At 41.0% G+C, this 53986-nt stretch carries 42 protein-coding genes, 3 tRNA genes and 3 pseudogenes; 22 read left to right on the forward strand and 26 right to left on the reverse strand.

Features of this window, described 5'->3' with window-relative positions; genetic code table 11:
* Window positions 1-10: 10 nt before the first annotated feature.
* From U3A58_RS09745 to U3A58_RS09755, 3 genes are all read right to left on the reverse strand, one after another.
* Window positions 11-2110, reverse strand: coding sequence for a plastocyanin/azurin family copper-binding protein (locus U3A58_RS09745; protein ID WP_323823231.1), 2100 nt, complete (start codon window positions 2108-2110; stop codon window positions 11-13).
* A gap of 15 nt (window positions 2111-2125) precedes the next feature.
* A complete protein-coding gene (locus U3A58_RS09750) occupies window positions 2126-3898 on the reverse strand; it encodes a 3-keto-alpha-glucoside-1,2-lyase-like domain-containing protein (RefSeq protein ID WP_323823232.1) in 1773 nt (590 codons plus the stop codon).
* Between the two features lie 335 nt (window positions 3899-4233).
* Window positions 4234-5133: a DUF3078 domain-containing protein gene (locus U3A58_RS09755; RefSeq protein WP_323823233.1), complete on the reverse strand. Its 900-nt coding sequence runs from the start codon at window positions 5131-5133 to the stop codon at window positions 4234-4236.
* Between the two features lie 48 nt (window positions 5134-5181).
* Between U3A58_RS09755 and U3A58_RS09760 the strand changes: the two genes are divergently transcribed.
* The 4 genes and pseudogenes from U3A58_RS09760 (at window position 5182) to U3A58_RS09775 (ending at window position 8500) form a co-directional block, all read left to right on the forward strand.
* Window positions 5182-5457 carry a DUF202 domain-containing protein gene (locus U3A58_RS09760; RefSeq protein WP_323823234.1) on the forward strand — a complete coding sequence of 92 codons (276 nt, stop codon included), beginning with the start codon at window positions 5182-5184 and terminating at the stop codon, window positions 5455-5457.
* Window positions 5458-5459: 2 nt separating this feature from the next.
* Entirely contained in the window at window positions 5460-7241 is a 1782-nt protein-coding gene (locus U3A58_RS09765; RefSeq protein WP_323823235.1) for an SLC13 family permease, read from the forward strand.
* An 82-nt stretch (window positions 7242-7323) separates the two neighbouring features.
* A complete protein-coding gene (locus U3A58_RS09770; protein WP_323823236.1) occupies window positions 7324-7536 on the forward strand; it encodes a hypothetical protein in 213 nt (70 codons plus the stop codon).
* Window positions 7537-7579: 43 nt separating this feature from the next.
* A pseudogene (locus U3A58_RS09775) lies at window positions 7580-8500 on the forward strand (Ppx/GppA phosphatase family protein).
* Here U3A58_RS09775 and ppk1 read toward each other — a convergent pair.
* The 5 genes from ppk1 to U3A58_RS09800 all read right to left on the reverse strand — a co-directional run bounded on the left by ppk1 (window position 8485) and on the right by U3A58_RS09800 (window position 14991).
* Window positions 8485-10608: a polyphosphate kinase 1 gene (ppk1, locus tag U3A58_RS09780; RefSeq protein WP_323823237.1), complete on the reverse strand. Its 2124-nt coding sequence runs from the start codon at window positions 10606-10608 to the stop codon at window positions 8485-8487. The pseudogene U3A58_RS09775 and the gene ppk1 overlap by 16 nt on opposite strands.
* Before the next feature lie 108 nt (window positions 10609-10716).
* A complete protein-coding gene (gene gyrB / locus U3A58_RS09785; RefSeq protein WP_323823238.1) occupies window positions 10717-12675 on the reverse strand; it encodes a DNA topoisomerase (ATP-hydrolyzing) subunit B in 1959 nt (652 codons plus the stop codon).
* Window positions 12676-12843: 168 nt separating this feature from the next.
* Window positions 12844-13215: a CoA-binding protein gene (locus tag U3A58_RS09790; protein ID WP_323823239.1), complete on the reverse strand. Its 372-nt coding sequence runs from the start codon at window positions 13213-13215 to the stop codon at window positions 12844-12846.
* A complete protein-coding gene (locus U3A58_RS09795; protein ID WP_323823240.1) occupies window positions 13208-14176 on the reverse strand; it encodes a GNAT family N-acetyltransferase in 969 nt (322 codons plus the stop codon). Before U3A58_RS09795 ends, U3A58_RS09790 begins: the two co-directional genes overlap by 8 nt.
* Window positions 14173-14991: a 1-acyl-sn-glycerol-3-phosphate acyltransferase gene (locus U3A58_RS09800; protein WP_323823241.1), complete on the reverse strand. Its 819-nt coding sequence runs from the start codon at window positions 14989-14991 to the stop codon at window positions 14173-14175. The genes U3A58_RS09795 and U3A58_RS09800 overlap by 4 nt, the downstream gene beginning before the upstream one ends.
* A gap of 330 nt (window positions 14992-15321) precedes the next feature.
* On the opposite strand from U3A58_RS09800, the gene U3A58_RS09805 reads away from it, so the two are divergent.
* From U3A58_RS09805 to U3A58_RS09825, 5 genes are all read left to right on the forward strand, one after another.
* Window positions 15322-16218: a class I SAM-dependent methyltransferase gene (locus U3A58_RS09805; RefSeq protein ID WP_323823242.1), complete on the forward strand. Its 897-nt coding sequence runs from the start codon at window positions 15322-15324 to the stop codon at window positions 16216-16218.
* Between the two features lie 14 nt (window positions 16219-16232).
* Window positions 16233-17423: an aspartate aminotransferase family protein gene (locus tag U3A58_RS09810; protein ID WP_323823243.1), complete on the forward strand. Its 1191-nt coding sequence runs from the start codon at window positions 16233-16235 to the stop codon at window positions 17421-17423.
* Window positions 17424-17491: 68 nt separating this feature from the next.
* Complete coding sequence (gene msrB / locus U3A58_RS09815; RefSeq protein WP_323823244.1) at window positions 17492-17914, forward strand: peptide-methionine (R)-S-oxide reductase MsrB; 423 nt, start codon at window positions 17492-17494, stop codon at window positions 17912-17914.
* A 42-nt stretch (window positions 17915-17956) separates the two neighbouring features.
* On the forward strand, window positions 17957-18184 hold the full coding sequence (locus U3A58_RS09820; RefSeq protein WP_323823245.1) for a hypothetical protein: 228 nt from the start codon (window positions 17957-17959) through the stop codon (window positions 18182-18184).
* On the forward strand, window positions 18181-18417 hold the full coding sequence (locus U3A58_RS09825; protein ID WP_323823246.1) for a type II toxin-antitoxin system PemK/MazF family toxin: 237 nt from the start codon (window positions 18181-18183) through the stop codon (window positions 18415-18417). The genes U3A58_RS09820 and U3A58_RS09825 overlap by 4 nt, the downstream gene beginning before the upstream one ends.
* A 95-nt stretch (window positions 18418-18512) precedes the next feature.
* Here the strand turns inward: U3A58_RS09825 and U3A58_RS09830 are convergent, their stop codons facing one another.
* From U3A58_RS09830 to U3A58_RS09850, 5 genes are all read right to left on the reverse strand, one after another.
* On the reverse strand, window positions 18513-19073 hold the full coding sequence (locus U3A58_RS09830; protein ID WP_323823247.1) for a 1-acyl-sn-glycerol-3-phosphate acyltransferase: 561 nt from the start codon (window positions 19071-19073) through the stop codon (window positions 18513-18515).
* Window positions 19070-19873 (reverse strand): patatin-like phospholipase family protein, encoded by an 804-nt coding sequence (locus U3A58_RS09835; RefSeq protein WP_323823248.1) that lies wholly within the window; start codon window positions 19871-19873, stop codon window positions 19070-19072. The genes U3A58_RS09830 and U3A58_RS09835 overlap by 4 nt, the downstream gene beginning before the upstream one ends.
* Window positions 19863-20702: an MBL fold metallo-hydrolase gene (locus U3A58_RS09840; protein WP_323823249.1), complete on the reverse strand. Its 840-nt coding sequence runs from the start codon at window positions 20700-20702 to the stop codon at window positions 19863-19865. The genes U3A58_RS09835 and U3A58_RS09840 overlap by 11 nt, the downstream gene beginning before the upstream one ends.
* A gap of 51 nt (window positions 20703-20753) precedes the next feature.
* Window positions 20754-21701, reverse strand: coding sequence for an acetyl-CoA carboxylase carboxyltransferase subunit alpha (locus U3A58_RS09845; RefSeq protein WP_323823250.1), 948 nt, complete (start codon window positions 21699-21701; stop codon window positions 20754-20756).
* Between the two features lie 280 nt (window positions 21702-21981).
* Window positions 21982-22692 carry a DUF6962 family protein gene (locus U3A58_RS09850; RefSeq protein WP_323823251.1) on the reverse strand — a complete coding sequence of 237 codons (711 nt, stop codon included), beginning with the start codon at window positions 22690-22692 and terminating at the stop codon, window positions 21982-21984.
* Window positions 22693-23009: 317 nt separating this feature from the next.
* Between U3A58_RS09850 and U3A58_RS09855 the strand changes: the two genes are divergently transcribed.
* On the forward strand, window positions 23010-24488 hold the full coding sequence (locus U3A58_RS09855) for a pyridoxal phosphate-dependent decarboxylase family protein (RefSeq protein WP_323823252.1): 1479 nt from the start codon (window positions 23010-23012) through the stop codon (window positions 24486-24488).
* A 365-nt stretch (window positions 24489-24853) separates the two neighbouring features.
* Here the strand turns inward: U3A58_RS09855 and U3A58_RS09860 are convergent.
* The 6 genes from U3A58_RS09860 to U3A58_RS09885 form a co-directional block, all read right to left on the reverse strand.
* Window positions 24854-24927 (reverse strand) — tRNA-Asp (locus tag U3A58_RS09860).
* 48 nt (window positions 24928-24975) lie between these two features.
* Window positions 24976-25049 (reverse strand) — tRNA-Asp (locus U3A58_RS09865).
* Between the two features lie 48 nt (window positions 25050-25097).
* Window positions 25098-25171: transfer RNA gene (locus U3A58_RS09870), tRNA-Asp, on the reverse strand.
* Between the two features lie 814 nt (window positions 25172-25985).
* Window positions 25986-27896, reverse strand: coding sequence for a polysaccharide biosynthesis protein (locus tag U3A58_RS09875; RefSeq protein ID WP_323823253.1), 1911 nt, complete (start codon window positions 27894-27896; stop codon window positions 25986-25988).
* A gap of 225 nt (window positions 27897-28121) precedes the next feature.
* Complete coding sequence (locus tag U3A58_RS09880) at window positions 28122-28742, reverse strand: sugar transferase (RefSeq protein WP_323823254.1); 621 nt, start codon at window positions 28740-28742, stop codon at window positions 28122-28124.
* Window positions 28743-29882, reverse strand: coding sequence for an aminotransferase class I/II-fold pyridoxal phosphate-dependent enzyme (locus U3A58_RS09885; RefSeq protein WP_323823255.1), 1140 nt, complete (start codon window positions 29880-29882; stop codon window positions 28743-28745).
* A 580-nt stretch (window positions 29883-30462) separates the two neighbouring features.
* Between U3A58_RS09885 and U3A58_RS09890 the strand changes: the two genes are divergently transcribed.
* A complete protein-coding gene (locus tag U3A58_RS09890; protein WP_323823256.1) occupies window positions 30463-31173 on the forward strand; it encodes a sugar transferase in 711 nt (236 codons plus the stop codon).
* Between the two features lie 305 nt (window positions 31174-31478).
* Here the strand turns inward: U3A58_RS09890 and U3A58_RS09895 are convergent, their stop codons facing one another.
* Complete coding sequence (locus U3A58_RS09895; RefSeq protein WP_323823257.1) at window positions 31479-32636, reverse strand: glycosyltransferase family 4 protein; 1158 nt, start codon at window positions 32634-32636, stop codon at window positions 31479-31481.
* Window positions 32637-32992: 356 nt separating this feature from the next.
* Between U3A58_RS09895 and U3A58_RS21825 the strand changes: the two are divergent.
* The 5 genes and pseudogenes from U3A58_RS21825 to U3A58_RS09915 form a co-directional block, all read left to right on the forward strand.
* Window positions 32993-33181: pseudogene (locus U3A58_RS21825) on the forward strand (IS256 family transposase); the annotation flags it as partial.
* Between the two features lie 18 nt (window positions 33182-33199).
* Window positions 33200-33640 (forward strand): IS66 family transposase, encoded by a 441-nt coding sequence (locus U3A58_RS09900; protein WP_323823258.1) that lies wholly within the window; start codon window positions 33200-33202, stop codon window positions 33638-33640.
* Entirely contained in the window at window positions 33546-34733 is a 1188-nt protein-coding gene (gene hutI / locus U3A58_RS09905) for an imidazolonepropionase (protein ID WP_323823259.1), read from the forward strand. The genes U3A58_RS09900 and hutI overlap by 95 nt, the downstream gene beginning before the upstream one ends.
* Window positions 34734-34827: 94 nt before the next feature.
* A complete protein-coding gene (locus U3A58_RS09910; RefSeq protein WP_323823260.1) occupies window positions 34828-35265 on the forward strand; it encodes a hypothetical protein in 438 nt (145 codons plus the stop codon).
* Between the two features lies 1 nt (window position 35266).
* Window positions 35267-36831 (forward strand): annotated as a pseudogene (locus tag U3A58_RS09915) (urocanate hydratase).
* A 120-nt stretch (window positions 36832-36951) separates the two neighbouring features.
* Here the strand turns inward: U3A58_RS09915 and U3A58_RS09920 are convergent.
* Window positions 36952-37566, reverse strand: a complete 615-nt coding sequence (locus U3A58_RS09920; RefSeq protein ID WP_323823261.1) for a Uma2 family endonuclease — start codon at window positions 37564-37566, stop codon at window positions 36952-36954.
* A gap of 198 nt (window positions 37567-37764) precedes the next feature.
* Between U3A58_RS09920 and hutG the strand changes: the two genes are divergently transcribed.
* From hutG to U3A58_RS09935, 3 genes are all read left to right on the forward strand, one after another.
* Complete coding sequence (gene hutG / locus U3A58_RS09925) at window positions 37765-38721, forward strand: formimidoylglutamase (protein ID WP_323823262.1); 957 nt, start codon at window positions 37765-37767, stop codon at window positions 38719-38721.
* A gap of 540 nt (window positions 38722-39261) precedes the next feature.
* On the forward strand, window positions 39262-39996 hold the full coding sequence (locus tag U3A58_RS09930; RefSeq protein WP_323823263.1) for a ferritin-like domain-containing protein: 735 nt from the start codon (window positions 39262-39264) through the stop codon (window positions 39994-39996).
* A 17-nt stretch (window positions 39997-40013) separates the two neighbouring features.
* Window positions 40014-40820 (forward strand): ferritin-like domain-containing protein, encoded by an 807-nt coding sequence (locus U3A58_RS09935; RefSeq protein ID WP_323823264.1) that lies wholly within the window; start codon window positions 40014-40016, stop codon window positions 40818-40820.
* Window positions 40821-40902: 82 nt separating this feature from the next.
* Here the strand turns inward: U3A58_RS09935 and U3A58_RS09940 are convergent, their stop codons facing one another.
* Window positions 40903-43851: an FAD-binding and (Fe-S)-binding domain-containing protein gene (locus U3A58_RS09940; RefSeq protein ID WP_323823265.1), complete on the reverse strand. Its 2949-nt coding sequence runs from the start codon at window positions 43849-43851 to the stop codon at window positions 40903-40905.
* Window positions 43852-44030: 179 nt separating this feature from the next.
* Here U3A58_RS09940 and U3A58_RS09945 point away from each other — a divergent pair, with 179 nt between their 5' ends.
* Complete coding sequence (locus U3A58_RS09945; RefSeq protein WP_323823266.1) at window positions 44031-44801, forward strand: YdcF family protein; 771 nt, start codon at window positions 44031-44033, stop codon at window positions 44799-44801.
* Window positions 44802-45189: 388 nt separating this feature from the next.
* On the opposite strand, the gene U3A58_RS09950 is transcribed toward U3A58_RS09945, so the two are convergent.
* The 4 genes from U3A58_RS09950 to U3A58_RS09965 all read right to left on the reverse strand — a co-directional run bounded on the left by U3A58_RS09950 (window position 45190) and on the right by U3A58_RS09965 (window position 51818).
* Window positions 45190-46491, reverse strand: a complete 1302-nt coding sequence (locus U3A58_RS09950; protein WP_323823267.1) for a type II toxin-antitoxin system HipA family toxin — start codon at window positions 46489-46491, stop codon at window positions 45190-45192.
* Window positions 46485-46835, reverse strand: coding sequence for a helix-turn-helix domain-containing protein (locus U3A58_RS09955; protein ID WP_323823268.1), 351 nt, complete (start codon window positions 46833-46835; stop codon window positions 46485-46487). Before U3A58_RS09955 ends, U3A58_RS09950 begins: the two co-directional genes overlap by 7 nt.
* Window positions 46836-46997: 162 nt before the next feature.
* The gene (locus U3A58_RS09960) at window positions 46998-50996 is read right to left on the reverse strand and encodes an AAA domain-containing protein (RefSeq protein WP_323823269.1); all 3999 of its coding nucleotides are present in this window, start codon (window positions 50994-50996) and stop codon (window positions 46998-47000) included.
* Window positions 50997-51818, reverse strand: coding sequence for an SDR family oxidoreductase (locus tag U3A58_RS09965; RefSeq protein WP_323823270.1), 822 nt, complete (start codon window positions 51816-51818; stop codon window positions 50997-50999).
* Window positions 51819-52068: 250 nt separating this feature from the next.
* Between U3A58_RS09965 and rlmD the strand changes: the two genes are divergently transcribed.
* On the forward strand, window positions 52069-53475 hold the full coding sequence (gene rlmD, locus U3A58_RS09970; RefSeq protein ID WP_323823271.1) for a 23S rRNA (uracil(1939)-C(5))-methyltransferase RlmD: 1407 nt from the start codon (window positions 52069-52071) through the stop codon (window positions 53473-53475).
* Window positions 53472-53849 carry a hypothetical protein gene (locus U3A58_RS09975; protein WP_323823272.1) on the forward strand — a complete coding sequence of 126 codons (378 nt, stop codon included), beginning with the start codon at window positions 53472-53474 and terminating at the stop codon, window positions 53847-53849. The genes rlmD and U3A58_RS09975 overlap by 4 nt, the downstream gene beginning before the upstream one ends.
* Window positions 53850-53986: the final 137 nt, after the last annotated feature.

Below are 53986 nucleotides of genomic sequence, written 5' to 3' on the forward strand. Positions count from 1 at the left end.
TATTTAGCTTCTATTCCACCACTTTTAATATTCCTTGCATAGTATAGAAATGCCCCGGAACAGTACATACATAAGTGTATTCCCCAGGTTCTGTAGGAGCAATGAAATAAATCGTATTTGATTCACTTGGCTGTAGCAATTTGGTATGCACTAGTACCTTACTGGTACTAGGAATATAATCCTTCTGCTGACCTTCCAGCCCTAGTTTCATTGCTTGCTCCCCAACTTCTATGGCCGTTCCCGGCATCACGATTACTAGGTTGTGTAGCATATCATCCACATTCTGGAATACCAGCTTGACCTTACTACCTGCCTTTACCTGCACCTGAACAGGATCAAACTTCAACCCAGGTTTAGTTCCCATGTTGATAGTAATATCAGCTGCTCCATTCCAAGAAGCTGGCATGGCGGTCACATGTTTTGCCATTTTTGGAGCTGCCGGCATCTTTGCTGCTGCCTGATTCTTGGCTGCTTGAGCTTTTGCCTCGGCATCTGCTTGGGCCTTTGCTACGCTATCGGCTGCAGCTTTCATCATCATCTCGTGATCATGTCTTGCTTTGAACTGAGCCACATCTACTTTTTCACCTGCTCCGAAATTATTGAGCGTATAATAACCTACGGTATGCAACAGTGGTTTTCCCTCTGTAGACTTTACACCCTCTGCTTTGATCTCATGAATGTATCCTAGACGCAAATTATCCAATACTAACCGAGCCTTCATTCCATCTTCTGAAACGACGACTCCAATGATTTTGCAAGGTTCATTGTTTATAACTGGGCTTCCGTAGGCTGCTTGATATTTATAAGTAAATCCTGTCACCTGATAAATGGCAGGATCTTCAGCCAATTCCTTATCTATAGGTTCTGTGAACTCAATCTCAAACCCGTCAGGTTTAGACTTGATCGTCTTCATTTCAAAAGGCATTCTTCCAGTCCAAACCAAGCGCTGCAAGCTGAACAATTCCTTCCCCGTAGAGGACCAACCACGACTGGTCATCCCTACAAACATGGAAGCATCATTTCCCCATACCATTCTCAAAATACCCGAAGAAAAGCCTTCTCTGAATGGAAAAACAACTCCTTGATAAACCCCATCAATTTTCTCAAAATCAACCCGCGCTATAGTACTTTGGCCTTGATCACCTACAAATACCTGATTGGCGAAGGGTCCAAACCCTCCCTCCGTATTATCATTCAAAAATCCTGAAGTGGAAATCCCTAAAATCCCATGTGGTAGCCAAATCGCAGGGGCTTTCAGGCCTGGAACCCGCTTAGCCACATCATAAAATGGTTCTCCTGTATTAGGAATATCTTCTTTCCTTAGTGAAACTGGTGATCCGGGTAAATCTGCCCAAGCTAAGCTCTCCGCATTTCCCAGGAAATCACCTTTCTCTACGTGGGAGATTCTTCCTGATCCTACCCAGTCACCTTGGTTCTCAGTATAAAAGAAGTCTCCTTCAGCATTCATTCCGTAGCCGGCTGGCGATCGCATACCTGCTGCGAAAGGAATCATTTCACCTTCTGGAGTGATCTCCAAAGCCCAACCTCTCCATGGCACCAAACTCACACCATGACCTAGGCTATTGCTCCAGCCTAAGTTGAGCGTGACAAGCATATTTCCATTGGGCAGGAAAGTAGGTCCATAGGAATACTCATGGTAATTCCCTGATAGCGGCCAAGAGTATATTTTCTCATATACATCCGCTTGCCCGTCACCATTGGTATCACGCAAGCGGGTCAATTCACTTCTTTGCGTTACATAAATGTCACCATCCTTATAGGCCAGTCCCAAAGGCTCGTGCAAGCCGGTGGCAAATTTCTTGTAAACAGGTTTTTCGCTTCCCGAAATATTAGGACTGGAAACGATCCAAACTTCCCCTCTTCGGGTACAGATAGCCAAGCTACCATCCGGTAAAGTTGCCATTCCTCCCACTTCCAATATCACATCCTCAGGAACCGGCAAAGAGATCATTTTGTAAAAATCATCTTCAGTCTCCAGTACCATCACCGGCGCGCTGTCCTGTGCTTTTAATTCAACTTGTCCGATAAATAGGCAAGTCAAGGCAAAAGCTAATCCTTTTATATTAGTTAGTTTCATTGAATTTTTCATGCTGCTTCCTATTTATTACCAAACGATTGAATAAGTAACTACTCCCGCTCTATCTTTCAACTTCACAGGCAAAATAAGTTCTTGGGAACCATCTGCTGCATTCCTTACAATCGCTGATTCCTTCCCCTCAAGTTCTATGTAATAGGATTTGTCATCTATGGCGTAAAGCCCATTTGGTAATTTCTCAATGTTAGTGCCCTGAGCCACTAAGCAATAGATTTGTTGATTCTCATTTTCCACGACCACTTTCAATGTACGGGCTAATTCCTTACCGGAATCTTTGGTGTCAAAAGTCTCCTGAATGCTTACACCTGGCATGTCATAGTTAATGACTGGAGTACCATCTTTTTTCAATTCATACCCTTCGAAGGTAAAATCTACAATTTCATCAGGCCAAGCCGTATCCTTTGAAGCTAATACAGCCAAACTTGGCTTAGCCCCAAATTCAATCACATTGCCCAGCGGCAACATCAACTGCGTTTCACCCCGACCATACCACATTGGCGTAGTTTCTATAAAGTCTCCTCTCCATACATTCAACAGTTCTCCTTTGCTCAGATCAATCGAATAGTTTGCTCCTCCAGGTTCCCCCACAGCCACTGTATGCGTGCGTTTCTCACCTTGATGCATAATAAATCCTCGCTGCATTACCGCCTTGTCATAAACTCTCACTGCTATCTGTCCTACCGGATCATCAGCCCGCAAAGGCGCATTAAGTGCTGTTTTGCCTATTCCTTTTCCCTCCACACTAAGGGTAATGTCATTGCTTGGAGCATACCAGTGACCAAATGTTTTAAAGTAATTCAATTTGATTTTATGCACACCGGCTGTCAATTGGGTAGAACCATGCGCTCTGCCAGTCACACCATCTACATATACAACTTCATTTTCGTCGATAAACAGCTTTCCTGCTCCGTTGATCCTCCCAGGGGGTGTGTCATCAGGAACCCAGGCTAGATTAAGGTTGAAGAAATATTCACCTGCACTTGGTACTGTTAAAGTCCCTTCGATCGTTCCTGAAAACTCATTTCGGGTAGCTGGAGCCAAATGAGCCAAGACATCGATATTCATATCTCCCTTTGGATTAGCATTTGCAAAATCATTGATTGTCTTAATGCTTTCGTAGTAAGTGAGCTTCATATCAGTCAACGACACATTTTCAGAGCCATAAATCTTATAGCTAATATTCCGTATAGCTACTCCCCCATGATCTCCCTGAATAACCAAAGGTCCTAGCTCCTGCTCATCTTCAAAAAACGCCCCATGTGTAGGGCCAGTCACTTCGATGTTCTTTTGAACCAGTACACCATTTTGATGCACAGAAATAAATTTGGCATTTGAGACTTTTTTGCCTTGAGAATCAAAGCGAGGTGCTCTGAACACAATCCTTATGGATTGCCAAAGCCCTGGTGCTCTGCTTACATTCACTAGTGGAGGATGTCCTTCATATCCCTCACGTCCGTTCCCTCTGCTCGCATCCCATCTTTGGTAGATGGCTCCGGCGTCTGAAAATGTAGGGTCTTGCTCAGCCCATGAATCAAACAACTGAATCTCATACCTTCCTTGAAGGTAAATGCCCGAATTACTTCCTTTAGGCATCATGAAATCAAATTCCAACTCAATATCGCCATGCTCAAAGGAAGTTTCAATGGCTTGATTAACCCCTTTCTTCAAAGTATTCAACAAAATGCCAGTGCCATTGGTGATTCTAGATTTTTGGCCATTTAGGTCATAGAACACATCTTTGGCGATGGTCCAATTCTCGCTGCTAGGTTGGAATTCGCTCAAATTTTGGAGCGGTAGCACTTGATATGGAATTGGGCTCTGCTGTGCTACAGATGTTGTCGCCTTGATAAATAGGCAACAACAAATCAGAAATATTTTAGTGTTCATTTTAGGTTAAATAGGTTACTATCTGTAAAGGTAGCTTACTAAGCATTTTAAAAAAATAGGATTATTTAAAGCAAAAATTGACGCGACTAAGATATATACAATAAAAAAGCAGGAGAAAATCTCCTGCCCTTTATTTGAAAACTAAACCAACTATTATTTAACTACCACAATGAATTCAAAAATAATACATTTATAATCAAATCAAAATTCCAAATAAAAATTTGTTCTGATTATTTCTTCTCTGGGAAGGTACCACGTTTAAATGCAATTCCCAATGCTAAACCTTGGCTAAATTGAATTTTTTTGTCCTGATCCAAATCGTAGATCATCAAACTGGTCAAACTAACATTCACTAAGTTGGATACTTTAGCCGTCAGTCCGAAGTCTAGGCGATGATCAATCGTATCAAAAGCAAGGGTTTCGTAGTTGGCAAATAGTTGATATCTCAGCTTGAGGGCTAAGTTTTCAGAAAGTTTCTTGTAGTAGTCAGCCATCAAGCTAAAGGCTAGCCACTCCGTACGAACAGTCTTTCCGATGTCCACCCCATAATTAGTAGGGACGTTCAAATACAATTCAGTATCCGTGACAAAAGTCCACCTTGGAGAGAATGGGGAAAGCCTTAAGCTAAAGGAATCATTGGGCTTATATTCCACGCCTAGAGAGGTAGTCAGATAAGCTGGATTGGCAAACTTGGAGATCAAAATTTTATCAGCACCCTCAGGGAATTCATAACCGGGAGCAAATTGTGAAAGGAAATTAACTGCAAAGAAGTAATTCCATTTGTCATTGATCTTATACCCAATCTTAGAATCAAGGAAAATACGGTCATTGGATTTACGTCCCTCCTCATCCTTATTTTTCACCACACCATAGATGAAGTCCATGGTATTGTCCCAAGTCCACATCTCTTTGGTGTAATTAGCGCGACCGTTGAGATATACGCCCAGAGCAAGTGAGCTTACACCACCGCCTTGCCAGTTGCCACTAAAAGCAGCTTGATTTAGATTTAAACCACCGCCTATTTCTTTTAGCCAATAGCTCGTATCTTGTGGAGTTAACAGCTCTTCGCCTTGGGTAAATGCTTTCCCACTAATCAAAATAAAGAGGAAAAGTGTAGTAATTCTTTTCATAATTAATAAATGTTGAATTATTTCATTATAAATAAATACAATGCAAATATGGAAAATGACTTGGAAAGAGAATTAATAATTCGCGATTATCTGGCAAGACAGCGTACCACGCTCGCAAACAATAGGACTTTATTATCATTTATTCGAACCGCTCTTTACTTTTTGGTGTCCGGCACAGCACTTTTTGAGGTAAAGGAATTAGACCATGTAAGAAACTTAGGTTACTTGGCATTTGTATTGAGTTTTGTTTTTTTACTAGGCGGATTCCTGAGTTATTTCCGCATCCGAGGCAAACTTAAAAAGGGTAATTACCTAAACATGTAAAAATGACTTTTGAAATCGGTCTTGTTTTTTCTATTATCGGAATCGCGATCATTCTTTTTTTTACTGAAAAATTTACCATCGACACAGTTGCTATTGGTGTAATGGTCGCCTTCCTACTGACAGGGATTCTAAATGTAGAAGAAGGGCTATCCGGGTTTTCCAATTCTGCCACCATCACTGTAGCTGCCATGTTTGTCGTGTCGGCGGCAATCTTTAATACAGGCCTTTTGGACAACTTCACACAGAAGCTGAGCTCTCAAGCTGGAAAAGGCCAAACCCATCTCCTCTTTTCGTTAATGATGTCCGCGGGCTTTCTATCAGCATTCATCAGTGATACTGCAGTGGTAGCCTTGCTGATGCCAGCTGTAATACGACTCAACAAAACGGATAACATTCCTCCATCCAAGCTTCTGATGCCGCTCTCCTTTGGTGCATTAATGGGCGGAGTATGCACACTCTTAGGAACTAGCACGAACATCCTAGTAAGTGGAATAGTAGAAAAAGCCGGACTGCCCTCCTTTGGTGTATTTGAAATGAGCTTAATGGGATTGGTTTTTTTTGCTACCGGATTGCTATATATGCTCACAATAGGGAGGTGGCTTACACCCAACAGAAAACCGAAGTCAGAGCTGGGAGATAGTATTCAGCTAGGAAATTATCTCTCGGAATTAGTAATTCTAAATGAATATGAGCAAATAAATGAACCCCTTTTCAAACAGAAAATCTTTGAAAAACTAGCAATCAAACCATTGCAGATTATTCGGTCAGACGGAAGAAAGGTGCGCGTATATCCTAATACAGCGATACATGTAGGTGACATCATTCGATTCAATTGCGACAAAGAAACCATAGAGAAAATTAAATCTACCCATGGAATAGAGCTAAAAGCAGACTTGAAATGGAATGTAGAAAACATCACAGACGATGAAGAAAGACTCTATGAGGCGCTAATCACACCCAACTCATTTCTAATAAACAAGAGCATCAAATCGCTCAATTTTAAAAAATTATATAATCAGGTTTTGGTTATTGGAATCAGGCATAGGTCAGATATGCTCGAATCCCTTCTCTCCAAAACTGATTTACGAGCTGGTGACATTCTGCTACTTAGAGGTACAGAAGAATCAATCCAAAGCGTAGAAAACAGCGGTGACCTGCTCCTTCTCTCGGAGACTAAAAGCATAGCTTTAAACAAGACAAAAAGTGTTTTAACTCTGGTTGTATTAGCCTTAATCATAGGATTGGCATCCTTTGAAGTATTTCCGATTGTAGTCACGGCTGTAGCAGGAGCAATTACTTTAATTATGCTGGGATCATTGAATACTGAACAAGCTTATAAGGCAATTGATTGGAAAGTAATTCTTATGCTTGCGGGGGTCTTATCCATGGGCTTAGCACTTGAGAAAACCGGTGGTTCACAGCTTATCGGTGCTTCAATAGTAGAAAGCCTGGGGCAGTTTGGGCCAAGGGCAGTTATGAGTGCGCTTTTCGCATTGACTTTTCTGATGACAAATGTGATGTCAAATAATGCCACGGCTGCACTGCTTGCCCCTATTGCGATCAGTATAGCTGTGGCCCTGGATGTAGATTCCAGACCTATGCTAATGGCAGTAACTTTTGCTGCAAGTTTGAGCTTTATGACTCCAATGGGATATCAGACCAACACGATGATCTACACTCCCGGAAATTATCGATTTAGTGATTATATAAAAGTAGGCACTCCTTTGAACATTCTCCTTTGGATAGTAGCTACATTTGGCATTCCTTATTTTTTCCCATTTTAAGTGAGAGAAGTGCTTACTTTATCTATCATTAAAGCTTCGGCAGTTTGATATCAACACTTTGAACCAATTAAAAAAAATAACTATGAAAATTTTCAGTATTGTATTAATCATCGCCGGCATTTTTATGCTATTCAGCACTAGTTTTTCTTTCACCACCAAAGAAAAAGTAATCGATGCAGGACCTATTCAAGTAAGTGCTGACAAGAAGCGTGAGGTGAACTGGCCGACCTATACCGGCGGAATTGTGCTTGCTGCAGGGGTGATTTTGCTAGTAATCACCCAGAAAAAAAAGTGAATTAAGTGGACGTAACTATACCCTCAACTAACCCCATCTGCCTTTGAAACTCGCCGCAGTAGATATTGGCTCCAACGCCATCAGATTGCAAATCAGCAGCGTAACACAATACGAAGGAGTTATCAACTTCAAGAAAATAGAATACTTGCGCTTCCCTTTGCGTTTGGGTTTGGATGTTTTTAATCACCAAAAGATCTCTGATATCAATAGGAGGAAATTCATCAAACTAATGAAGGCTTTCAAGATTCTGATTGACCTATACGAAGTCGATGACTGTATGGCTTGCGCTACTTCGGCGATGCGAGAAAGCGTCAATGGCAAAGAAATAGCTCTTGAAGTGAAGGAGGAAATCGGTCTGAAAATCAATATTATAGATGGAAATAAGGAAGCCGAGCTGATTAATAAATCTCTAAACAAATTCTTCGATGAAAAGACCTATTTGCATATAGATGTAGGTGGCGGTAGCACTGAGTTAAACATTTATCAGAATCAGGAGAAATTAGCTTCTAAATAATTTCAGATTGGTTCTGTTCGTGCCTTGGAAGACAAAGTAGCGACTCCAGTATGGGGCTCCATGGAAAACTTCGTGTTGAAGCATTTAGAAAATTCTACCTCAGTCACTTCTATTGGCACTGGAGGGAATATCAACAAGATATTTGAACTTTCTCTTCCTCGCAAAAACAAGCGCTACCTAGATTTTGAAAAGATCGAGGAAGTACTTATTCAGTTGCAGAGGCTGACTTTTGAGGAGCGAGTAAACAAGCTAAACTTGAATCATGATCGTGCCGATGTAATAATTCCTGCCGGGAAAATCTATCAGCGTGTGATGCAGGCAGCGAAATCCAAAAAGATGATAGTCCCTGACCTGGGGCTAAAAGATGGAATTATTCAGGTTCTTTACGAGCGTAATAAAACAAAAAAAGCCTCTTTAGCAGAGGCTTTTTTGTTTTATTCCACAAGCTGAACTTGCATTACACTTTCTACATCTAGATGGAAAAACTCTTGATGAACATTGAATTCAGGCTCGTCTCCTACCGGATGCTTGGCTAGGTAGGTACCATCTTCCTGCATGACATAAGAGTTCACATTGTCTTTTAGGTTATAAGCAAGAATATTCATCAATTGCTTTTCAAGTAAGGGAGATTCTACTTTGAAGAGTGCTTCTAATCTTTTGTCAAAGCTACGCACCATCATATCCGCACTTCCAGCGTAGGTTTTGGTGTCTCCATTATTGTGGAAATAATAGATTCTGGAATGCTCCAAGAAATCACCCACAATAGATAGGACTTCAATATTTTCACTTAATCCCATTCTTCCAGGTCTAATACAGCAGATTCCCCGCACAATTAATTTGATCGTCACACCAGACTGTGATGCGCGGTATAAAGCATAGATCATCTCGGAATCTTCCAATGAATTGACTTTGATGAAAACACCACTTGGAAGACCATTTCTGGCATTTTCTGCTTCCTTCTCTATATACTCGATCAACTGATTTCTCATATCACGGGGAGCGGTGATCAGATTTTGGTACTGAGATGGCATGGAGTGACCCGTGATTACGTTAAAAAACTCTGACACATCATTGGCCAAAATCTCATTGGTAGTCATCAGCCCAATATCGGTATAGAGTCTAGCGGTATCTTCATTGTAGTTACCCGATCCCAAGTGAACAAACCGAGTAATTTCCCCTCCATCACGCTTCACGATCAATAACAGCTTAGTATGGGTTTTCAAATGGGAAATTCCATAAATCACAAAACAACCTGCTTTCTGAAGTTTCTTAGCCTCACGGATATTATTCTCTTCGTCGAATCTAGCTTTTACTTCAAATAGTACGGAAACATGCTTTCCGTTTTCGGCTGCTTTCAGTAGCGCTTTAGTAATCCTACTTTCCTTGGCAAGTCTATAGATGGTCATTTTAATAGCCATCACATCGGGATCTTCGGATGCTTTCTCCACCAAATCCAGAATGGAATCTATATTGTTGTAGGGATGATGAAGCAGAATATCCTTATCCTTCAAAACATCAAAAATATCCGCTATGCCTTCATCCGGGAAAGAAAGGGGCTTCACTGGATCTGGAATATGCGGCAAGCGCTCACGGAATTTTTTATTCCCTACGATCTGCCAGAGTCCTGTGAAATCAATCAGACTAGCTCTTTTTATAAGAAACACTGAATCCATTTTCAGATTCCATCTTTCCAGCAGTGAATTCATCATCCACTTGCTGTAGCCTTCTTCTATTTCTATCCTTACTACACGTCCACTTTTTCTTTCCATCAATTTACGCTTCACTTCTTCAAGAAAGTTCGCGTCCATATCTTCACTCTCTTCTAAGGTAAAATCACCGTTCCTGGTGATTCTAAAGAGACTGATTCCTTCGATTTCTACATTCCTGAAAAGTGAAACGATATTTTCCCGGATTACCTCTTCTATAGGTATTAGAAATAGAGAATTCTCACGCTCAATTTCGAAAAAGCGGGGAATATTAGCAGGAATCTGTACGAAGCTCATTTTGCGCATATCCTGTCTGTCTCCCGGACTGGTAGTTACCACCCCAAAAACCAACAGCTTATTCATCAAAATCGGGAAGGTTCGATACCCATCATACACCATCGGAGTAAGCATGGGGTATATGGCTTTGATAAAGTAACCATGAACTTTCTCCTGCTCTTTCTCTGTCAGCTTGGAAATATTGCAAAGTATAACTCCTTGCTCTTGCAGTTCCGGCATGATTACCTGAGAGAAATGCTCGTGCTGGGCAATATGAAATGTATGACTCTCATTCATCAACTTTGCCTTGAAAGGCTCTTCTCGCAGGCCTGAGTAATCCACTCTTTCCTTGTCGTAATCGAGGTAATTATATAGCGATCCTACTCGAATCATAAAAAATTCATCCAGATTGGAAGCGGTGATCGCAAGAAATTTAAGCTTTTCAAAAATGCTGCGATGCGTCTTCTTGGATTGATCCAGCACACGCTCATTAAATTTCAACCAACTCAAATCCCTACTTACCAGGTCACTCTGTTGTATAATCGAATCGTATTTTTCAACTAATTCCAATTTCATCGTATTCAAAGTTAATAGTTAGAAGCAAGTAAAGTTTTGCTTGCTTATTTTGGGTTTAACATTGTGTTAAGAATTAAAAAAAGGGGCTTAAAAAGCCCCTTTGAATGATCAGGTATCGATTTTTGCGTATTTCGCGTTTTTCTCGATAAATTCTCTTCGGGGGGCTACTTCATCTCCCATTAACACGCTGAAGAGGTGATCTGCTTCTGCGGCCGATTCAATATTCACTTGTTTGATCGTTCGAACATTTGGATCCATGGTAGTGGTCCAAAGCTGTTCCGGGTTCATTTCACCAAGACCTTTGTATCGCTGAATACCTACACTATCTTCTTTTCCATCCTTCGCCATGTCAGCGGTAAGGATTTTACGTTCTTCTTCAGTCCAGCAATATCTTTCGTCTTTACCTCTTTTCAATAAATATAAGGGGGGCAAGGCAATATATACATAGCCATATTCAATCAATGTTCTCATATATCTAAAGAACAAGGTAAGAATTAAGGTACGAATATGAGATCCATCAATATCAGCATCCGTCATGATGATGATTTTGTGATACCTAAGATTTGAAAGATCCAATTCCTTATCATCATTGACTGTACCGATCTTAACTCCCAGTGCAGTAAGAATGTTTTTAATTTCTTCGTTATCGTAGATTTTGTGCTCATGAGCTTTTTCTACGTTTAGAATTTTTCCCTTTAAAGGTAAAATCGCCTGAAAATCTCGGTCTCGACCTTGCTTGGCAGATCCACCTGCCGAGTCCCCTTCCACTAAGTACAATTCACAGACCGTAGGGTCACTATTTGCACAATCAGCCAATTTCCCGGGAAGACCACCACCTCCAAGTATATTCTTACGCTGCACCATTTCACGGGCCTTTCTAGCTGCGTGTCTTGCTTGGGCTGCCAAAATCACTTTTCCGACAATGATTTTTGCTTCTTTGGGATGTTCTTCCAGCCAAGATTGTAATGCCTCGGAAACAGCACTATCTACCGCACCGACTACATCAGAGTTGCCTAATTTTGATTTCGTCTGACCTTCGAATTGAGGTTCGGCTACCTTCACGGAAATCACCGCAGTAAGACCTTCTCGAAAATCATCTCCGGATACCTCCAACTTCAGCTTATCCAACATGCCTGACTTATCAGCGTAAGATTTAAGCGTCCGCGTCAATGCCCTTCTAAATCCTGAAACATGGCTACCACCTTCATAAGTGTTGATGGTATTTACATAGGAAACCACATTCTCAGAATATGAAGTATTATAATTCATAGCAACCTGAACAGGTACTCCATTCTTTTCTGTATCAATAGAAATCGGCGTATCGATGATTTTCTCACGGCTCACGTCGAGGTATTGCACGAATTCCACCAAACCACCTTCAGAGTAAAATTCATCAGATTTTACCGAACCGTCGTCTTCAGTCTCTCTTAGGTCAGTTAATAAAATCCTGATCCCTGCATTCAAAAAAGACATTTCACGTAACCTATTGGCTATGGTCTCATATTTGAATTCAGTAATAGCAAAAATACTTGAATCCGGCTTAAAGTTAATGGTAGTACCTCTGCGGTCAGTAGTTCCTACTTGCTTGGCAGGATATTGAGGTATTCCTATCTTAAATTCCTGTTCAGTGATTACACCGTTACGGTAAACAGTAGCTTTCAAATCTTCTGAAAGTGCATTCACACAAGAAACACCTACACCGTGCAATCCGCCAGAAACTTTATAGGTATCCTTATCGAATTTACCTCCAGCATGCAATACAGTCAGCACCACTTCCAAAGCAGATTTCTTCTCCTTGGTGTGCATTTCAGTGGGAATTCCACGTCCATTATCTTCGACTGTAATTGAATTATCTACATTCACAGTGACTTTGATCGTGTCGCAATGACCTGCAAGTGCCTCATCGATGGAGTTATCAACTACTTCCCAGATCAGGTGATGGAGTCCTTTGACTCCAATATCACCGATGTACATAGCAGGTCTCTTACGAACCGCTTCAAGACCTTCTAATACCTGAATGTTACCGGCACCGTATTCGCCTAGATTCTTCGCTTTTTCTTCACTCATATGTTTTGGAGAAAACCCTCAAATTGGGTCTAAAAAGGTGATTTTATGTTCTTTTTTAGATTCGGAAAGATAGAGAAAAAAAGTGACTTTACACAGCCTTCCCCGATACTCAGTGGCACAAAACTCCATTTGTAACATAGGCTCTCAAAAGGTTCCTTTATGGGCTTGCTAATAGAGACTTGCGCTCAACATCACCAGAGTGCAAGCCTGTAAAACCTCAATATCCACATCTTTTGCCTTCTTAAAAAATACCGGATTCTCGGTTCCCGGATTGAATATGATTCGTTTGGGTTTTAAGTCAATCAAATAGGCCATCCACTCTTCCTGGTGGGCAGGACCGATGTAAAGGGTAATGGTATGGATGTTTTGTAAAGTGGGCTTAGTTCGCAAATCCAGGATTTTCTCCCCAAAAAGTTCACCTGATTTGATCCCTATAGGAATGAAAGGAATCCCGGCATCAGCCAACCTACTGGCAGCAAAATAGGAATACCTGGAAGGATTGGTGGTTGCCCCTACTATTAATGTAAGTTTATCAGACATCTTTTCTGCTCCCGTAAATACTATCCCGCTCAAAGGTATCCATGTGCCTGTGTTTTTTGGTTTCATAAATATCGGCCAGTGTGATCAAAATCCCGGTCTCTTCCACTTCTCCAAATTCATCGTTCAAAGCGGTACCGAAGGTCATCATCGTAGGCGATAGATTCATATAGGTATTGATCAGCGGTGGAATATTCTCACCATAGGTCCGAATCCTTCCATTCAGCAACTTATACCCTTCCTTGTACTCCATGCCCTCAAAAGGGTTTCCTTCTTTTGGCAGATCTGTTTCGTAGCCCAGTTTCAACTCACCTTTGGGCTTAACCAATCCGTCTTTATCAGGAAAATAGTAATGCATAAACATCAACAACAAATCTCTTGCCTCACGGCTAAAGTGCGGATACATGGTCACTTTTCCAAAAAGATATTTGATAGCTGGATTCAACAAGACTACTGCTCCTAGCCCGTCCCAGAGATTATCAAGGCTAAAAATTCCCTTTCTATTATCAAAAGCAGGCTGGTATTTGGGCTGTACAAAGGATCTGCCCAATTCTATGGTATAAGGAATGTAATCCTTTAAAAACCGCTCTGAAAAATCAAACAGATGGGTAGTAGATAAATTCAGACTCCCGTCTTTCTTGATTGAATTGTTGCAGTTTATTAGTCTATAGCCGGCTACTATTTCTTCATCCTCAGGATTCCAGGTAATCAATTGCTCGTAGCAATTTTCACAGATATCATTTTCATCCAAATCAAGTTCAAGACCGGTCCCTCCGCCTGCTGCTCTAAAAGTCAATTCCCGCAATCTTCCAATCTCCCGAACGACGTTTGGGGAATTATGAAAATTAACCAGGTAAACCAAATTGTCTCCGTTGTTGGTGTATCGTAAAAACCGATCCGGAATCAACTCAGTTTTCAATACCTCTTTATCAATTGCCGGAATTATTGCTGCTTCTCTATTCATTCTTTTTTACCCAGTTCGTAAACTATATCCTTCACATGTTCAGCCCATTCCATATCCGTTTTGGAAGAATCTAAGCTTTGATAGGAAATCTGTTTACCTACAGTAATCACCACCTTTTTACCTTGCTGCATATACAATTCATCAGCGAGGTAGAACATCTCAATATTGGCTTTTATGCCCAACTTCTTTCTCCAATAGCCTAAATTGTAGAAAAATTTAGAGTTTCTACCTCCTATAAAACAAGGTAGTACATCTTTTTTGTATTTCTTCGCTTTGGAAATAAAGCTCTTTTTCCATGGTAAGTCCCGGATACCTGTTTCATCTTTTCTTGAAACCAGTCCTGCCGGAAAAATTAAAACTGCATAGGAGCCGGAATATGCTTCTTCAATTGCAGCCAATGTGTCTCCCGAATTTTTCCCATGCTTATTGATAGGAATAAACAAGGGATGAAAGTTTTTCATCGTCATCAGCAGGTCATTAACCAAAAACCGCATGTCAGTTCTAACTTCTCCAATAGCCTGCATCAAGGTAATCCCGTCAATTCCCCCCAGTGGATGATTGGCTGCCAGGATAATTCCTCCAGTCTTGGGAATGTTCTCGGCTCCAACCAGCTCAATTTCAATATTGAGCTCCTTTACAATTCCCATGGCGAAGTCTATTCCATGAAGATGGTCAACTTTGTCCAACACATCATTCATCCAATCCTCATGGGTTACCCGCTTTATATACTTGAGCAAAAAGCCCGGCATCCACTTCAAAAGCTTGGGGTTTTTCGATTCAATGGTTTTTTCTACATCGATAAATTTCTTGGACATTTTTACTCAGGGCGGCTACTTGGATGAATGAAAACAGAAGAAATAGTTCTTTTTTATTTTTAAAATAAAGCTAAAAGTACAAAAAAACAGGTTTAACATTAAGAATAGAGATGCACTATCGATTTACTTCCCTGAGAACCAATCCACTTAATTTGAATTTCGATCAAAATACGATTCCTTATAGAAATATTTTGATGGTTTTCAGTACCAAAAATCGTTTCGGTTCTACCATTGCTCCCTCATGATACCCCTGAAAATCTGATTCAAAAGCCTCCTTCCTGCTTGCCTTCAATTAATTGCTTATTTTTGCTTCCTGAAAAACGACAACTTATGAACGAATCCATCCTATCACTTTGTCCAGGACCTTGGCAAGATTACGAGCTTATTGACACTGGAGGTTTTGAGAAATTAGAGCGGTTTGGAGAATTCATTCTCAGCAGACCTGAACCTCAAGCCATTTGGGATAAAACCCTACCTGAAAGTGAATGGAGGAGTCTGGCTCATGCGCATTTTGCCAAGGAAAAAAGCAATCCTGAACAAGGAAACTGGGAGCAATTAAAAAAAATGCCTCACAACTGGGCCATTGAATACAGTAATCCTGAAGGATTGAACTTGAAACTAAACTTGGCACAGACTTCCTTCAAGCATATTGGACTCTTTCCCGAGCAAGCAGTAAACTGGGATTATCTCTACCACACAATCAAACGCTCGCCAGTTGCAAAACCAAAAGTACTTAACCTTTTCGCCTACACAGGAGCTGCAAGTGTTGCCGCAAAAGCCGCAGGAGCAGATGTCACGCATTTAGATTCTGTGAAGCAGGTGGTAACTTGGTCAAAACACAATATGGAGTCCTCCGGCCAATCCGACATCCGGTGGATGGTAGATGATGCCATGAAATTCATCAAAAGAGAAGCACGTAGAGGTAATAAATACAATGGAATCATCTTGGATCCTCCCGCTTATGGTCGGGGACCAAATGGAGAAAAGTGGGTTCTGGAAGAGCAAATCAACGAAATGCTGAAAGTCTGTGCGGAAATCCTTGATCCCACTGATCATTTCCTGTTACTTAATATGTATTCGCTGAGCTTCTCCTCACTTATCGCTGCCAACCTGATCAACACCACCTTCAAGAATGTGAAGAATTCGGAACATGGGGAGCTTTACCTTCAAGACAACCAAAATAAAAAACTTCCGCTAGGAATCTTCTTTAGATTTTCAAGCTTTTGAATTAAAAACCAGTAATGAACAACCGTCAGCTTTTCCTTCAACATTTAGCCCAAACGACCGATTTCCCTTTGATGATCGAAGTGGAAAAAGCAGAAGGAATCTATCTTTTTGGGCCGAATGGAGAGAAATATATAGATTTAATCTCTGGAATCGGGGTGAGTAACGTAGGGCATAGACACCCAAAGGTGTTGAGTGCAATTCAAGGGCAATTAGACAAATACCTGCACCTTATGGTTTATGGGGAATATGTTCAATCCCCTCAGTCATTGTTAGCCAAAGCACTTTGCGATACACTACCCGAGAGATTGGACAATGTCTATTTGGTAAATAGTGGAAGTGAAGCTATAGAAGGAGCTTTGAAACTTGCTAAACGATACACTGGCAAACCCAACTTGATTTCATGTGTCAATGCGTATCATGGCAGTTCTCATGGATCGCTTTCGGTGGGTGGAAATGAGATTTTCAAGCAAGCCTATCGCCCCTTACTTCCCGGTGTCAGCCACATTCAATACGGTGAGATTTCAGATCTTGATCAGGTTGACTCCCATACCGCAGCTGTATTGATTGAAACTATACAAGGTGAGGCAGGAATACGTGTGGCCACTACCGAATATTTCCAGGCTTTGCGCAAGCGATGTGATGAAACAGGTACCTTATTGATTTTGGATGAGGTGCAATGTGGCTTTGGGAGAACTGGTAAATTCTGGGCTTTTGAGCATTTTGGGTTTGAGCCGGATATCCTCGTTTGTGCCAAAGGGATGGGTGGCGGTATGCCGATCGGCGCATTCATTGCCAATAAAGAGGTGATGGGCGTATTTACAAACAACCCCATTCTTGGTCACATTACCACGTTTGGAGGCCATCCGGTAAGTGCTGCAGCGTCTTTAGCAACCATACAAATCCTGCAAGAAGAGAAGCTCATTGATGGAGTGGAAGCAAAAGCCAATTTGATCAAGAGCCTTCTTGTCCATCCAAATATCAAAAACATTAGAAATAAAGGATTGATGATGGCAGTTGAATTCGACTCATTCGATACATTGAAACCCATCATTGATAAAGCCATTGAACTGGGCGTGATTACTGATTGGTTTTTATTCTGTGATGACTCCATGCGGATCGCACCTCCTCTTACGATTACTATCGCAGAAATTCATGAAGCATGTGAGGTTATTTTGCGGGCAATTGAGCAGGTTGATCGTAAGTAATACCTCTTATTTTTTGCTCGTCAGAAACTTCTTTACTGCCCACTGAGTTTAAAAGAAAAGTGAATTTTATGAAAAATCAAGAGAAGAAAATCTATCCCATCCAGAAATCAGAAGAAGAATACCGCAAAGAACTGGATGCTGATTCCTACCGTGTATTGAGAGAAAAAGGGACTGAAAGAGCTTTCTCAGGGGAATATTACCTGAATAAGGCTACAGGCATATATGAATGCAAAGCCTGTGGAAATGAAATTTTTCACTCGTCGAAAAAGTATGACAGTGGATGCGGATGGCCAAGCTTTACTGCTCCCGTAAAACCCGAGGCAATCGATGTGCATATGGACTATACGCACGGCATGATTCGAGAGGAGATTTTATGCGCCAATTGCGGTTCACATCTGGGACATCGCTTTCCAGATGGGCCTTCTGACCAAGGTGGAATCAGGTATTGCATTAACTCTGTGAGTTTGGGTTTTGAAAATGGTCAAAAGTAATCGATAGATTAATTACTTTAGATATGAAAAACTTTCTCAATTATGTCAAAACATGAACTAATCAGCAAAACGGTCAATATATTAGAGCAACTTCCTGTTGAGAAAATTCAGGAGATAAATGAGTTTGCTGACTTTATCCTGAAAAAATTGGATGATAAAATGCTTCAAGACGGAACCAACCAACTTGTTAAGCAAGGGAAACCTTACGATTTTTTAGAGAATGAAGAGGAAATCTACACAGTTGAGGATCTCAAAGAACGATACAAATGATTAAGGGAGAGGTTATTCTTGTTCCCTTTCCATTTACAGATCTAACAGGTTTAAAAAACAGGCCAGCTTTAGTTCTTTTGGCTACTGAATATGATATCACTGTTGCATTCATTTCTACCCAGATAAAAGGAGCTTCCTCATTAGATCTCCTGATCCATCCAAACACAGAAAATGGATTGAAAAAAGAATCATTAATTAGAGTTTCAAAAATTGTCACCTTAGATAAAAAATAATCCTTGGTAAATTAGGTAGGATTTCAGACAACGATCAAAAATCTATTGACTCAAAATTAATTCAGGCTTTTTCGATTAAAACCTGAATACATTTATCAAAGAATCCCCTTCTCAGGATGCCTTCCTGTCACGGTTCTCCCGAATACTTTAAGCTCTTCAATTTGCGCATCCATATTCCCGTCAGGATAAATACAAGGGCCGATCCCAGCTTCTTTTTTCTTATAGTCAAGATAGCCGATTATTATAGGAACATTTGCTCCAAGTGCGATGTGATAAAACCCTGATTTCCATTTTTTCACCTGACTTCTAGTTCCCTCCGGCGTCACCATGACCACCAGCTCATCCCGCTCCTTCAGCATAGAAACCATAGATTCTGTGTAGGTCTGTTTCCTGCCTCCAGGAACACGCCTTCTATCTATGGCGATAGCACCAAGCCCTCGAAGCAACCAGCCTAAAGGCCCGACCATCACTTCTTTTTTGATGGTAAATCGCACTGGAATATCCATCAAAAAAAATGCTGCCCTGGCATAAAGAATATCCCAGTTTGAAGTATGAGGGACAGCGATAAGTACAGCTTTCTTTAGTCCCTGGGGCCAGTTATTATTCAAAGACCAACCCGAAACCCAAAACACTATACGTGACAGAAACTTCATCATGCTTTAATAGATTTTTTGCTTTCCCCAGCCAATTCCAAAATCGAAGGATTGTTTTCCATGTAATTCATCGTATGATCATACCCCACACCAAATAACTCAGAAGCTTTTTTAATATCGAAAACGCCATATTTTCCCAATCCTGGAGGCTCGATAAAATAGTCACATTTAGATTTTCGGCTGTACACGTTATAATTCATAGCCATGATGACTGACCTCTCGATCAGTTTTTTCATGTTACTTATATTGGTTTCTTCTGGTAGCTGATTGCAATTCACTCCAATCACAAAATCGCAAATCCCGTCCAGCGGCTCCACAGGTAGATTGTTAAGCACTCCACCATCTACGAGGTATCTGTTACCGATGACAATCGGGTCAAACATCCCAGGGATGCAGGAAGAAGCCATTATTGGCCGGATCAATTCCCCTTCTGAATAATAACGGACCTTGCCTTTTTTAATATCTGTAGCGGCTACGGTCAAGGGAATTTGCAACTTTGAAAAATCATCGTGATCTAGGTAGAGCTTAAATAGACTTCCTACAGAATCCATTTTCAGAAAACCTGTCAGGGAAATCGCAGGTCTCAAAAACTTGAAATAATTTGTCTCTACGATGATTTTGAGGATTTCTTCAGGCGAATAACCTTGACAGAACATTGCTCCGACGATGGCACCAGCAGAAGTACCTGAAATATTTGTAGGGAAGATTCCAGATTCAGTCAGCGCCTTCAATACTCCCAAATGAGCAATTCCCCGAACACCTCCACCCGAAAGTGCAATTCCGATTTTCAACTTAGATTTCATCCAGTCGGAATGTTTGATCCAAACGAACTCCTCTATCAGTCATTTTCACGGTGCAGCACTCATTCACGGGATCATGCTCCAGAAATAAAATATATTCCTCACGTGCAGCTTCTTCCAAAAACTTAGCTTTTTCATCCATCGTACGAAGTGGGCGAGTATCATAGCCCATCACATAAGGCAAGGGAATATGGCCAACCGACGGAAGCAGATCAGCGACAAATACCACAGTCTTTCCTTTATACTGGATCTTTGGCAGCATTTGCTTATCCGTATGCCCGTCTGCAGTAATAAATTCGAAACCTGGAAGAAATGAGTTATTCTTTAAGTCCAAATAATCCAACTGTCCCATTTCCTGCATGGGAAGGATATTCTCTTCCAGGAAAGATGCTTTTTCCCGAGGATTGGGGTCGGTTGCCCATTGCCAGTGTTCCTTGTTGGACCAATAGTTGGCTCTAGGGAAAGTCATTTCATATTGCCCATGAGAGCCATATTTCACTCCGCCTCCACAATGGTCAAAATGCAAATGGGTAAGAAAGTTATCTGTGATTTGGTGAGCGCTAACGCCAAGTATCTTCAAGCTCTTTTCCAAAGAGTCATCACCATGAAGATAGAAATGGGAGAAAAACTTGGCATCTTGCTTATCTCCAATACCATTGTCAATCAATACGATTCTATTTCCCTCGACTACGAGGAGAGATCTCATAGCCCAGGTGCACAGGTTTTTTTCGTCTGCCTGATTTGTGCGTGACCAAAGTGTTTTGGGCACTACACCAAACATGGCTCCTCCGTCCAGTTTGAAGAATCCGGTATTGACTACGTGTAATTCCATGATATAAAAGAAAAATCCCGGACTTGGTGAGAAATCCGGGCTTAAAATATTTTATTCAACTACTACACCCATCGAGCAAAACTTGTCGATGCGCTGTTCAATTCTTTTCTCTGCTTTAATTTTATCGAGCTCCTTCAACGCTTTCAGAATAGCTTCCTTGAGGGTGATGGCCATTTTTTTCATATCCCTATGCGCTCCACCCAGTGGTTCTGGAATAATACCATCCACCAGGCCATTGCCGTGCATATCTATTGCAGTCAACTTCAGTGACTCCGCAGCCTGCTCCTTATAATCCCAACTTCTCCAGAGAATAGTAGAACAGTTTTCAGGAGAGATAACCGAATACCAGGAATTTTCCAACATCATCACGCGATCCCCTATCGCAATACCCAAAGCGCCTCCTGAGGCTCCTTCACCAATGATGATGCAGATTACAGGTACCTTTAGCATAAACATTTCCTTAATATTGCGGGCAATTGCCTCACCTTGGCCCCTTTCTTCTGCCTCCAAACCTGGAAACGCACCTGGAGTATCAATCAATGTGACAATAGGCTTACCAAACTTTTCAGCCATTTTCATGAGGCGAAGAGCCTTTCTATAGCCTTCAGGATTTGCCATCCCAAAGTTTCTATGTTGGCGTTGCTTAGTATTTCTACCTTTTTGCTGCCCAACAAACATTACAGATCGTCCGTCCAGATCCCCTAAACCGCCAACCATCGCCTTATCATCTGCTACATTTCTATCTCCATGCAATTCGACAAAATCATTTGTCATTTCATAGATATAATCCAGCGCATAAGGTCTGTCGGCATGCCGGGAAAGCTGAACTCGCTGCCAGCGGGTCAGATTTTGAAAAGTTTCTTTTTTCAAAGCAAGAATTTTGTCTTCAAGGGATTCAATATCTGAGCTTAAATCGATTTTTCTACCGATAGCCAACTCCTTCATTTCCTGAAGTTTCTGTTCTAAATCAGCTATAGGTTTTTCGAATTCTAATACCATTTTGGTGATTTTTGGGAAAGCCAAAGATAAGCATATACCCTTGGGAATTAAAATTTTTAATCGCCCTTAGCTTTAACATATGGAAGAATAAATAGAAAAGGATGCAAAACAAAAAAGGATTTTCAGTCCGCCCCATGTGTTCCAGATGGTTCCTAATGAAAATGAAAAACCTATGCTTTCAAAAACGCTGAACCAAAAGGGTCGTACAAGTTGGCTCTATTTTCATTCCTCAGACCTATATCGTGGTAGACCTTTTCTACTAACCCTGCCCCCATCTGATTCATGCTCCCTGCTTTGTGAAAGTGCTGCGTTTCTTCAATTTCAGTGGCTTATTTAGATTAATTGCTCCCAAGTAAAATACAATTGCAGCTATTGCCATAATCGTATGACTGATGTCCAGGTAGTTAAACCATGTATGAAACGAAACCTGACTCATATAGAACAGAGCGGCGGTGGAAGCGAGCACAACAGCCAGCAGAACAAATGCACTACCTCGATCTCGGGTCTTGTAGTATACCCACAGATGAAAAGGAGCAACTATTGCCAAAAGGCCATAGCCGGAGTGAAATTCAACCCAGCTGAAATCGAGCGTTATCATTGTAATAGTCATAATGATGACCAATTCTATCACATTGATGATCAAAAAGGATTTTCCAACAACTGGTATAATATATGGTTTAGCATGTTGGATAGCGGATCGTTCTATCAGCGCTACCGAAAGCATACTTGTGATCCATCCAGGCAATTTCCATGAAAACCCTAATAAATATAAAAATGCATGTCCAACAAGGCCACCGAGACCGGTAGCAATTCCCATTAGAAGGAAATAATACTTAAAATAGAGCTGGGGACGGTCTGATGATTTTTTCTTTGAGAGCTTATAAAACGCATAAAAGCAAACCATAGAAACAAGCAGGTCGGTAAGGGTTGTCATGGGTTCATCAACCCGTAAACCAAAAATATAAATGGATGGTTGGGGTAAGATTTCCATAGTTCAATATACAAATGGATAGAAAGATGCTTTGCAAATTAGACTCATTTGGCGGAAAGGAAAAGTCATTTGGATCTGAAAATATGCAAATACTGATCGTTCAACGACGTATGCCCCCAGACCTTTTATATAGGTCAGATTACTATGGTCTATGTACTCACAGTCCTGCTACTCAGGCTAGCATGAAAGAAAGCTTGTTCCTGAGCTTGGCCGTGGGAGGTTCCAGTTGCTAATGCCCAAGAATAGCACTTTTGATCAAGATTTATTACTTTCAGTAGCGCCATTGTCAAGTTGACTTTTTCCAATCCCTACACACCATGTTACCTTCTCGACACTCCCCCATCGAACTAAGCAAAGAGGACTTTAGACAAGCCGGATACCAAATGGTAGATTTGATAGCTGAATTCATCGGCAACATCGATCAAAAGCTGGTTACCACTGCTGAAACTCCTACACAGATTCAAGATATTTTAGGTACGGCAACCCTTCCAGAAAACGGCATTCCGGTTTCCCAGTTAATTTCAAGAACTACTGATTTGCTATTGAATCACTCTCTTCTCAACGGTCATCCGAAATTTCTAGGATACATCACATCATCTCCTGCTCCCATTGGTGTCTTGGCGGATTTATTGGCCGCTGCAGTAAATCCAAATGTGGGTGCCAATAGTTTAAGTCCGATGGCAACGGCTATCGAGAAGCAGACAATCAAATGGTTGGCAGAGTTTATTGGAGTTTCACCAGACTATGGTGGAATATTAGTCAGTGGAGGTAACATGGCCAACTTCACCGCTTTTCTTGCCGCTCGAACGGCAAAGGCACACAAGAATTTGAAAAAAGAAGGATTGCCGGGGATGCCACAAAAAATGATTGTTTATTGTTCTAAGACAACCCATACCTGGATTGAAAAAGCAGCGGTCTTATTTGGTCATGGTTACGATTCCATTCGATGGATACCTACGGATGCTGAAAATAAGATGGACAATGCCATTCTCGCCCAAACGTTGGAAAAGGATCTTAAGAATGGCTTGAAACCATTTATGGTGGTGGGAACTGCCGGAGACGTCAGCACCGGAGTAGTTGATGATCTTGCAGGTATTGCTGCCATATGCAAAAAATATGATCTATGGTTTCATATCGATGGTGCTTATGGGATTCCCGCTGCAGCGATTCGGGAATACGAAAATATGTTTAACGGCATTCAAGAGGCAGACTCCCTTGCATTAGATCCTCATAAATGGCTCTATGCACCGCTTGAGGTAGGCTGTGCATTGGTGAAAAATCCACAGCATCTGCTTGATACTTATAGTTCACATCCGGTTTACTACAACTTTGAAAATACCAAGGATGAGCCATCGATGAATTTTTATGAATATGGTTTTCAAAACTCAAGAGGATTCAGGGCTTTGAAAGTCTGGATGGCTATGCAACAGGTTGGAAGAAATGGATATGTGCAGATGATCAATGAAGACATAGCCATTTCAAAACACTTCTTTGAAAAAGCAAAAACTCATCCTGAGCTTGAAGCCATAACGCAGAAGCTCAGCATAACCACGCTGCGCTATTTCCCGAAGGGTAAGTGGGATAATACCTATTTAAACACCTTGAATGAAAATCTCCTGAATATCCTGCAGAACGGTGGAGAATTATTTTTGTCTAACGCTGTAGTGGTTGAGAAATACTGTCTGAGAGGTTGTATTGTCAATTTCAGGACTTCGAAAAAGGATGTTGAAGAAATCATTGAAATCATCGTCCGCGAGGGCAGAAAACTTCATACCCATCTACAGGAAAGTATTTGATTCGCAAACCAAACACCTGTTGACTTCACCCAGTAATGATCCTAACCAGTCACACTTTTTAATACCTATACCTGTGTACTGATGTCCGTAGCGGGACATTATCAGAGTAATATAAATGCAAAAAAGTCCCGAATTTCTTCGGAACCCTATGCGGAATGGACAGCCTGTCCCGAAAGCTTTCGGGAGGACTCGAACCCACGACCTTCCCGATGAATCGGGACAGGCATTCTAAACATACAAATTATGAGAGGTGATTAAAGGAATTGTAAACTATTTCAGGGCTAGTTTTATCTTTTCTTTGGATTAGGTGAATAAAACAAAGTTCGCAAACACAAAAAAGTCCCGAATTTCTTCGGGACCCTATGCGGAATGGACGGGACTCGAACCCGCGACCTCCTGCGTGACAGGCAGGCATTCTAACCAGCTGAACTACCACTCCAATATTTTATTTGTCACTAGTTGATGAACTTCCTTCATCAATATCAAGCGGAATGGACGGGACTCGAACCCGCGACCTCCTGCGTGACAGGCAGGCATTCTAACCAGCTGAACTACCACTCCAATATTTTATTTGTCACTAGTTGATGAACTTCCTTCATCAATATCAAGCGGAATGGACGGGACTCGAACCCGCGACCTCCTGCGTGACAGGCAGGCATTCTAACCAGCTGAACTACCACTCCGTTTTCTTCAATTGCAGGACTGTTTTAGATTTCTCTTTAACTACCCTGTTTTTGAGTGATGCAAAGGTATGTTTTAGATTCGTTAATGCAAAAGTAGATTTGAAAATTTGCCTTATTATTTCGTATGAACTTCTTATTCAAGGAGATATTTTTCAACTCAGCTACCTACTTAAAGCAATTGGGAATATCTAATCTTTGCAAAGGCTAGTTATTAAACATACCTTTCTTGCATTTTCAGTTCGATCCCATCATCTCCAAGACAAGAGAGATTTCGGCTTTTTACTTCTTGATTCACTTGACCTAATCTATCTATACGCAACTCACCTATTTGCTCAATGTAATAAGCAATTTTGGCTAAAACTTCATTCCTACCTAAATAGCAGTTCCATAGAGTTTATGTCCGGCCTACCTAATAAGGCGGAGATCACACAACTCTACCAACTCATGAAGGACCCTACGAGAATCGGTCAATTCAGACTTAACTACTTGACTTGCAACATACTAGCCAAGAACTCCTCATCATTGGATGAATAGTTGCTCAGTTTTTCCGGATCACAATGACTGTTCCCCACTGATAAGACAAAATTTGCCGCGGAAACTGAATTTAAGGCTTTGTGATTCAACCACTTATTAAGATCTATGCTGATACCTGCTTCTACTCTATACCCTAATCCTACATCTCCTTCAATTAAGATAAGAGATTTTATGGTCGCACTAACAATAGAACTTAGATGGTGGATTCTATTCAATGATACTTCCTAAGCTGCATCGAGATTTTGATAGTTATGAACGGGCAATTGATCTGAATAAACCCCTAGTTAAGCCTGTCCAGAACGCCAAATCTGGAGGAGTTGGAAATAAACTCAGGTACTATTACTTTCAGATGAGACACCAATTCATTTTCAGAATTTTTAATGACTAAATCCAGGAATAGTTCGATTTGACCGTCGATTTTGTGATAAGAAGAAGGCTGTACCTGAGCAATTTTGATTTTAGGATGGTGGGTAATTTTAACTGTTTCAAAATCGTTGAGCAGCTCTTCATAAAGCTTTTCTCCATCTCTCAATCCTGAGAAAACCACCTTAATATCCTCCCCTACTTTTTTGCCTGAAAGTTGAATCATCTTATTGGCCAAATCCAGTATTTTAATTGGTTCACCCATGTCGAAGACAAAAATCTCCCCACCTTCCCCCATAATTCCAGCTTCCAAGACCAATTGACAGGCTTCCGGAATAGTCATAAAGTACCTGGTGATTTCCGGGTGAGTCACAGTGATAGGCCCACCATGCATAATCTGCTTTTTAAATAAAGGTATTACCGATCCATTTGAGCCTAATACATTTCCAAATCGAGTAGTAATGAACTTGGTATGATAATTTTTGTGATTTCGCTCTAGGTATTCATTGAGCGCTTGCACATACATTTCTGCAGCTCTTTTGCTAGCTCCCATTACATTGGTAGGATTTACGGCCTTGTCTGTGGACACGAAAACAAATTTGTCCACCTTAGCCAGCACAGAAATATCAGCGAGTATCTTCGTACCTAGCACATTTGATTGTATTGCCTCTGCAGGATAATTTTCCATCATGGGCACATGCTTATAGGCTGCGGCATGAAATACAACCTGAGGTTTGAAGGCTTTAAAAACTTCCTTCACTTTCTTTTTGTTGCGCACATCACCGAGGACAATCTTGATGGGGCAAAAAGAATGATTTTCCTTAAACTCCTGCTCCACATCATATAAGGCTGATTCTGCCATATCAAACATTATAAGAAGCTTGGGGTCATAGTGACAGATTTGTCTGCAAAGCTCAGACCCTATGGAGCCAGCCGCTCCAGTCACCAAGATCACTTTTCCCTGCATGTCTTGATGTATTCTTGGATTATCCAAAATTATTTGCTCTCGACTAAGCAGGTCCTCAATTTTCACTTCGCGAATTGCCCCGGCGGTTAAGCCACCGTTGATCCACTGATCTACCGGAGGAACTATTGAAACAGATATTTTCAATCGAAGACACTCATCTATCACCTCTTTCTTTCGCTGTACAGACAGATCTCTGACTGCTATTATCACCTCAGTAATATGGAACTGCCGTACTAATCTCTCAAGATCTCCTAAGCCCTTATATATCCGCTTGCCATCTATATTCTTACCTTCTTTTTTGGGATCATCGTCCAAAAAAGCAACTGTGTTAAAAAGAATTTTGCTATCTCGCTTGATGGCTTCTTGGGCAATAATCCCAGCCTCTCCTGCACCGAATATAATTCCATTCTTCAGCTCCTTTACCAGAATGCCGTTTTTCAGGTAAACGAAAAGTTCTTTCACCACCAATCGATAAAATATCAACAAAAAAAGCGATGAAAGGCTCGCGATGATCAATACTGAAGTAGGCAGCAAAAACCTATCATTCAAGAAGTTCCCATGGAAGAAGTTCAAGAATAGGAAGAGAATGAAATTGATCAGGACAGTTTTAAAGATATTTGAGCCATCTCTAAAGCCGGTGTGTCGCACTATACCTTCATAGCTTCGGGTATTCTGCATCACCAGTAGCCCACCGACCATAAACGTAATGCTCCCTGCAATGGCATCGTATTGTTCAATCAATCCTAGCTCAAAGTTGAACCTTACCAAATACCCAAACAAGGCACATTGAAAAAGAATAAAGGAGTCAAGCGTAGCTATTATCCATCTTGGAAGGATTTTTAACCGAGTCAAAAAATTCATAATATAAATTTATTCAAATAGCTAAATTTAACAATCTCATACTGACGCAACTGATTAAAGTGCAAAATAACTACTTTTTCAGCGTATCCCTAAATTCTAGTTAAAAGATTTTAATATTATTTTGCATTTTTAGGGTTTTCAAATGGTGATTCATGGGTATATACGATAAACTACCGCTTGTGGATTTACTTCCTTGATAATTTACCCAAACCAAAACTCGTTGGTTTAAAGCCTTTCTTTTCCAGAACCCTCAAATCTTCCCACAGAAACATGCCCATGTTGGGTTACCCCCTTACCAACAAGCACATTAGCTAAAGTTTTAAAAAGAATTCTAAGGTCCAAAAGGAAGGATAAATTATCTACATACCAAACATCAAACTTGAACTTGTTATCCCAAGAAATAGCATTTCTACCGTTCACTTGAGCCCAGCCTGTCACACCCGGTCTTACTTCATGCCGTCTGGCTTGCTCATTAGAATACAGGCTGATGTAATCATAGAGCAAAGGTCTAGGGCCAACTAGGCTCATATCTCCTTTTAGCACATTGATCAATTGGGGGATTTCATCCAGAGATGATTTCCGGATCATCCTACCAAAACCTGTGATTCGCTCTGAATCAGCCAATAGATCCCCATTGTTATTAACAAGGTCGGACATAGTCTTGAATTTCAATATCTGAAATGGAACATTCCCCCTCCCCGGACGTGCTTGCGAAAAGAAGGGTGAACCTCTGTGGTGAAGGCTTAAGCCAATCAGCAAAATTAAAAAAATTGGCAAAAGCACAATAAACATCAAAAAAGCAAGAATTATATCTACACCTCTTTTAAGCCAATTACGATAAATCACTTATTTAAATGTTTTACTGAGTTCTGTATGGATTACATCTACAATCATTTCCTGATCGTGAAGTGTCAAATCTACTGAACTAGGAAGACAAAGTCCACTTTCAAATAGCCTCTCAGCCAAACTTCCTCCGTAATACGGAGTCATGTTGAAAACAGGCTGCGTATGTAAGGGTTTCCAAAGATACCTGCTTTCAATGCCCTTCTTCATTAAGGCTGTCTTCAATTGCTTATTTGAAAATCCTGTCTTCCTATAATCAACCAAAATAGCTGTAAGCCAATAGTTTGAGGTAGAGTCAGAAGACTCTGTTTGAAATTCAATACCGGGGAAATCCTTCAATAAGGCTCTATATCTTTGATTTACAAGTCTTCTGCTTTTGATATAAGAATCCAACTGCTCTAGCTGCGCAAGACCGACAGCTGCTGAAAGGTTATTCATTTTATAATTATAGCCAATTTCTAGGTGATGGTAGAAAGGCAGGTCTTCTCTTGCTTGGGTGGACAGCAACTTTGCTCGTTGGATTATAGCCGTATCATTTGCAATCAACGCACCACCACCACCGGCAGACATGATCTTATTTCCGTTGAAGGAATAGACCCCTATTTGCCCAAAAGTGCCGCATGCCATGCCCTGATATTTGCTTCCAATAGCTTCGGCAGCATCTTCCAATACAGGGATATTGTACTTGGTAGCTATCTCTAAGATCTCTTTTAATTTGGCAGGCATGCCAAATAAGTGAACTATTACTATGGCTTTTGGTTTTTTACCTTTGGAAATTCTGCTGAGAATGGTGTCCTCAAGAATTTCCGGACTAATATTCCAGGTTTCCTTTTCGCTATCTACAAAAATCGGGTTGGCTCCCAGATAAACCACTGGGTTGGCTGAAGCACAAAAGGTAAAAGACTGACAAATCACTTCATCACCTGGACCTATACCCAACAATACCATTGCCAAATGCAAGGCTGAGGTACCCGAATTCAACACAACAGCTTCATGAGTCCTTAGTCTTTTTGAGAGCTTGCTTTCGAATCTATTGATAAATTGACCGGAAGTCGCTATGTGACCAGAGCTTATCGCCTGTTGAGTATAAAAATTTTCGTTGCCTTTAAATACGGGAAAAGAAAGTGGAATATTAAGAGCCATGCATGTTTTTAGCTAAGACTGCCAAAATATACCACACAAATATCAAACCACCATAGCGCAAATCACAGCAACACAGCCCAAAAACATCTGTTAATTATTTATTAATTGGTCTATACCATTAATCAATAATGGTATTTGGAGGGGTTAGCCACTCTGTGATTTTTCATAAATGACAATTATAAGCTATTCATTATTAAAACTTTAAACTGAAATTTTACTGTTTAACTTAAGCAAGGAATCACGCACTAATCCAGTCCAAAACTACTGGCTATTGCCAAAAAAGAAAGGAAATAAATAAGGCTATTAATTTTGAAAGTTTTAAAATAAAATTCAAAAATTTTACTCCAAACAGCAAAGTATAGTATGTGAAAGCTAAATAAGCTACTAAAACCCTAAGCAAGTGCTAAGAGAAAAGATGAGGGATATGGCATGATTTTAGGAGTTTGGATTACAGCTAATTCTAAGGGAATTTCTGCCTGATTCAACAGAATTGAAAAGGCTAAACAAAAAAATAACCTTTGTAAAAAACTGGAAATCTAGTGATCTTTACCAGCGCAGTAAACCTACAAGTATATCACCTTTGAAAAATAGAGCAAAGCAGAATAACCAACTAGAAAAAAAAGTTCTTGAAATTAATTCAAGCAATCTAAAAGCTCTGGAGCAAGAGGAGATATTGCTTTCCGAGAAGCTAAACTGGTTCAACCTAAGTATTAAGAGATTCATTGATCTATTTTGCTCTATAGGCTTAATGATCGTAATAGGTTGGTGGCTTTTCCCCATTGTAGCCATCCTTATAAAACTGGATTCTCCTGGGCCAATATTCTACACCCAAAAACGGGGAGGGATATACAACTCAGTCTTCAACTGCTATAAATTTCGGTCTATGTCCATCAATAAGCAGGAAGACCTGAAGCAAGCTACCAGAAATGACCCTAGGGTAACAAAAATAGGCAGAATCCTACGGAGAACCAGCATAGATGAACTGCCACAGGTTTTTAATGTAATCTATGGAAATATGTCTTTAGTAGGTCCCAGACCCCTGATTTTGTCACAAAATGAGGAAAATGCTAACTATATTGAAGGATATAAAAACAGGCATTTGGTCAAGCCCGGCATTACGGGATTGGCGCAGGCAAAGGGCTACCGGGGAGAGACGGAACTACCCAATTCCATCTATTTTCGATATAAACTGGACATGTATTACATCAAGAATTGGAGCGTAGTCTTTGATCTTAAACTTATCTGGATGACTGCCAAAACCATTTTTTCCGGTGATGAAAACGCGTATTGATTTACTTATTAGCCGAAACTGCCTCCAGCTTATAACCCTATTAGGTGCATAGCATACATATATTATTATACAGAAGCTTCAGAATAACATGCTAAGAAATATGAGGGCATGTGATTCAATCCTTTTTAAGTACAAAACCATTTGGAAAGCCGGGCTGTCAAGAATAAGCTTTCACAAAAAAAGTCTCCTATCCCGGGAGACCCTACTTTAATTGTTTGCCGAGCTTGTGTCACCACCCGATATTCCGACTCCTTGCCCTGAGTGAGACACTCAAGGCGGCTTCGGGAGGCTGTTGAGACCAGAGTCTAATTCATATTTACCTTAGAGTCCTTGAACTCGCTTTTATCCAATTTTATTTTCAATTTTTGGTTGACATTAACCCGTCTAATCTCCAGAACTTTAGGCTGCAATGCCACCTTTTTCTTTAAGTAGTGAACAGTCACTTTATCTAGCCTATAGCCCAAGAACATTGAAATGGTGATAATGACAGGAATAACTATATTATCAGAGAAATCCCTCATAAAAAAAACCAAAAGGACAATACCAAATTGCAGGGAACCCAATAGTAAAGCCACTTGATTATGCTTCAATCCCATTCTCATCAGGAAATGATGCACATGTGATTTGTCCGGGGTCATAGGTCCTTTTCCCTGAGATATTCTCCTGACAAATACTCTGGCCATATCATATAATGGAAACATCATAAGGGCCACGGAAGCGGCAAATGTAGGTTCAATTTTCAAAAAGGCCCCCGTAGGCAAACCTTCATTGATTCCCATAAATGCCACAATCAGCGATGCCAAAGTAAAACCTAGCGTCAGAGACCCGGTATCTCCCATGAATATTTTTGCTGGGTGCCAATTAAACATAAGAAAGGATAGCACTCCACCTAAGAAAACAAAACTTACCAAGGCATAGCTTTCAACTCCTTGTACATAGAACCAAGCTCCCAAGAAACTTAAGGAAATGACAGCAATAGTTCCCGCCAGCCCATCTAATCCATCAATCAAATTGAAGCCATTGGTCAATGCCAATAAGACAATCCCAGTGAAAATATAGCTCCCAGCCAAATTAAACTCCCCAATTCCCAAGAATCCATGAAAGGTCTTAATTCTAATATCAGCAACAATGACCACCAAAAGCACGGCAACTATCTGACCTAATAATTTCCTGGAAGCTTTTAATTCCACAATATCATCTCTTAGTCCCACAAAAAACATCAACAGGATTCCCCCCAGTAAATATTTAATATCCGGTAAGGGAAACTGCCAACCCCAAATAGAAAGAGTAGAGGCAGCGGCCACAAAAAAACCAATTCCTCCCATGGATGGGATGAAGGATTTATGGATTTTTCTTCCTCCAGGTGTATCCCCAATTTTTAATTTCTTGAGAACTGAAACTAATATAGGAGTTACTAAAAATCCTACAGAAAAAGCGGTAATCGTGGCAAGGATAAAAAACATATAATAGTGGTTATTCGCTTACAAATTTAGGGAAAAAGACAGCAATTGCCTTGCCATTAACATTAAAATAAAACCAAAGTTACAAAACCCAAACTATAAAACCCTTTTATTATAGTATCAAATTGATTATCAATACTATAAAGGCACTTTTTATGTGTTCAAAAAAATACTGCAAAATCTATTTGAATGCAAAAAAATCATAGCTTAATCCTATAGGCTTGTGGCAGGACTAGGCAATATGCAGGGGCAATGGGCACTAGCAATTCCTCAACTTGGTTAAATCACAGATTTAATTGGCGATGCTTTTTTCTTCCAAAAGTAGATCAGACTGGTCTGCGCCATTATGAAGTATGCCCATGAGAAAAGTGCCCAAGACCAAATAGGCATTTACAAGTGATATGGCCTTGTTGACTCTCGTATATCTAGCAACCCGCAGGATTGAGAAAAAATGGAATTCCCTTTTGCACAACTGGAGCTTGACTGTCCAACGGCTAGCTATTAAATTTGAGGGTCAGTTACGGCTGGAGATCGAAACGGATAATTAATTAATCCCTTCCCTTGGGGTGCCCCAAGGGAAGGGAAGGACAGAGTTTACACACGCACGTCCTGTTCTGGAACGACTGGAGAAATGGCTCAAGGAGAACCAATACCGATACAGACCCCAAAGTCCAATGGGAAAAGCTATTGACTACACACTACCCAGATGGGCGGGACTGAGTGCGTACGAGCTCCATGGCCAGATGGAGATAGACAATAATCTGATAGAAAATGCGGTACGCCCCCTTGCGGTGGGGAGAAAGGCATTTTTGTTCGCAGGATCACATCAGGCAGCTGAGATGGCTGCCGGGATGTACTCCTTTATGGCCAGCTGCAAAAAGAACAAGATCAATGAATTTGAATGGCTCAAGGATGTCTTTGAAAGAATCCAGGGACATAAACAAAAAGACCTACACCAACTTCTTCCCTCAAACTGGAAGCTGCACAGGCTTAAACCGATTCTCTGAAATTCCTAATCCAAAACATATAGGATGCTCGGAGCGATACGAAGAAATAGTTCAATTGGAAGGAGATTATGTTGCGCTGCCGGGATGGGTCGATTGTCATACGCATATTTGTTTTGGAGGAAGTAGGGTAAAAGATTTTGCTATGCGGAATGCAGGAAAATCCTATTTGGAAATAGCAGAAGCCGGTGGTGGGATTTGGGATACGGTCACGCAAACCAGAAATCTCAGTCAAGAAGAACTTACCGCGAGAACCGTCTCAAACGCTAATCGACACTTGGGTGAAGGAGTAACTACCATTGAGGTAAAAAGCGGCTACGGATTAACTGACGCCGAAGAACTTAAAATGCTACGGGCAATAAAAAATGCCGATTTCCAGGCCATAGCTGATCTTATCCCAACCTGCCTGGCAGCTCACGTGAAGCCACGTGATTTTAAAGGGTCTAAAGAAGATTATCTTCTGGAAATAGTCGAGCAGCTATTCCCTATTCTCAAGTCTGAGAATCTCACCAATCGAATTGATTCATTTATTGAGCAAAGTGCTTTTTCGCCGCAAGAAATTACTGGCTATTATCAAAAAGCAAAAGAATTAGGTTTTGACCTTACCGTTCATGCCGATCAATTCACCACGGGAGGATCTGCCGTGGCGGTAAAATTTAACGCCAAATCAGCCGATCACTTGGAAGCTTCCACTGAGAAAGAAATCGGCCTTTTGGCAAAGTCAAATACTATAGCCTTAGCACTTCCAGGCGCTTCTATTGGATTGGGCTGTGGGTTTACTCCAGCCAGGAAAATTCTGGATCAGGGAGGTTCTTTGGCAATTGCGAGTGATTGGAACCCCGGTTCCGCTCCAATGGGCGACTTATTGACACAAGCTTCTATTTTGGCAACTTTCGAAAAACTAAGCACCGCTGAAGTCTTATCCGCAATAACTTTCCGCGCAGCGGCTGCTTTGAGCTTAGAAGATCGGGGAAAATTGAAAGCAGGGTTTCTCGCTGATTTTAATCTTTTCTCTACCTCTGACTATAGAGAGATCCTTTACCAACAAGGCAAACTGAAACCAGCTCAAGTCTGGAAAAGAGGCTTGAAGACTTAAGATTTTAGAATCAAGATAGTAGATCCCAGACGCAAGATCCAGAGAATGAGGCTCGAGGTTCATTAACCTCGTAAATCAATAAATCGTAATTATAATGGTTTTTCAAGAGCAAATTCAACAAGGTATTCCCACTTCTCTTCCTCCAAAAAAGGGACGAAGCAAGTCACTTAGCCACGCTCCCAAAAGAAAGGATCTCCTTTCGTCAGAAGAAAAAAAACTTGCCATAAGGAATGCCTTGGGCTATTTCCCTCAGGATTGGCATACGGAATTAGCCAGAGAATTTTTAGCCGAGCTGAAAGAATTTGGGAGAATCTATATGTACAGATTCATGCCTGACTATGAGATGCATGCGAGACCGATTCAAGAATATCCCTCAAAAAACCAGCAAGCGGCTGCCATCTTGCTGATGATTCAAAACAATTTGGATCCTGCTGTGGCTCAGCATCCTGAGGAATTGATCACTTATGGAGGAAATGGAGCTGTTTTCCAGAATTGGGCACAATACCTTTTGGGGGATGAAGTATCTGTCTGAAATGACAGATGAGCAGACGCTACATCTATATTCCGGTCATCCTATGGGGCTTTTTCCTTCTTCCCCAGAAGCTCCCGCGTGGTGGATACCAATGGAATGATGATCCCAAATTATTCCAAGCCTGATGATTGGGAGAAATTCAATGCACTTGGAGTTACCCAGTATGGACAAATGACAGCATGTTCATTTATGTACATCGGGACCCAGGGGATTGTGCATGGCACTACGATTACTGTTATGAATGCTATTAGAAAAAAATTGGAAGCGGGAGAAACACCCGAAGGAAAAATATTCTTGACCGCCGGCTTGGGCGGAATGAGCGGAGCGCAGCCGAAAGCCGGCAGTATCCCAGGCTGTATCACTATCTGGGCAGAAGTAAATCCTGCCGCTGCCAGCAAAAGATATGAACAAGGCTGGGTGGATGAATTGATTGAAGATCTAGATGAGCTGGTTCTTCGGACTCAACTTGCCAAACGCAATAAGGAAGTGGTTTCTCTCGCCTTCATCGGCAATGTGGTCGATGTTTGGGAGCGATTTGATGAAGAAAATATTTTGATAGAACTTGGCTCCGATCAGACCTCACTTCACAATCCTTGGGCTGGAGGCTACTATCCAGTAGGCCTGACTTTCGAAGAATCAAATCGGCTGATGGCTGAGAATCCTGAAGTATTCAAAGAAAAGGTTCAGGAAACGCTGAGAAGACATGCCACTTCGATTAATAAGCATGCAGCAAAAGGAACTTACTTTTTCGATTATGGAAATGCTTTTTTACTGGAAGCATCCAGAGAAGGCGCTGAGCTAATGGCAGAAAACGGCCTTGATTTCCGTTATCCGTCCTATGTTCAGGATATACTGGGACCAATGTGTTTTGACTATGGATTTGGACCTTTCCGCTGGGTTTGTACTTCTGGAAAAGCTGAAGACTTGAGAAAATCCGATCAGCTAGCTGCTCAAGTCTTGAAGGAAATCATGCAGCATTCTCCCGTTTCTATTCAACAGCAGATGCAGGACAATATCACCTGGATCGAAGAAGTAGAAAAGAATCTACCGGTAGTTGGCTCCCAAGCCCATATTCTTTATGCAGATACGGAAGGCCGGGCTAAGATTGCCCAAGCTTTTAATGGTGCCATTGCAGCAGGAAAAATTTCCGCTCCTATTGTACTAGGTCGTGATCATCATGACGTCAGCGGTACAGATTCACCTTTCCGAGAAACGAGCAATATCTACGATGGCAGCAAGTTCACTGCAGACATGGCAATCCACAATGTGATCGGAGATAGCTTTCGTGGTGCCACATGGGTTTCTATTCACAATGGTGGTGGTGTAGGTTGGGGAGAAGTGATGAATGGCGGCTTCGGGATGCTACTTGACGGGAGTGAGGAAGCTGAAAGAAAACTGAAATCCATGCTATTTTATGACGTAAACAATGGAATTGCAAGACGCGCTTGGGCTAGAAACCCAGGTTCCTTGGAAGCCATTCAGCGAGAGATGGATAGAAGTCCCAGATACAAAGTCACTTTGCCAAATTTGGTGGATGATGATATATTGAATTCTATTTTAGACTAAAAATATTTAAGAATTGGGACTTTAAAATGATAATTATCCAGCTTCTGGAGAAGAAGGATAACACAAATCTGTTTTCTCTGTGAAAACCTCCGCTTCTTTGCTGTGTCACTAAAATGTAGTTCACAAAACCTCTTCCAAATCAAGTGTAAATCCTGGAAGAACACTAGATTGAATTTGGTCACCAGATGTAAATAGTCGGGAAGGGTGGAATTTCCCGTCAATTAATGTGTAAATCAATACTGTACATTCTGTAGGATGAATCACCCAGTATTCTCTCACTCCGTATTCTTGATATAGCTCATACTTATTCTGAAGTTCCACTCGGCTATTTCCCGGTGAAAGAATTTCAACAATCAGATCCGGGGCTCCCAGGCATCCCTTATCATCCAATTTGGAAGGATCGCATATTACAGAGATGTCCGGCTGAACTACGGATTTCACCTTTTCATCTTTTGGATTTTTAGAAAACCTGACATCAAAAGGAGCTGAATAGACTTTGCAGGAGTGATCTTTCAAGAAAACCCATAATATGGACGTTAGATTTGCAGACACTTCCTGATGTCTGCGGTTTGGAGCCGAAGCTTTAGCAAATATTTTCCCTTTGATCAATTCGACGATTTCTTCGAAGTCCCATTTAAGGTAATCCGCATAGCTATATCCGCCAAAGGACTCATTTGGCTCTTGAAAAGCATCCAAATCAATTTTATCTTTTTGAGGAATTCTATATTCTTTCATATGATTATATTTTTTTTCAAAGGCCAAACGGAATCTCGCATTACAGAAAATCATCCCTCTGTGTCGCTTTCGACATGCTCGATTTCATGGCTAAACTGCATTTTTGAATTTTACCTAAAAACCATATACATTGTTTCTGTTATTTAAAATATCAGACAGCTGTTTATAATTTAGCATAAAATAAATCACAAACTCCATATGCCTCATCAAAATCCCAATCCTTCACTTTGGACAGGAAGAAAATCTGAAACAATAGAATACTGGCATCAAGCTGCTATCTCAGTAAAAGATCTCAAGCTGGACGAAAATCAAAATTCTCCGAAAGTCGGTATCTTAGGATATGCAGGTGAAGAGGGCGTAAAAAGAAACCAAGGGAGATTAGGAACTGCAGAAGGACCAAATGCCATAAGAAAGAACCTAGGATCTTTGGCTTTTCACTTACCTGAAAAAAGCAGAATCTTTGATTATGGAGATATTTCTACTGAGAATTCAGATTTAGAATCAAGTCATGAATTACTCACCGAAACTGTTTTCAATCTACTGGAAACCAAGCATTTTCCGATACTTTTAGGTGGGGGTCATGATCTGGCTTTGGCGCACGGAAGAGGTATTTATAGGCACTTGGCGGCAAAAAATCAGAAATTGGGAATTATCAATATGGATGCTCATTTTGATTTGCGCCCAACAATTGATGGAAAGGGTCATTCAGGCTCAGCATTTCTCCAACTAGCACAGGAAAACCCCGATACTTTCCAGTATTTATGTTTGGGGATTCAGCGATCTGTCACCCCAAAATCACTTTTTGAGACGGCGGATAAAATTGGCGCAAAATGGATGGTTATGGAAGATTTTAGGCTGAATAACTGGGAGGTAATTCAAGAGAAAATCTTGTGGTTTCTGGATTCTGTGGATAAAATATACCTTAGTGTTGATATGGATGGCTTCTCTTCCGCTTTTGCGCCGGGAGTATCCGCCCCCTCACCCATGGGATTCCGGCCAGAGTTCGCATTTAAGGTTTTTGAAATGATCTCTTCGACCAAAAAGCTAATTTCCCTAGATGTAGTTGAACTCAATCCTACTTTCGATCAAGATCAAGCTACCGCAAGATTAGCGGCAAGATGCGCTGAATATGTAGCTCGAAAAGTATTGAGATGACATAGTTTGAAACCATCTAGGCTTTAAAACCTTGACGATTGAAAGCATTCTACCAAATACTAAGTACGACTTCTGAATCGAATAATTATAAACTATCCACGAAAAGCCTACATTACAAGACAGACTGTGTAAATCATTTCTGTCTTAGATCAGAAAGCTCTACTTCATCCATATTAGAGTAAAGCTGTGCAGAATACTTGCAAACTTTTCATCTAAATCACGCCCTACTTTTGAATACCACTTTAAGCTCAATGCTTAAAGTGGTATTTTTTTTAAATCTGCTCAATCCAACTCAAATACCTACTTCGTATATAAAAAAGTATTGATTAAATGCCTTAAAAGTCATTTTATAGCAAAAAATGAAATACAGGGGATCAACTTGTAGGCTTTAAATGGTACTGTTTTTTAATCTATTTCAGATAGCAATCAGAGTAGTTTAGTATATATTTTATTCTTTCTTGGATTAAATACTACCAGTTTATTAACTGAGTTGAAGTGCTCTGATTGTTCAACTAATTTTAACCATTTAAAACAATCATCATGTCAAAACAAACTTTAACAGATGAGTCAACTGCTGTACTGAGCCAGCGCAAAGGCAATCGCAGAAGTTTCCTCAAATTCACCGGAGTAAGCATCGCAACTACGGGAATTTTATTGTCAGGCTGTCAGGAAGTATTCGAAGCCCTTCCAAATCAAAGACATGCTCCAAAAGGGCCTGAAATGCGAGCCGTTCCTTTGGGAAAAGGTGATATTGGAATCCTGAATTATGCATACGCTCTGGAGCAATTAGAGGCAGCATTTTACTTGCAGGTAGTGGCCAATATGTACACTGGAATTAGCGGATCAGAAATGACCATGATGGAAGACATCAAAAATCATGAAGTAGCCCACCGGGATTTTCTGAAAGCAGCATTAGGGAGTAAGGCCATTATCGACCTTACATTTGATTTCAGCAGCGTTGATTTTAACGATAGATCAAGTGTATTAGCTACGGCAAAAACATTTGAAGACCTTGGAGTGGCTGCCTATAACGGAGCAGGACAACTTCTGGAAAGTGCTGATTATCTATTAATTGCAGGTAAAATCGTCTCTGTTGAAGCACGCCACGCAGCGGCAATAAGAAGTATTTTTGACAATGACTTTACTTCTTTCGCCGGAGATGATATAATTGATTCAAATGGTTTGGATAGAGCTTTTTCTCCTAGTATAGTATTGGAAGCTGCCGCACCATTTATTACCAACAAAATCATTGCAAATCAATTACCTACTTCCTAACCTTAAAAAGTCATAACATGAAAATATTAGAAGTACTCAATAGGTATGATATCAAGACAGAAGAGCTTGATACATTCACTTCAAGACGTGAAGCTTTCAAAAAGCTGGCAAACTTTGGGAAAAACATCGCTTTTGCAGCTATTCCTGTCGGACTGGTGGCCGGAAGCACTCAAAATGCCTCTGCGGCACATATTCCAACGGTACTCAATGTGCTCAACTTTGCTCTCACTTTAGAATACTTGGAAGGTGAATTTTATACCACTGGAATCAATTCTCCAGGTTTAATTCCCCCAGGAAAGGACATGGCAATTTTCCAAACCATCGAAAAACATGAAGTAGATCATGTAGCATTTCTGAAGTCGGCAATCTTAAGTTATGGTGGAACACCTGTAGAAAAACCAAGCTTTGATTTTACTGCGGGAGGCAACTTTACTCCGTTCTCTGATTATGAACAATTTCTAATTTTAGCGCAAGCTTTTGAAGACACAGGCGTTCGAGCCTATAAAGGTCAGGCTGGAAACTTGATCGCAGAAAACTCTGCCCTCACAGCTGCTCTTCAAATCCATTCCGTGGAAGCTAGACATGCCTCCGAGGTAAGACGACTTAGAGGATTGAAAGGATGGATTACACAAGCGGAAAGAGGTGAAGGAATGCCTGCAGCTACTCAAGCAGTGTATAATGGAGAGGACAATTTAATCCAAGGAGGAGTAGATGTAACCACCGTCACCACAATTGGCGCTGATGGAATTACTGAAGGGTTCGATGAACCTTTAACCACTGAGGAAGTTTTGACCATTGCTGGTTTATTTATCGCATCTGCCTAGACACAGTCGATACTGACCTACAAAGCGATAAAGGCTGGGTATTCTACCCGGCCTTTATTTTTCCATTATTTCGACAAAACAATTACACATCGTTCAGCGCTTCCCACAAAATCTCCACCGGATGCATGGCTTTTCTGCCTGTACCATCCGCAATCTGGTGACGACAAGAAGTTCCTGGGGCTGCGATAATAGTTTCCGCATCAGCTTTCCTTACTGCTGGAAACAGCACCAACTCTCCCACTTGCTGAGAAACTTCGTAATGCTCGGCCTCATAACCAAAACTTCCAGCCATCCCACAGCAACCGCTTGGAATGGTTTCCACACTATAATTTGCAGGCAAAGACAATAACTTCTGCGTCCAAGTCATGGAAGAAAGCGCCTTCTGATGACAATGACCATGGAGTTTGATCTTCTGAGTCTTGGAAGTAAAAGAGTCAGCTTTGATATTTCCGGCAGCAATTTCCTGCCCCAAAAACTCATCTATCAGCTTCACATGAAATTTTAGCTTCTTGGCAGCTTCTGCCAATTCCTTCTTGACTATTCTTGGGTATTCATCACGGAAACTCAGAATAGCCGAAGGTTCCAAACCGATCAGAGGTGTATTTCCATCTATTAACTTGTCAAAGACTTTAACATTCGCTTCCGCATGCCTTTTGGCTTTTGGAAGTAGTCCCTTTGATAGTGCAGACCGACCACTTTCCTCATGACCCACTATTCTTACCTCATAACCCAATTTTTTCAACAGTGAAATCCCTTTAATTCCAATTTCAGTATCGTTATGATTGGTAAACTCATCCACAAAAAAGTAAACTGATTTAATCTGCTTAGGCGCACTTGGCAGAGAAGCATAATTCTTTTTATACCATTTTCGTAAGCTCACCTTACTGATGGCAGGCAAATTCCGCTGCGGGGCTACTCCCAAAACAGACTTCATCATTCCGCCAGTAAAACTATTGCTAAGCATAAAATTAGCTAATCCAAAGGTTTTAGAGCCTAACTCATTCAACTCATTGATATAAGAAAAAGCTCTGGATCGGAGTGGAATTCCGTTTGTTTTTTGGTATTGATATAGGAATTCAGCCTTCATGCTTGCCATGTCCACGTTGGAAGGACACTCCGCAGTGCAGCCTTTGCAGGATAGGCACAAATCCATAGCTTCCTTGACCTCAGGATGGTTAAAAGCGTTTTCCTTTTTGTCCATCGTGAGAAATTCGCGAAGCGTATTTGCACGACCCCGGGTTGTATCTTTTTCATTCCGGGTAGCCATGTAGCTTGGGCACATCGTACCTCCAGATCCCGGAAGCTTACGACAATCACCCGATCCATTACATTTTTCTGCCAAGCGAAGAATCCCACCCACGTGAGAGAAATCTATCAGCGTATCCTGCGTTGGAGTCTGCATGTCTGGCTCGTAGCGCAGAAATTTATTCATCGGAGCCGCATTCACAATTTTGCCTGGATTGAAAATATTCTGGGGATCCCAAGAGAATTTTATCCTGCGGAAAAGTTCGTAATTCTTTTCACCAACCATCATTGGAATGAAAGCAGCCCGAACTCTGCCGTCTCCATGCTCACCACTAAGCGAGCCTTGATACTTTTTCACCAATTCAGCAGAAGCTTTGGAAATTTTATAAAACTCCTCCACATCCTTTGATTTTTTCAAATCCAGAATAGGCCTCAAATGTATCTCTCCCGCACCTGCATGTGCATAATGAACTGGCTTCTGATTGAAGCCTTTCATCATCTCATCTACCTCATCGATGTAATCAGCTAAATCCTCGATGTCTACTGCCGTATCTTCAATACATGCTACAGCCTTAGGATCGCCGGGAATATTGGCCAGCAATCCCAGTCCTGCAGAGCGAAGAGCCCAAGCGGTGGAAACCATTGCCGGTTCAATGATAGGATAAGCATATCCCAGACCTGTTCTTTTTAGGTCGGCAACCAAAGCTTTACCTTTAGCCATGGCTTCTTCAAGAGTTTGTCCCCTAAACTCAACCATCAAAATCGCTTCGGGATCGCCCTCCACGAAGTAACGATTCTTGCTGTATTCTATGCTTTCTTTGGTGCAATCCAAAATGATTTTATCCATCAACTCTACCGCAGTAGCCGGATGCTTCATGGCAGTCTGAGCGGAAACCATACTTTGATGGATGGTCTCAAAATGAGCTGCTACGACGATTTCAATAGGTTCGGGAAGTGGGTCAAGACTGATTTTAATCTCAGTGGTAAAAGCCAAAGTCCCTTCAGAACCACTCAGTAACCTACAGAAATTAAAATCCCCTACTCCTTCAAATACCTCAGCCTTCAGCAATTCATCTACTGCGTAGCCGGTATTTCTCCGATGAATTGTCTTCTTTGGAAATTGTGCATGAATTTCCTCCCGGGCTTCCGGGTTACTTAATTCTTCAAATACCTTTCTATAGATATCACCCTCAAGTGATTGAAGAGTCAGTTTTTGCTGAAATTCCTCTTTAGTAAGCGCTTCAAACTTAGCTGGATTTCCATCGCTCAAAATAGTATCCAGTGAAATCACCTTATCTCTGGTTACCCCATAGACAATGGAAGTGGTTCCGGAGGAGTTGTTCCCAACCATTCCACCAATCATCGCACGATTGGCTGTGGAAGTAATCGGACTGAAAAATAGTCCATGAGGCCTGAGATAGCGATTGAGTTCATCACGCACCACGCCCGGTTGCACACGCACCCATCGTTCTGCTACATTTAATTCAAGGATTTCCGTAAAATGCTTAGAAACATCCACCACTATTCCATTGCCTACACACTGACCAGAAAGCGAGGTGCCGGCAGTACGGGGAATTAGTGAAGTCCTATTTTTAGCCGCAAAAAGTATCAGTTTCTGGATATCCGATTCGGATTTTGGAAATGCTACTGCCAAAGGCATTTCCCTATAAACTGAAGCATCAGTAGCGTATAAGGTTTTGGTAAGTGTATCGAATTTCAAGGTTCCTTCCAGCTGAGTGGAAAGTTCTTGAAGTAAAGGCAAAAGGTTAGGTAGGCTTGAACTCATGGTCAAAAATAAGCCGAGGAGATGGATTTAAGGAAAAGTAATGCAAAAGAATTTGGAAATGATCAAAAGACAAAATTCAATGCTCAATTTTCAAGGCATAACCCACTTGATAATTGTAAATTGAATTTGATCATTTTCACTTTCTCTCCTTTCTTTGTGGCATATACCAAATCACCTTCATGTTTTTCTATCTTTCCCAGTTTCTGAGTTTCTTGGCAATGCCTCTCACCCTCATTTCTCTACTTTGGGTTTTTGGGCTGATTTATTTAAAGAGAAAATGGGGAAGAAAATGTCTTTGGGCAGGATTGATTTTGTTATGGTTTTTCTCCAATCAATTTATTGCAAACCAAACGATGCTGGCTTGGGAACCCGGATTTAAGGCTTTCGATGAAGTGAAAAACCACGAAATCGGCATTGTACTTACGGGAGTAACAAATTTGAGTAAGACCGCTTATGACCGAACATTTTTTAATAAAGGAGCAGATCGAGTCACGCATGCTTTACAGCTTTATCGAGATGGTAAAATCAAGAAAATTCTCATCACAGGCGGACAAGGACTAAATCCAGTGAATCCACAATCAGAAGCGGAACTGCTACAGCGGTTTCTTTTGATGACAGGAGTTCCTGCAGAAGACGTTATGATCGAAGATCAATCGAAAAACACACATGAGAATGCACTATTCACTAAGGCCTTTTTAAAAGAAAAAGGTATAGATACAGATCGAGAATTTATGCTGATCACTTCGGCATTTCATATGAAAAGGGCGCAAGCTTGCTTCGACAAAGTAGGTTTGGCAACTGAAGCTTTCCCCACCGATTATTACAGCAATGATACCAAATACGATATTCCGACCTTATTTTTCCCAGATCCTTATTCGATATTTATCTGGCACAAATTATCGAATGAATGGATCGGGATTTTGGTGTATAAGCTAGTTGGGTATAGTTGAGCTTTGCTTTGGCCCCAGACTACGCCTAAGATAAGATTTGGTAGCACAGGCTGTCCACAAAAGGAATATTTCACTTCGTCGAAAGATCAGCCCAATATAGCCCATACGTTTTAACCATTCAAGCGTGACAATACCAAGATCTTGACCTTGCTTTGAAAATCCTCAATCCCTAGGAGAATCCACTTGGGTTTTGAAAGTAAGATTTTTGACAAGGTCTGTTTTGATGATCTGAATATTTATGACGCACTTTGCGTAATTTCAAATCAGTAAAATCATGAAAGAGCCGTTTAATCCATTTGTAATCAACACCCATCAAGGAAAAGACTATTTCTGTGATCGGGAAAAAGAGCTAAGAACACTCATTTCTCTCTAATTCTACTCCTTCATATCACACCAAAAGCGCAGAAGCGATACTACCCTGCAATTCCGAATCTACTTTTGCTTCCTCAGCAAACTCTTTCCACCGCCTGATCGCAGTTACGACAGCCTCGATCTTTTCTTCAGGCTTTTTGATATTCATTTTACGGGCAACTTCCAAAAAATCAGAATTCTGTATTTCTTCCCTTTTACCATTGACCATTAGTGATTGGGCACTCACCCATAGACTCCCTGGTCGATACGCATAGCAAATATCATAAGCCGGCGATAGCATCCACTTCCCTGTTTGATCCATCAGAAAAGCAAAATTTTTGGTATGATCGTCACAGTTTCTAGCTAAAACATTAAACACCATACGAATGAACATTTGCTCCGCTTCAGGATATGAAAGGCGAAGCATACGCATGGTTTCAAAGACCTGTTCGTAACTAAAATCCCCGACCTGATTAAAATCAAAATGTCTTAATCCGCACAGGCTCTGCATGTGGATTTTTTGACCATTTACCTTTCGATCAAAACGTTTGGTCATAAAGTGCGCCCTACCATTTTCCTCCAATATGCGACATTCACTCATCTCGATTCCAGCCGCCAGAGCCATCAAGTAGTAAGCCATTTCTACTCGACCATAACCTAAGGTGGCACCAAATTGCGAATCATGAACACCATCAAACTTGATAATCCAATACGAAAATCCAGGAGGGGCTTTCACCTGTCCACTTTTTACTTTGCCTGTTTTGGAGTTGTAAGCGATCACAGCTTTGGCACGAGCTCCACCTGCGGAAGTGCCGATTTTGAGAATATCTGATAGAGCAGACTGCTCCTCTCCTGTCAGATTTGATTGAAAACCCTCTCTGGAATTGAGGATTTTGCCAGCAATATTTACTAGACTATCTATTTCAAGTGAACTAGCTTGGATCGATTCATTACGAAGAGAAGGCCTGATTTCCAAAGCTCCTACCCCGCGTTTTCCTATAAAACAAAGCTGCTCTACAGGATTGAGACTATCGGCCTCTCTTCCATTTTGTGTAAGCCAAGCATTGATTAGTTGATTTCCATATCTATCTGGAAGCATATCCGCCAGCAAGCCGGGAAGCCCTTTAAATGTGTCCAAAACCTCACCTCGGGATTTTCGCAATTCAGGAAATCTGTAAATTCTTCTCCCTTGGCTCAAAGGCAACTTTACAGGAGAAATATCAAGTCCTGCACGAATAAAATCGGGGTTAAATTCAAAACTCCCAAGCTGCTCTGACTCATCCCAAAGAACCGCTCCGGCAAGCTTATCCCATATCCAGATTTCGGCAGCAACTACCATTCAGATGGAGGGTTTTCAGCAGCCATATTCACATTACGGATGCGCTGACGCTCATGCCTCTTTTGAAGCTTGATGTAGTCCATGGGGCTGATCTCTTGCTTCACTTCAAATGATTCCAGCCAGTGCAACTGATTCAAGACCCGTAGCACCTGTATCAAGGTAATTAAATTCACCTTTTCGCCACGCTCAAGCAGGCTTAAAGTCGATCGGCTCATGCCAGCTTCTAAGGCCAACTGATCCTGAGATTTTTGCTGACTCATCCGGTGGTACTTTACAAACTCACCCAGTTTTTGCAGAATAGCAGTGTCGCTTAATACATTATAGTCCATTGCATCAAATATCATTCAATAAGTACAAATATACAACTTAACGTATGATATTTCATACAATTTTAATAACTTAAATGAATTATAAATCATTCATTAATAGACAAAAATAGACTTAATGAGTGGTAAATCATTCAAAATATCGTACTATACTCCTAAAAGGACTTTATGAAAAGCCTTTTATAAAACACTTAATTCTACAAAAAGTTGCTCCCTACTCCACTTCCATTCATACTTCCACCCTTTTTGCTCAAGCAAAATAGGATGAAAAGCCAAAGCTGCTTTTGCCGTAGGGGAATTAAAAAATCGTTGATCATCTGTCAAAACAGCTTTTCTTTCCCCATTTGATTCAGTAAAAATCAAGTCCATCACAGCTGAGGGAGTTTCATTTGAATAGGATTTATCTGCATCCAGCAAGCTGTTTTTTAAGCTCCAATCTATCTCATACCCTTGCATTTTAGCCACTGGAGCAGGAATTGAAGGATTTACGCTTTGTGTCTGAGCAAAAGCCAAAAACTCCCGGAGCAAGGCTAAACCTGGATTTTTAAGTTGGTTAGGTCGAAAATCAGCAACTTCAATACTCGAAATTACATGCATTCTCTTTCGGGCACGGGTAATGGCGACGTTTAGTCGATTTTCAGCCCCCGCTTTGCCCAGCAAACCGAAATTCGTCACCAACTTCCCATCTGCATTCGGAGCGTAGCCCAAGGATAAAATCACCTGATCAAACTCGTCTCCCTGCACGTTTTCAATATTTCGCACTTTGATTCCTGAATCTTGGAAGCCTGCCTTCCAGAGTTTCTCACGAATCAATTCCATCTGAAAATAATTTCCAGTAACTATCCCAATGCTATCCGATGAGGATGAATTCAGAATGGCCTTCACTTTAACAATAACTGCATCAGCCTCCATCCTATTCACTTGATTGACCCAAATCCCCTCAACCTTTTCCCAGGAAAATGCAGGTTTCTGAGCCATAGAAGTCGCATAATCAGGCAAGGTCTCCAATTGATTTTCATAGAAATGGGCATTAGAAAAATGTATCAACCCTGGATCAGCAGAGCGATAATGCCCTTTCAACTGATACTTTTCGAAAAAAATCCCCGCCAATTCCAGTAAGGACTCCGCTTCGTATTCCACCCCCTCCTCATCAGATCCCCATTTTACCTGATAGAAATCCGAAGGTCTGAGCTGCTTGGAATCACCGGCAATTACCACCTGCTTACCTCGTAGCATCGCAGCCAAACCTCGCTCCACTTGGCACTGTGATGCTTCATCAAAAATCACCAAATCAAAGTTTTGTTCCAATGAAAACAATGCAGAAACAGTCTCAGGACTGGCAAACCAGCAGGGCAATAGGCGGAAAACCTCTTCCCCCATTTCTTCCAGCATTTTCCTAATCGGCCAACGTTGCCTCTTTTTACTCACCTGATGAAGCAAATCCCGATAGGTGAGCCGATTTCCCAGACGGTTAAATTCCAGCTCACTTGTAATTTGTTCCCGCAGTCTAAGCAATGCAATATGCCTGACTATTTTCCTTTTTTCGAGAATCGCATCTTTCAATTCTACCAACTCATGTTGCATCGCCAGACTCCCGGCTTCTGCCAAAACAGGGTTACTAGCTTCCAAATGAGCAATCCATGCCAAATACCATGAATTCCAAAATGCTGACAGCTGATCTGATAAACTCAATGCTGGGTGTTCTGTTTCCAGTTTTTCAGCAAGTGTAATAGTAATCGGATGGGAATTCTCTAAAAACCTATCAAAAGCTACAAGCTCCGAAAAAGTCTGATTTAAGTTCAATTCAGTACCAATTACCGCCGTTCCATTATTGAAAGCATAAAAGATCTGATCATTATCCAAGTAAGCTTTCCAGTTGATCGACGATAGCTGAAATGACTCTGAAAACTTGCACACTTTATTGAGCTGGGTTTTAAAATCATCTGATGTCCAACAAACTAAGGAATGTAACTCCTGCCGATTCTCCCATAATACAACCCAATCAAGAACTGGGGACAATAATTCTAGCTGATTCTCTAAACCTGCAGTGGAAAGCTTTGTGATCTCCATTCCTTCCATTTTTGGAAGGGCTACAAGTTCAGTATTTAATGCTTTAAGAGTCTCAAGTTCAGTGCGAATACCTGATATAGCTTTTGAATCAAGCTTCTGATTCGACTTGTCCAGGATTTCAAAAGTCAACGGGAATTTGCCTTTATTCAATTGCACCTGCATTTTCCCCAGCCATGACGTAGTTTTTACTTTCAATGCATCAAGCTCTAGCTCAAGACTGGATAGGTTTTCGGAACTGGCTGATATACCAAATGAAAGCTGCTGAAGCTTTTCGAATGAGGCTGAAATCCAATTGCAAACCATGGTCAGGGTCAATCGATTCTTCGAATCAAAAATCGATGAAATAGCTAATTTAGGCTTCTCTAATTGATTTAGCTTGTCATTGAGCCTTTTTATGGATTCGGGGAAATCAGCAGTTACCAAAATCAGACCAGCTAGCTTTTCGAAAGGAATATCTGAATTATCAGCTGCCCATTTTACTCTAGAAGTCTCAATTTCATTCAAACTCTGGACAATTCTCGGGAAAACCACAGGCTCGAAATGGGCAAATGAGACTCTTTTTTCCCAAAACAAACCTTTAAACTGTAACGAATAGGAATGGTGAATTTTATAGGCTTTTTCAAAACCCTGTGCTTTCTGATAATCTAGCTTAGTTAAATCAGGGTGATCAAAAAATGGTTTTTTCAGATCCGCATTCAGATACATTGCCTTAACGGGAATTCCCGCCGATTCGATATCAAAAAGCGCCGTTCGAAAACCTTCGAACTTCTCCGAAAGTCTGGAAATCACCTTGGAGTATTGAGAAATCTCTCTATCCAATTGAATAGAATCAATTCCTCTATTCTGGTCCTGATATGATTCTATTGCTTCTATTTGAGCTTTGATCTTCTGAAATAGAACTTTTTGATCCGCGCGGAAATCGTGCACCAACCCCATAAAATCACCAAAACCAGCTTTGGACAACCGCTCAAAAACCACATCTAAAGCTGCTCTCTTTTGAGAAACCACCAACACTTTTTTGCCTCTTGAGCAATAGTCAGAAACTAGATTTGCTATCAATTGAGACTTGCCCGTCCCCGGAGGGCCTTCCACTACCAAACTTCTCCCCTGTCGGACTTTCACCAAGATGTTTTCTTGGGAAGCGTCCAGAGGGAAAACAGGAAAAAGCTGCTCTTCTCTNGGAGGGCCTTCCACTACCAAACTTCTCCCCTGTCGGACTTTCACCAAGATGTTTTCTTGGGAAGCGTCCAGAGGGAAAACAGGAAAAAGCTGCTCTTCTCTGGGTATGGGCTGATTTTCGCTGGCTAGGAACTGCTTTGTAAGTAGCTCTTCCAAACCTATTTCAGCAAAGTCCTTTTCCAGTTTTTCATAATCAGCAAATAGAAAATTGCCTTTTTGGGCAAAAAACCCCAACAAAGCATAACTTTTCAAAGCCAGCTTACCATCTCGGAATTTGTTGTAATCTACACTCGATTGAGAAACAGGAAAGGGTATTAGTTGATCTTCAAACAGCGAAGAGCTAAGCTGTATAGAGAAATTTTCATTGAGAATCTTAGAAAATTCAGTTCGGAATTCAGTTGCATCAGTAGACAGTTCCTGCAATGCTTGATTCAATGCATCTGTATCCAAAACTTTTCCATATCCCTGGCTATAAGCCAAAATAAAAGCCGGATTCCACTGCCATTCATCGATTTTTGAAAGAACCCATTGCCCTTTTTCAAGCTGAAGATTCACACTCAAAAGCAGCAATGGCGCTCTCAGAATATGTCCGTTGAATAATTTCCCCTCGACAAATGGCCATCCCAAGAATAAGGATCGCTCGCCTGTCTCTTCTTTAGTCAGTTGATCCCGAAAAGAAAGTCTGGAAAATGTTTTGGAAAGGGAATTTACACTAGCAAGCCTAGGATCAGATTCCGGAAATAAAGGAAATGATATTTTAGAAGAAATAGCCTTTCTAATGATCTCAAAGCTATTTTCACCATTCAAAAAATCTAACTCTTTCACATCTACAACCCCAAAACCTTCCGTCTTTGGCAAATAAAGTGACCTATTTTTCGAAGACAGGTCAACCAATCGATTGCGGTAGGTCTGAAAGATCGATTCAGGCATTTAATGGAAGGGTGAGTCTTTTTCCTTCGCCATCTGGTTATAGACAATATGATCCAACCTGCCCGGCATCCACTTATTCAAAAATACTAAGAGCTTACCTTGAGTAGTCAGAACCAAATCACGCTTCCTTTTCAAAGTTGCTGTCAAAATTTCTTCGGCAACTTCATCTGAGCTCATCATTTTTGATTCATCCCGAGGAGATTCTCCCTGAGAAGATCCATGTGCGGTAAGTGCATTCTTTCGAATATTAGACGCCGTAAAGCCCGGACAAGCAACTAATACATGTACTCCCTTTTTCATCACCTCAGTTCTCAGCGACTCAAAAAACCCATTCATCGCATATTTGCTGGCCGTATATGCCGTTCTCGCTGGAGTACCACGAAAGCCATTAATTGAGGAAATCCCAATCACTATCCCTTTGTTTTCAACTATTGAGGGCAGGCAAAACTTAGTTGCATAGACAGTACCCCAAAAGTTAGTATCCATTACTTTATGAAAAACTTCGAAATCAAGATTTTCAAACAGCGCACGCATGGAAATACCAGCATTGTTTATTAAGATATCTATTTTGCCGTATTCTGTCAGAACAGTGTCAGCCATTCTTTGATTATCAGCCACCACACTCGCATCTGCCAAAATCGCCAATACAATAATACCTTCTGCTTCTAATTTTGCTTTAGTCGCATTCAATTTTTCTTGATTCCTGCCAGTTATCACGATTCTAGCGCCTGCTTTACCAAAAATTCTGGCGCAGGACTCTCCTATTCCCGAGGTAGCTCCTGTAATTATAACTACTTTATCCTTAATACTATCTTGTTTCATTGATGATTCAAAGATACAGAATTTGTGATTTTTAAATTTCAAGTTCGAGTTTCGCAAGATCAAAAATTGATTCATTCAATATCCCTATCAACTAGAAAAATTTCTACTGAACCAACTTTAAACCAAAATTTCAATTTTTAAGTTTTCGAATGGAATATTTTTTCAAAATGGGACAACAATACCAACGATATAAATTCCAAGTTAGGGATGGCATTCACTATTACAGTCAAATTTCCCTAATTTTGCGCCCATGTCGCGAAAAATGAAAAACAAAGTGATTACCAACCTACTTATCGAGCGGATTGCTTCGGAAGGAAAATGCTTGGGACATCATGAGGAAAAAGTGGTTTTTGTAACGGGAGTTGCGCCTGGAGATGTGGTAGATGTAAGAATCACCAAAGGAAAAAGTTCCTTCATGGAGGGCGAACCGGTTAATTTCCATGAGTATTCTACGGAAAGAATTGATCCTTTTTGCTCGCATTTTGGAACCTGCGGTGGCTGTAAGTGGCAGCACATCAATTATGATCTACAGAAGACCTATAAACGCCAGCAGGTTTTGGATCAGTTTCAGCGCATAGCTAAAGTAGAAATGCCAGAAGTGATGCCAACTCTAGGTTCAGAAAAAACCCGCTACTATAGAAACAAGCTTGATTTCACCTTCTCCAATAAGAAATGGCTCACACTAGAGCAAATCAGATCTGAGGAGGATTTTGACAGAAATGCTCTGGGTTTTCATATCCCTAAGATGTTTGATAAAATCGTTGATGTGGATCACTGCTACCTTCAGGGAAGTATCTCAAATGATGTGAGAAATGAGCTTAGGACATTTGCTTTGGCAAATCAGCTGAGCTTCTACGACATTAGAAATCAAGTTGGCCTGCTTCGGAATCTGATCATCCGAACCACGAGCACTGAGCAAGCGATGGTGATTGTGCAGTTTGGAGAAGAAGACCCTGAAGGGATTCGACAAGTCATGGCCCATATCCATGCAAAATTTCCTGATATCACTTCCCTTCTGTATGTCATCAATACCAAAGGCAATGAGACTTTCCATGATTTGGAATTGGTCACTTTCGCAGGCAAAGAATATATAGAAGAGGAAATGGAAAGCCTGAAATTCCGTATCGGACCGAAATCCTTCTATCAAACCAACTCAGAACAAGCGTATGTTCTCTATAAAGTTGCCAGAGATTTTGCTGGCTTGACAGGTGATGAAGTGGTCTATGATCTCTACACAGGTACAGGTACCATCGCCAATTTCGTAGCCAAACAGGCAAAACAAGTAATCGGAATTGAATATATAGCGGCTGCCATTGAAGATGCAAGACTCAATTCGAAAATCAACGGATTGGATAATACGCTCTTCTACGCAGGAGACATGAAGGATATGCTAAATGATGAATTCATCGCTGATCATGCTGCACCTGACGTGATCATTACCGATCCTCCACGTGCCGGAATGGATGAAAAAGTAGTTCAGATGCTGCTAAGGCTGAATGCACCTAAGATCGTCTATGTATCCTGTAATCCTGCCACCCAGGCTAGGGATGTAGCGCTTTTGAGCGAAAAGTATAAAGTGGAAAAAGTGCAGCCTGTGGATATGTTTCCACAAACGTATCATGTAGAAAATGTCGTACTCTTAACTTTAAAATCATGATTTCAGATTTCAACGATCCCGAACTTAGCGGGAAATATCTGGGCACAATTACCAGCGATTTTATAAAGATCTCCGACGCGCTTAAAGAAGCTTCATACCAAATCAGAACGAGGAAATTCTCCGATTATCCGATTTTCCCCATTTCCAAAGAGATGCAACCTATAGGTAAAATCTTTGTAGGAAAAGAGGAGAAAGGGCTGGACTGGAATTATTTTATGACCTATGTGGATGAGTTTGTACAGCGAAAATTGATCTCTGAAGAAGCGCTGCCTGAGTTCGAAAAGGCATACAAAGACCCTGATGAATTTTGTTGTCTGTTTGTGATGGATGGTGCTTTCACCAGCTTTGTGTATGTGCCTTATCCCAATGATTAATTCCAAGTATGGATATCAAAAAAGAGGCTGTCTCAAAAGTAGATAGTTTAAAAGGCTAGTCGATTACTCGGCTAGCCTTTCTTGTTTTACTCAAAATATGTACTTTGAGGTGTGGAAAAACAAGACTTAAATGTAGT

This window comes from Algoriphagus persicinus (assembly GCF_035156415.1).
Classification (GTDB): domain Bacteria; phylum Bacteroidota; class Bacteroidia; order Cytophagales; family Cyclobacteriaceae; genus Algoriphagus; species Algoriphagus persicinus.

Bases quoted from the DNA above. Each gene is read 5' to 3' on its own strand.
- U3A58_RS09920 (WP_323823261.1), bottom strand. From the start codon at position 37,566: ATGAAAGAATATAGAATTCCTCAAAAAGATAAAATTGATTTGGATGCT.
- U3A58_RS09965 (WP_323823270.1), bottom strand. From the start codon at position 51,818: ATGAAACAAGATAGTATTAAGGATAAAGTAGTTATAATTACAGGAGCT.
- U3A58_RS09825 (WP_323823246.1), top strand. From the start codon at position 18,181: ATGATTAAGGGAGAGGTTATTCTTGTTCCCTTTCCATTTACAGATCTA.
- U3A58_RS09940 (WP_323823265.1), bottom strand. From the start codon at position 43,851: ATGAGTTCAAGCCTACCTAACCTTTTGCCTTTACTTCAAGAACTTTCC.
- U3A58_RS09840 (WP_323823249.1), bottom strand. From the start codon at position 20,702: ATGGAATTACACGTAGTCAATACCGGATTCTTCAAACTGGACGGAGGA.
- U3A58_RS09935 (WP_323823264.1), top strand. From the start codon at position 40,014: ATGAAAATATTAGAAGTACTCAATAGGTATGATATCAAGACAGAAGAG.
- U3A58_RS09855 (WP_323823252.1), top strand. From the start codon at position 23,010: ATGTTACCTTCTCGACACTCCCCCATCGAACTAAGCAAAGAGGACTTT.
- U3A58_RS09975 (WP_323823272.1), top strand. From the start codon at position 53,472: ATGATTTCAGATTTCAACGATCCCGAACTTAGCGGGAAATATCTGGGC.
- U3A58_RS09800 (WP_323823241.1), bottom strand. From the start codon at position 14,991: ATGTCCAAGAAATTTATCGATGTAGAAAAAACCATTGAATCGAAAAAC.
- U3A58_RS09845 (WP_323823250.1), bottom strand. From the start codon at position 21,701: ATGGTATTAGAATTCGAAAAACCTATAGCTGATTTAGAACAGAAACTT.
- msrB (WP_323823244.1), top strand. From the start codon at position 17,492: ATGAAAAATCAAGAGAAGAAAATCTATCCCATCCAGAAATCAGAAGAA.
- U3A58_RS09795 (WP_323823240.1), bottom strand. From the start codon at position 14,176: ATGAATAGAGAAGCAGCAATAATTCCGGCAATTGATAAAGAGGTATTG.
- U3A58_RS09895 (WP_323823257.1), bottom strand. From the start codon at position 32,636: ATGTTTTTTATCCTTGCCACGATTACCGCTTTTTCTGTAGGATTTTTA.
- gyrB (WP_323823238.1), bottom strand. From the start codon at position 12,675: ATGAGTGAAGAAAAAGCGAAGAATCTAGGCGAATACGGTGCCGGTAAC.
- U3A58_RS09745 (WP_323823231.1), bottom strand. From the start codon at position 2,110: ATGAAAAATTCAATGAAACTAACTAATATAAAAGGATTAGCTTTTGCC.
- U3A58_RS09805 (WP_323823242.1), top strand. From the start codon at position 15,322: ATGAACGAATCCATCCTATCACTTTGTCCAGGACCTTGGCAAGATTAC.
- hutI (WP_323823259.1), top strand. From the start codon at position 33,546: ATGTCTTTGAAAGAATCCAGGGACATAAACAAAAAGACCTACACCAAC.
- U3A58_RS09850 (WP_323823251.1), bottom strand. From the start codon at position 22,692: ATGGAAATCTTACCCCAACCATCCATTTATATTTTTGGTTTACGGGTT.
- U3A58_RS09830 (WP_323823247.1), bottom strand. From the start codon at position 19,073: ATGATGAAGTTTCTGTCACGTATAGTGTTTTGGGTTTCGGGTTGGTCT.
- U3A58_RS09760 (WP_323823234.1), top strand. From the start codon at position 5,182: ATGGAAAATGACTTGGAAAGAGAATTAATAATTCGCGATTATCTGGCA.
- U3A58_RS09770 (WP_323823236.1), top strand. From the start codon at position 7,324: ATGAAAATTTTCAGTATTGTATTAATCATCGCCGGCATTTTTATGCTA.
- U3A58_RS09955 (WP_323823268.1), bottom strand. From the start codon at position 46,835: ATGATATTTGATGCAATGGACTATAATGTATTAAGCGACACTGCTATT.
- U3A58_RS09765 (WP_323823235.1), top strand. From the start codon at position 5,460: ATGACTTTTGAAATCGGTCTTGTTTTTTCTATTATCGGAATCGCGATC.
- U3A58_RS09885 (WP_323823255.1), bottom strand. From the start codon at position 29,882: ATGGCTCTTAATATTCCACTTTCTTTTCCCGTATTTAAAGGCAACGAA.
- U3A58_RS09910 (WP_323823260.1), top strand. From the start codon at position 34,828: ATGGTTTTTCAAGAGCAAATTCAACAAGGTATTCCCACTTCTCTTCCT.
- U3A58_RS09810 (WP_323823243.1), top strand. From the start codon at position 16,233: ATGAACAACCGTCAGCTTTTCCTTCAACATTTAGCCCAAACGACCGAT.
- U3A58_RS09945 (WP_323823266.1), top strand. From the start codon at position 44,031: ATGTTTTTCTATCTTTCCCAGTTTCTGAGTTTCTTGGCAATGCCTCTC.
- U3A58_RS09930 (WP_323823263.1), top strand. From the start codon at position 39,262: ATGTCAAAACAAACTTTAACAGATGAGTCAACTGCTGTACTGAGCCAG.
- U3A58_RS09950 (WP_323823267.1), bottom strand. From the start codon at position 46,491: ATGGTAGTTGCTGCCGAAATCTGGATATGGGATAAGCTTGCCGGAGCG.
- U3A58_RS09835 (WP_323823248.1), bottom strand. From the start codon at position 19,873: ATGAAATCTAAGTTGAAAATCGGAATTGCACTTTCGGGTGGAGGTGTT.
- U3A58_RS09820 (WP_323823245.1), top strand. From the start codon at position 17,957: ATGTCAAAACATGAACTAATCAGCAAAACGGTCAATATATTAGAGCAA.
- U3A58_RS09875 (WP_323823253.1), bottom strand. From the start codon at position 27,896: ATGAATTTTTTGACTCGGTTAAAAATCCTTCCAAGATGGATAATAGCT.
- ppk1 (WP_323823237.1), bottom strand. From the start codon at position 10,608: ATGAAATTGGAATTAGTTGAAAAATACGATTCGATTATACAACAGAGT.
- rlmD (WP_323823271.1), top strand. From the start codon at position 52,069: ATGTCGCGAAAAATGAAAAACAAAGTGATTACCAACCTACTTATCGAG.
- U3A58_RS09790 (WP_323823239.1), bottom strand. From the start codon at position 13,215: ATGTCTGATAAACTTACATTAATAGTAGGGGCAACCACCAATCCTTCC.
- U3A58_RS09755 (WP_323823233.1), bottom strand. From the start codon at position 5,133: ATGAAAAGAATTACTACACTTTTCCTCTTTATTTTGATTAGTGGGAAA.
- hutG (WP_323823262.1), top strand. From the start codon at position 37,765: ATGCCTCATCAAAATCCCAATCCTTCACTTTGGACAGGAAGAAAATCT.